Annotated in this window: 36 protein-coding genes and 30 pseudogenes (2 of these 66 cut by a window edge); 36 read left to right on the top strand and 30 right to left on the bottom strand. The window is 72.6% G+C overall.

Translation table 11 applies throughout. The annotated features are described in order from the left end of the window. The 4 pseudogenes from RBJ77_RS26830 to RBJ77_RS26815 all read right to left on the bottom strand — a co-directional run. Positions 1–236, bottom strand: a pseudogene (locus RBJ77_RS26830) (SCO2322 family protein) (it extends 437 nt beyond the left edge of the window). 709 nt (positions 237–945) lie between these two features. Continuing rightward, a pseudogene (locus RBJ77_RS26825) lies at positions 946–1,017 on the bottom strand (hypothetical protein); the annotation flags it as partial. 1,035 nt (positions 1,018–2,052) lie between these two features. Further along, positions 2,053–3,222: pseudogene (locus tag RBJ77_RS26820) on the bottom strand (SPFH domain-containing protein). 471 nt (positions 3,223–3,693) lie between these two features. Next, positions 3,694–4,735: pseudogene (locus RBJ77_RS26815) on the bottom strand (MBL fold metallo-hydrolase). A gap of 785 nt (positions 4,736–5,520) precedes the next feature. Between RBJ77_RS26815 and RBJ77_RS26810 the strand changes: the two are divergent. Beyond that, a pseudogene (locus tag RBJ77_RS26810) lies at positions 5,521–6,992 on the top strand (aldehyde dehydrogenase family protein); the annotation flags it as partial. 186 nt (positions 6,993–7,178) lie between these two features. Here RBJ77_RS26810 and RBJ77_RS26805 read toward each other — a convergent pair. Next, positions 7,179–7,991: pseudogene (locus RBJ77_RS26805) on the bottom strand (TetR family transcriptional regulator). A 729-nt stretch (positions 7,992–8,720) separates the two neighbouring features. Then, positions 8,721–9,032, bottom strand: a complete 312-nt coding sequence (locus tag RBJ77_RS26800; protein WP_372347368.1) for a hypothetical protein — start codon at positions 9,030–9,032, stop codon at positions 8,721–8,723. Between RBJ77_RS26800 and RBJ77_RS26795 the strand changes: the two are divergent. From RBJ77_RS26795 to RBJ77_RS26785, 3 pseudogenes are all read left to right on the top strand, one after another. Next, positions 8,925–9,209 (top strand): annotated as a pseudogene (locus tag RBJ77_RS26795) (glycosyltransferase family 1 protein); the annotation flags it as partial. The gene RBJ77_RS26800 and the pseudogene RBJ77_RS26795 overlap by 108 nt on opposite strands. Before the next feature lie 270 nt (positions 9,210–9,479). Continuing rightward, a pseudogene (locus tag RBJ77_RS26790) lies at positions 9,480–10,193 on the top strand (class I SAM-dependent methyltransferase); the annotation flags it as partial. A gap of 43 nt (positions 10,194–10,236) precedes the next feature. Then, a pseudogene (locus RBJ77_RS26785) lies at positions 10,237–11,303 on the top strand (prenyltransferase). A gap of 49 nt (positions 11,304–11,352) precedes the next feature. Here the strand turns inward: RBJ77_RS26785 and RBJ77_RS26780 are convergent. Continuing rightward, positions 11,353–11,651 (bottom strand): annotated as a pseudogene (locus RBJ77_RS26780) (hypothetical protein). A gap of 152 nt (positions 11,652–11,803) precedes the next feature. Here RBJ77_RS26780 and RBJ77_RS26775 point away from each other — a divergent pair. The 5 genes and pseudogenes from RBJ77_RS26775 to RBJ77_RS26755 all read left to right on the top strand — a co-directional run bounded on the left by RBJ77_RS26775 (position 11,804) and on the right by RBJ77_RS26755 (position 15,843). Beyond that, positions 11,804–12,353, top strand: a pseudogene (locus tag RBJ77_RS26775) (hypothetical protein). Between the two features lie 105 nt (positions 12,354–12,458). Next, positions 12,459–12,707 carry a hypothetical protein gene (locus RBJ77_RS26770; protein WP_372347367.1) on the top strand — a complete coding sequence of 83 codons (249 nt, stop codon included), beginning with the start codon at positions 12,459–12,461 and terminating at the stop codon, positions 12,705–12,707. Positions 12,708–13,250: 543 nt separating this feature from the next. Next, positions 13,251–13,439: a hypothetical protein gene (locus RBJ77_RS26765; protein WP_372347366.1), complete on the top strand. Its 189-nt coding sequence runs from the start codon at positions 13,251–13,253 to the stop codon at positions 13,437–13,439. 37 nt (positions 13,440–13,476) lie between these two features. Continuing rightward, entirely contained in the window at positions 13,477–15,360 is a 1,884-nt protein-coding gene (locus RBJ77_RS26760; protein ID WP_372347365.1) for a VWA domain-containing protein, read from the top strand. Positions 15,361–15,486: 126 nt separating this feature from the next. Then, entirely contained in the window at positions 15,487–15,843 is a 357-nt protein-coding gene (locus RBJ77_RS26755) for a hypothetical protein (RefSeq protein ID WP_372347364.1), read from the top strand. A 277-nt stretch (positions 15,844–16,120) separates the two neighbouring features. Here the strand turns inward: RBJ77_RS26755 and RBJ77_RS26750 are convergent. The 7 pseudogenes from RBJ77_RS26750 to RBJ77_RS26720 form a co-directional block, all read right to left on the bottom strand. Continuing rightward, a pseudogene (locus RBJ77_RS26750) lies at positions 16,121–17,125 on the bottom strand (LLM class F420-dependent oxidoreductase). A gap of 115 nt (positions 17,126–17,240) precedes the next feature. Next, a pseudogene (locus RBJ77_RS26745) lies at positions 17,241–18,103 on the bottom strand (DUF5336 domain-containing protein). Between the two features lie 125 nt (positions 18,104–18,228). After that, positions 18,229–18,920 (bottom strand): annotated as a pseudogene (locus RBJ77_RS26740) (N-acetylmuramoyl-L-alanine amidase); the annotation flags it as partial. A gap of 350 nt (positions 18,921–19,270) precedes the next feature. Then, positions 19,271–19,933 (bottom strand): annotated as a pseudogene (locus RBJ77_RS26735) (class I SAM-dependent methyltransferase). A 34-nt stretch (positions 19,934–19,967) separates the two neighbouring features. Then, a pseudogene (locus tag RBJ77_RS26730) lies at positions 19,968–21,262 on the bottom strand (M20/M25/M40 family metallo-hydrolase); the annotation flags it as partial. Positions 21,263–21,278: 16 nt separating this feature from the next. Next, positions 21,279–22,646: pseudogene (locus RBJ77_RS26725) on the bottom strand (cytosine permease); the annotation flags it as partial. Positions 22,647–22,701: 55 nt separating this feature from the next. Then, positions 22,702–23,642, bottom strand: a pseudogene (locus RBJ77_RS26720) (DUF1177 family protein); the annotation flags it as partial. 128 nt (positions 23,643–23,770) lie between these two features. Here RBJ77_RS26720 and RBJ77_RS26715 point away from each other — a divergent pair. The 3 genes and pseudogenes from RBJ77_RS26715 to RBJ77_RS26705 all read left to right on the top strand — a co-directional run bounded on the left by RBJ77_RS26715 (position 23,771) and on the right by RBJ77_RS26705 (position 25,351). Further along, positions 23,771–24,594 (top strand): annotated as a pseudogene (locus tag RBJ77_RS26715) (IclR family transcriptional regulator). 44 nt (positions 24,595–24,638) lie between these two features. Beyond that, entirely contained in the window at positions 24,639–24,773 is a 135-nt protein-coding gene (locus RBJ77_RS26710) for a Type 1 glutamine amidotransferase-like domain-containing protein (RefSeq protein ID WP_372347424.1), read from the top strand. Between the two features lie 200 nt (positions 24,774–24,973). Continuing rightward, positions 24,974–25,351: a Type 1 glutamine amidotransferase-like domain-containing protein gene (locus RBJ77_RS26705; protein WP_372347423.1), complete on the top strand. Its 378-nt coding sequence runs from the start codon at positions 24,974–24,976 to the stop codon at positions 25,349–25,351. An 878-nt stretch (positions 25,352–26,229) separates the two neighbouring features. On the opposite strand, the pseudogene RBJ77_RS26700 reads toward RBJ77_RS26705, so the two are convergent. The 5 genes and pseudogenes from RBJ77_RS26700 to RBJ77_RS26680 all read right to left on the bottom strand — a co-directional run bounded on the left by RBJ77_RS26700 (position 26,230) and on the right by RBJ77_RS26680 (position 29,349). Next, positions 26,230–26,729, bottom strand: a pseudogene (locus RBJ77_RS26700) (GNAT family N-acetyltransferase). 48 nt (positions 26,730–26,777) lie between these two features. After that, positions 26,778–27,631, bottom strand: a pseudogene (locus RBJ77_RS26695) (oxygenase MpaB family protein); the annotation flags it as partial. Between the two features lie 140 nt (positions 27,632–27,771). Next, a complete protein-coding gene (locus RBJ77_RS26690) occupies positions 27,772–27,996 on the bottom strand; it encodes a hypothetical protein (RefSeq protein ID WP_372347363.1) in 225 nt (74 codons plus the stop codon). Then, on the bottom strand, positions 27,986–28,417 hold the full coding sequence (locus tag RBJ77_RS26685; protein WP_372347362.1) for a hypothetical protein: 432 nt from the start codon (positions 28,415–28,417) through the stop codon (positions 27,986–27,988). Before RBJ77_RS26685 ends, RBJ77_RS26690 begins: the two co-directional genes overlap by 11 nt. Positions 28,418–28,755: 338 nt before the next feature. Continuing rightward, positions 28,756–29,349: an MFS transporter gene (locus tag RBJ77_RS26680; protein WP_372347361.1), complete on the bottom strand. Its 594-nt coding sequence runs from the start codon at positions 29,347–29,349 to the stop codon at positions 28,756–28,758. Positions 29,350–29,740: 391 nt separating this feature from the next. On the opposite strand from RBJ77_RS26680, the pseudogene RBJ77_RS26675 reads away from it, so the two are divergent. After that, positions 29,741–31,913, top strand: a pseudogene (locus RBJ77_RS26675) (acyl-CoA dehydrogenase). A gap of 20 nt (positions 31,914–31,933) precedes the next feature. On the opposite strand, the gene RBJ77_RS26670 reads toward RBJ77_RS26675, so the two are convergent. Then, positions 31,934–32,536 carry a hypothetical protein gene (locus RBJ77_RS26670; protein ID WP_372347360.1) on the bottom strand — a complete coding sequence of 201 codons (603 nt, stop codon included), beginning with the start codon at positions 32,534–32,536 and terminating at the stop codon, positions 31,934–31,936. 397 nt (positions 32,537–32,933) lie between these two features. On the opposite strand from RBJ77_RS26670, the pseudogene RBJ77_RS26665 reads away from it, so the two are divergent. The 13 genes and pseudogenes from RBJ77_RS26665 to RBJ77_RS26605 all read left to right on the top strand — a co-directional run. Then, a pseudogene (locus RBJ77_RS26665) lies at positions 32,934–33,890 on the top strand (LysR substrate-binding domain-containing protein). A 102-nt stretch (positions 33,891–33,992) separates the two neighbouring features. Next, a complete protein-coding gene (locus tag RBJ77_RS26660) occupies positions 33,993–34,715 on the top strand; it encodes an MFS transporter (RefSeq protein ID WP_372347359.1) in 723 nt (240 codons plus the stop codon). Continuing rightward, a complete protein-coding gene (locus RBJ77_RS26655; protein ID WP_372347358.1) occupies positions 34,658–35,353 on the top strand; it encodes a hypothetical protein in 696 nt (231 codons plus the stop codon). Before RBJ77_RS26660 ends, RBJ77_RS26655 begins: the two co-directional genes overlap by 58 nt. Next, positions 35,256–35,552 (top strand): annotated as a pseudogene (locus RBJ77_RS26650) (hypothetical protein); the annotation flags it as partial. The gene RBJ77_RS26655 and the pseudogene RBJ77_RS26650, both read left to right, overlap by 98 nt. Before the next feature lie 325 nt (positions 35,553–35,877). Then, positions 35,878–36,276, top strand: a complete 399-nt coding sequence (locus RBJ77_RS26645; RefSeq protein ID WP_372347357.1) for an acyl-CoA dehydrogenase family protein — start codon at positions 35,878–35,880, stop codon at positions 36,274–36,276. Beyond that, positions 36,258–36,392: pseudogene (locus tag RBJ77_RS26640) on the top strand (acyl-CoA dehydrogenase family protein); the annotation flags it as partial. The gene RBJ77_RS26645 and the pseudogene RBJ77_RS26640, both read left to right, overlap by 19 nt. A 128-nt stretch (positions 36,393–36,520) precedes the next feature. Further along, positions 36,521–36,829 (top strand): annotated as a pseudogene (locus tag RBJ77_RS26635) (acyl-CoA dehydrogenase family protein); the annotation flags it as partial. After that, positions 36,799–37,044: a hypothetical protein gene (locus RBJ77_RS26630; protein WP_372347356.1), complete on the top strand. Its 246-nt coding sequence runs from the start codon at positions 36,799–36,801 to the stop codon at positions 37,042–37,044. The pseudogene RBJ77_RS26635 and the gene RBJ77_RS26630, both read left to right, overlap by 31 nt. Positions 37,045–37,257: 213 nt before the next feature. Beyond that, positions 37,258–37,392, top strand: a complete 135-nt coding sequence (locus RBJ77_RS26625; RefSeq protein ID WP_372347422.1) for a hypothetical protein — start codon at positions 37,258–37,260, stop codon at positions 37,390–37,392. A gap of 209 nt (positions 37,393–37,601) precedes the next feature. Further along, on the top strand, positions 37,602–37,844 hold the full coding sequence (locus RBJ77_RS26620; protein WP_372347355.1) for a hypothetical protein: 243 nt from the start codon (positions 37,602–37,604) through the stop codon (positions 37,842–37,844). Continuing rightward, positions 37,841–38,260 (top strand): CoA transferase, encoded by a 420-nt coding sequence (locus RBJ77_RS26615; RefSeq protein ID WP_372347354.1) that lies wholly within the window; start codon positions 37,841–37,843, stop codon positions 38,258–38,260. Before RBJ77_RS26620 ends, RBJ77_RS26615 begins: the two co-directional genes overlap by 4 nt. Before the next feature lie 30 nt (positions 38,261–38,290). Beyond that, positions 38,291–39,475: pseudogene (locus RBJ77_RS26610) on the top strand (acyl-CoA dehydrogenase family protein); the annotation flags it as partial. Positions 39,476–39,578: 103 nt separating this feature from the next. After that, positions 39,579–40,770: pseudogene (locus RBJ77_RS26605) on the top strand (beta-ketoacyl synthase N-terminal-like domain-containing protein); the annotation flags it as partial. A gap of 262 nt (positions 40,771–41,032) precedes the next feature. Here RBJ77_RS26605 and RBJ77_RS26600 read toward each other — a convergent pair. Continuing rightward, entirely contained in the window at positions 41,033–41,344 is a 312-nt protein-coding gene (locus RBJ77_RS26600; protein ID WP_372347426.1) for a hypothetical protein, read from the bottom strand. 100 nt (positions 41,345–41,444) lie between these two features. On the opposite strand from RBJ77_RS26600, the pseudogene RBJ77_RS26595 reads away from it, so the two are divergent. From RBJ77_RS26595 to RBJ77_RS26585, 3 genes and pseudogenes are all read left to right on the top strand, one after another. Next, positions 41,445–41,702, top strand: a pseudogene (locus RBJ77_RS26595) (hypothetical protein); the annotation flags it as partial. A 61-nt stretch (positions 41,703–41,763) separates the two neighbouring features. Further along, entirely contained in the window at positions 41,764–42,258 is a 495-nt protein-coding gene (locus RBJ77_RS26590) for a hypothetical protein (RefSeq protein ID WP_372347425.1), read from the top strand. A gap of 71 nt (positions 42,259–42,329) precedes the next feature. Then, positions 42,330–42,587, top strand: a complete 258-nt coding sequence (locus tag RBJ77_RS26585) for a hypothetical protein (protein WP_372347353.1) — start codon at positions 42,330–42,332, stop codon at positions 42,585–42,587. 591 nt (positions 42,588–43,178) lie between these two features. Here the strand turns inward: RBJ77_RS26585 and RBJ77_RS26580 are convergent. The 5 genes from RBJ77_RS26580 to RBJ77_RS26560 form a co-directional block, all read right to left on the bottom strand. Continuing rightward, positions 43,179–43,502, bottom strand: a complete 324-nt coding sequence (locus RBJ77_RS26580; RefSeq protein WP_372347352.1) for a hypothetical protein — start codon at positions 43,500–43,502, stop codon at positions 43,179–43,181. 43 nt (positions 43,503–43,545) lie between these two features. Continuing rightward, entirely contained in the window at positions 43,546–43,701 is a 156-nt protein-coding gene (locus RBJ77_RS26575) for a hypothetical protein (RefSeq protein WP_372347351.1), read from the bottom strand. Positions 43,702–44,601: 900 nt separating this feature from the next. Beyond that, on the bottom strand, positions 44,602–45,063 hold the full coding sequence (locus RBJ77_RS26570) for a hypothetical protein (RefSeq protein WP_372347350.1): 462 nt from the start codon (positions 45,061–45,063) through the stop codon (positions 44,602–44,604). A gap of 17 nt (positions 45,064–45,080) precedes the next feature. Beyond that, complete coding sequence (locus tag RBJ77_RS26565; protein ID WP_372347349.1) at positions 45,081–45,797, bottom strand: ABC transporter permease; 717 nt, start codon at positions 45,795–45,797, stop codon at positions 45,081–45,083. Beyond that, complete coding sequence (locus tag RBJ77_RS26560; protein WP_372347348.1) at positions 45,797–46,708, bottom strand: ATP-binding cassette domain-containing protein; 912 nt, start codon at positions 46,706–46,708, stop codon at positions 45,797–45,799. Before RBJ77_RS26560 ends, RBJ77_RS26565 begins: the two co-directional genes overlap by 1 nt. A gap of 271 nt (positions 46,709–46,979) precedes the next feature. Here RBJ77_RS26560 and RBJ77_RS26555 point away from each other — a divergent pair, with 271 nt between their 5' ends. The 3 genes from RBJ77_RS26555 (at position 46,980) to RBJ77_RS26545 (ending at position 49,985) form a co-directional block, all read left to right on the top strand. Then, on the top strand, positions 46,980–47,834 hold the full coding sequence (locus RBJ77_RS26555) for a MaoC/PaaZ C-terminal domain-containing protein (protein ID WP_372347347.1): 855 nt from the start codon (positions 46,980–46,982) through the stop codon (positions 47,832–47,834). A gap of 39 nt (positions 47,835–47,873) precedes the next feature. Continuing rightward, positions 47,874–48,950, top strand: coding sequence for a Zn-dependent alcohol dehydrogenase (locus RBJ77_RS26550; protein ID WP_372347346.1), 1,077 nt, complete (start codon positions 47,874–47,876; stop codon positions 48,948–48,950). A 96-nt stretch (positions 48,951–49,046) separates the two neighbouring features. Beyond that, on the top strand, positions 49,047–49,985 hold the full coding sequence (locus RBJ77_RS26545; protein ID WP_372347345.1) for a 3-oxoacyl-ACP reductase: 939 nt from the start codon (positions 49,047–49,049) through the stop codon (positions 49,983–49,985). Between the two features lie 68 nt (positions 49,986–50,053). On the opposite strand, the gene RBJ77_RS26540 is transcribed toward RBJ77_RS26545, so the two are convergent. After that, positions 50,054–50,221 carry a hypothetical protein gene (locus RBJ77_RS26540; protein WP_372347344.1) on the bottom strand — a complete coding sequence of 56 codons (168 nt, stop codon included), beginning with the start codon at positions 50,219–50,221 and terminating at the stop codon, positions 50,054–50,056. A gap of 55 nt (positions 50,222–50,276) precedes the next feature. Beyond that, positions 50,277–51,425: a hypothetical protein gene (locus tag RBJ77_RS26535; RefSeq protein WP_372347343.1), complete on the bottom strand. Its 1,149-nt coding sequence runs from the start codon at positions 51,423–51,425 to the stop codon at positions 50,277–50,279. A 222-nt stretch (positions 51,426–51,647) separates the two neighbouring features. Between RBJ77_RS26535 and RBJ77_RS26530 the strand changes: the two genes are divergently transcribed. From RBJ77_RS26530 to RBJ77_RS26515, 4 genes and pseudogenes are all read left to right on the top strand, one after another. Further along, complete coding sequence (locus RBJ77_RS26530; RefSeq protein WP_372347342.1) at positions 51,648–52,700, top strand: ABC transporter substrate-binding protein; 1,053 nt, start codon at positions 51,648–51,650, stop codon at positions 52,698–52,700. Between the two features lie 43 nt (positions 52,701–52,743). After that, entirely contained in the window at positions 52,744–53,613 is an 870-nt protein-coding gene (locus tag RBJ77_RS26525; RefSeq protein ID WP_372347341.1) for a Nif3-like dinuclear metal center hexameric protein, read from the top strand. Continuing rightward, positions 53,610–54,353, top strand: coding sequence for a zinc ribbon domain-containing protein (locus tag RBJ77_RS26520; protein WP_372347421.1), 744 nt, complete (start codon positions 53,610–53,612; stop codon positions 54,351–54,353). Before RBJ77_RS26525 ends, RBJ77_RS26520 begins: the two co-directional genes overlap by 4 nt. A gap of 215 nt (positions 54,354–54,568) precedes the next feature. Next, positions 54,569–55,222, top strand: a pseudogene (locus RBJ77_RS26515) (histidine phosphatase family protein); the annotation flags it as partial. Here RBJ77_RS26515 and eda read toward each other — a convergent pair. Next, entirely contained in the window at positions 55,219–55,866 is a 648-nt protein-coding gene (gene eda, locus RBJ77_RS26510) for a bifunctional 4-hydroxy-2-oxoglutarate aldolase/2-dehydro-3-deoxy-phosphogluconate aldolase (RefSeq protein ID WP_372347340.1), read from the bottom strand. The pseudogene RBJ77_RS26515 and the gene eda sit on opposite strands and share 4 nt — an antisense overlap. Before the next feature lie 83 nt (positions 55,867–55,949). Next, a protein-coding gene (yaaA, locus tag RBJ77_RS26505) for a peroxide stress protein YaaA (protein WP_372347339.1) crosses the window boundary here: on the bottom strand, positions 55,950–56,358 show its 3' portion. It continues 374 nt past the right edge of the window; the window shows 409 of its 783 coding nt (coding positions 375–783); its start codon lies beyond the right edge, outside the window — the gene reads right to left on this strand; it ends in the stop codon at positions 55,950–55,952.

The raw sequence follows: 56,358 nt of genomic DNA, 5'->3' as shown, positions 1-56,358 counted from the left end.
TTCGAGTCGGCGCTCACCGCGAGCCGGAACCCCTGCACGGCGCCGTCGTCCGGCTTGGTCTGCGAGGGCCCGGTCGACGCGTACGTCCACTGCGCCGCCGTCCCGCTCCCAGAACGACCGAGTACCGGTACCCGGCGGCGCTGGGCCGGGGCGACGGCAGCCGCGCCGAGCAGCACGGCGAGCGCGCCGGCCAGTGCGAGCGCGCAGACCCCGGTACCGGCGGGTCGGGCCGTCACGACTGCTTCTTCTTGCGGCCGCTGAGCATGATGCCGACACCGACGGCCGCGATGAACTTTATGACGCCGACGATCCACCACGACGCGCCGCTGCCGTCGTCGTCCTTCTTCTTGTGTCCTCGTCCGCGTCGCCGGCCGAGGCGCGGCGCGAGCTGCGGGGCCCGTCCTGTTCAGGGCCTTCACGAGTCGGTGCCGCCGAAGTCACGCGGGTCGTTGCCGGTCGCGTGCGCGGCGAAGACCAGCTGGGCGTATGAGCGGCGGGACCGCTCTGCTCGGCCCACGCCTGCGCGTTCTTCTCCAGCCGAGGCGTACGGGTCCTTCGTGTGCTTGAGTGCCCTCGGCGGCCGCGACGGCGGTGACCGCGTCCGCGTGTGTTGCCGTAGTCGGGCTGGTCCTCGGCGCCGGCCAGCTGGGACTTCAGGTACGGTGGGTGGAGAGCTGGTTCTGCAGGTAGACGGCGCCGTTGTGCGCGAGGCCCTCGGCGCTCTTGCCGTCGTCTCGCACGTGTACGCGTCCGCCTCGCGCCTTGCCGGAGCGCAGAGACCGGCGGTGCCGAGCGCGCCGAGGACGCCGGCGGCCGTGGCGTCGGCGTTCGCGGTGAGCTCGCCTTCTTGTCGGGCTGGTAGGCGAGGGCGCCACCGCTCTTGCCCTCGGAGCAGGGAGCGCGAGGGCGGCGAGCGCGTCGACGCCGGACTTACCGGGCCCGACGTCACGTCGGCGGGCTCTCGCCGGCGGCGGCGAGCGCCCCCAGCACGACGGAGGTGGAGTTGGCGTCGCTGGCGCCGCCGGGGTTGTATCCCCAGCCGCCGTCCGCGTTCTGGTTGCTTCTTCAGCCAGGCGACGCCCTTGGCGACCTCGCCGTCCCGGCCGCCGACCGCGACGAGGGCCTGCACGGCGGCGGCCGTGCTGTTGCTGTCGACGACGGTCTTCTTGTCGCAGGCCTTGCCCGGCTCGGCACGGAACGCGGCGAAGCCGCCGTCCTCGCACTGCTGCCCGGCCAGCCAGTCCACGGCCTTCCCGGCGGGCTTCACACCCACCGTGTCCTGCGCCACGAAGGCCAGGGACTGCCGCCACACGCCGTCGTACGTCGGGTCGGACGTGCCGTACAGGCCGCTCGGCACGACGACCTAGGGGAGGGAGAGGCGCTGTCCGCGGCGGCGACCGGTGCGGCGGCGGCGCCGATCACGACGGTCGCGGCGACGAGCGCGGCGCTGCGGCGAGATGTTCATGGTGGGGCGGGTGCCTCTCCCTGCGGGGAGCCGGGCGGCACGGCACGCTCAGGCACCGGGCGGCTCCGGTTCCGTATGCCTCGACGGTCCTGAGCCGATCGCTGACGCGGGTGAGAGCAGTCCGGCTGTGACGGTTGCGGGTCAGCGCGGACTTCCACCGGCTTCCCCTCACGAGCGCATTATGACGACCAGCCCACTGTACCGGCCGCCCCACCCGCCTCCCCAGGGGAACGCCCCAGGGCTCCGCCCCGGCCCCCGCTCTCAATCGCCGGAGGGGCTTGAGGGTGGCCGGCGTCCGTGGCCGCCCCAGGGCGCGGGGAACTGCGCGACCAGCCACGACGGAGCTGCACTGGCCGACGTATCCTGACCGGCAACGGTGCCGAGGCCCAGGGCTCCGCCGGACCCGCTCCTCAATCGCCGGAGGGCTTGAGGGTGGCCGGCGTCCGTGGCCGCCCCAGGGGCGCGGGGAACTGCGCGACCAGCCACGACGAGCCGCACCCGCCGACGCATCCCCGACCTGCAGCGGCGCCGAGGCCGACGAGAGCCGCACTCGCCGACGCGTCAGAGACCCGCAACCGCGCCGAGGCCTACCGGATGTCGACGGGACCGTCGTCCTCGCCCGCTCGCCGCCCACCCACGTACCGCTCGACGGCGGAGCCGGCGTCCCCGTTCTCGCCGCCCAGGTTCTTGCGGACCGAGTCCAGGATCGTGAGGCCCTGGCCGACCAGACCGGCGGCGATCTCGCCGAGCCACGTCCGCCCCGTTCAGCACGTTCACGTTGGCCCCGGCCAGCCCCGCCGACGCCTCCTTCACGATCTGCGGCAGCTGGTCGATGAGGCATCCGGTCCAGCGCGACCCGGTCGTACGACGCCGCCGCCTCCGCCTGGATCTTCATCCGCTCGGCCTCGGCCAGCGCCAGCACCCGGATCCGCTCGGCGTCCGCCTGGGCCGGCTTCACGATCTCCGCCACCGGCTGCTTCTCCGCAACTCGGCCTGCCGCAAAGCGAGTTCCGTCTGGGCGGCGAGCACCTCCTGCTGGGCGTGCGCCTGGGCGAGCGAGCGCCGGCCTGCGCGGCCTGCGCCTTGGCCCGGTCGGTCTCGAAGAAGCGTTGTACTCGGCCTGCACCACCGCGGTCTGCCGCGCGCGTACTCGGCCTGCTGCGCGCCGCCGCCGCCTGCTCGGCCTCCGTCGCCGCCTGGGTGGCCCGCGCCTGGAGCGATCTGCGCCTGCCGCTGGATGGCGGCCTTGTGCGGCCGGGACATCGCCTCGATGTATCCGGTGTTGCCGTCGTCGATGGACTGGATCTGCAGCGAGTCGACGTGCAGCCCGATCTTCGCCATCTCGGCCTTCGACGTGTCGAGGACCTCCGTCGCCAGCTTCTGCCGCTCGGTGACGATCTCCTCGACCGTCATCGAGCCGATGATCGACCGCAGGTGTCCGGCGAAGATCCGCCCGGTGAGCACGGACATCTGCTCCTGGTCGGACAGGAACCGCTGCCCGGCGTTCACGATCGACTCGTGGTCGTTGCCGACCTTGAACGCGATGACGGCCCGTACCGTCAGGGCGATGCCCTGCCGGGTGACGCACTTCTCGACGACCTCCGACTCGCTCATCGCGAGCGACAGGAAGCGGTCTTGCGGAACACGGGCAGCACGAACTTCCGTGATCGGTGACGACGCGGAACGGCGCTCCCAAGTCCCCGCCTGCGCCCGAGATCAGCATCGCCTCGTCGGGTGCGAACGCGATATCCGAACATCCCTGGTGTCTCCTTAGCGGGCGCCGTCCTCGTCACCGGCGAGCAGGGATCGGCCCAGGCCGTGACTCACGACCTGCCGGCTCCCGCAGGGACTCGATCACGAGCACGGTGGAGCCCCGTTCCAGGGGTTCGTCGGAGTACGCGAGAAAGGTCTCGGTCCGCCCTGACCCGTACCAGCACCTCACCCGGACCACCGGCCCCACGCGTGCCGACGACCAGCTTCCCCGTACAGCCGACACAGCCTCGTCCGGCGCCATCGGCGGCCGCCCGCTGTCGTTCCGGCTCGTGAGAGCCCTGAGAGCCCAGACCATACGCCTGCGCCGACACCCGGACCATCTACGCTCGGCAAAGATCCGCCGCCGTGCCGAAGGGATCGCACGGGCCGCCACGGCCCGCGCCCCGACCGCCTGCCGTACGGCCCCGACGGACTCCCGGCCTTCGCGAACCGGCCGCCCGTCCCCGCCGTCCCGCTCAGGAGACCGCCGCGTACGTCACCGGATCGCTGCCGGTCACCGCCTCCGCCCGCCCCGACTTCACCAGCCTGCGCAGATGAGGCCTCCGCCTCGGAGACCGCGATGTTCCGGAGCCGTAGGGGATGTCGGCCCAGGGGCGGTTCCACTCCATCCGTTCCGCGAGCTGCCAGGGCGTGAGGGCGTCGCCAGCAGGCGAGCAGATCGGTGAGGCGGACTCGTGGTGGTCGAGCACGACTCCTGTACGCGGGCCGGGGCGTCGGTGAAGGTGTGCGCTGGTGGGCTGGGAGGACCTCGGCGCGAGACGCTGCCGGCGCGCTCCAGGGAGTCGAGGCGAGTCGCCGAGCGGATCGGTGACGGTGGCGTCGTCGGGGTCCTCGTACAGGAGCCGATGTGCGGCTGATGCCGGCGGACGTGGTCGCCGCTGAACAGCCGTCCGTTGCCCGGGAGTTGGGCGAGTGGTCCTCTTCGAGGTGGAGGCAGACGTGGCCGTGTGGCGGGCGTCGAGATCGCGCGCAGCTGCGGCCCGGCAGATCGAGCAGGTCGCCGGGGGTGATGTGCGGTCGGCAGCGCGCGCGAGGCCGACCAGACGGCGCGCAGGCGGCCCGCGTCTACGGGCGGCTGAGCAGCGGCAGGCGACGTGCAATCACGTCGTCGGGGCGCCGAAGCCGCCGTCGGCTTCACCGCCGCCATGTAGGCGTACCGGCGGGCGGGGCGTTCTCCGGGTGCGCCGCACCGCCGCGGCGATGCGGCCTCGTGCATCGCGATCCACGCGCGGACGCCTCCGCACCTTCGCCGACAGGCCGTGGTGGTCCGGTGTGATGGGTGATCAGGACGCGCCCGTGAGGTCGGTGGCTCGAGGTGCCGCGCGCGGTCAGGCGCCGCGGCGAGGGCGTCCCAGGACGTCGGGTCGTCCCAGCCGGTGTCGACGACGGCACGGGGCGCGTCGGTGTCGAGGAGGTAGACCAGGTGCTTACCCGAGGGGGTTGTCGGGGATCGAGCACGCGGATGCTCCGCACGCCGCCGCCGCGATCGGATTTCACCTGCGTCGCCTCTGTCGCCTTCTGCCATATCGGGCCGCCTCTCGATCGCCAAGGCACCTGGACGCCTGGACGCCTGACGTCGCGCGCCGAACTCGTCACTGTAATGGAACTTGTAGAACTGTTTCAATGGTCGCCCGGGCCGACCGTCTGTCCGGTCCAGGTAGATCTCCCGTCGGCGTCGCGAGGAGCGCCATGCGCCGGCGCGTCGAGACCGAGCGCGCGGGCGCCGCCGCCGACGCGTGGTGGTCCGGAGTGGATGTGCGCGGTGAGCTCCCTCGTCCCGTGCCCGGCCCGCCTACCGTGCCGCTGCCGAGCGCCGCCTCCCGCGCGACGCACGATGCGGCCCTGCCAGGCGACACGACCCAGGCGGCCTCGGCCGTGCGCCCCGCCGTGACCGTGGCGCTGCACGTACCCGGCCAGCGGGCCTGCGCGTCCCCTGCGTCCTCCGTGTGGCCACGCGCACCACGCTGAGCCGGTCGGTGCCGTCGGGCGGGCCTCGCCACCTGCCGGGCGTGCAACCGGACCCTGCAGCGCCGCGGCGGTCGGGGCTCGCCGCCGGTGAAGGCGTAGAGCGCGGGGTCGGCGAGAAGCACGGCCGCCAGCGCGTCGGCGTGCGCGACCTCCAGCGTGCAGCTGAGGGTCAGGCGCTCGGTGCGGATCGGCCCGGGAATCATCCCGCACCCTATGCCGCGCCCGTCGCCTTCCGCATCGACCGAGACTGGTATCAGTCTGCGACACCGTCAGAAACCGTACGCAGGACGCCTCACGGAAGCGGAAGTCCTACCATGCCCGAGCTCTTCGTGGAACACGGACATTAGCTGTTCATCGGCGGGAGATGGCGATCCCACTCGGCAAGGACGTCATCGAGGCCGTCTCGCACACCGGCGAGAAGTCTTCGGGCGGGTGCCGCACGCCGCGCCCGCCGGCAGTCGGCGGCCGTCGCCGTGGCCCGCCGCGCCTTCGACGACGGGCTCCCTGGCCGCGGACGACCCTCGAGCGAGCGGATCTGCCGTCGTCGCGGATCAAGGACGCCAGCCGCCGCCGCCGCGAGAGCGTCGCCAGGATACATGCTCTGCAGGAGAGCGGCTCCGCGTACTCCTGGTCCGTCCTCGCCCAGGCGCTCGGCGCGATGATGGTCTGGGACTCGGCGATCAGCGTCGCCCGCGACTTCACGTCAGCGGGAGACGCGCGACGGCGCCCTCGGCAAGCTGCTCGTGCGCCGCGAACCGGTCGGCGTCGTCGCGGCCGTGGTGCCCTGGAACGTCCCGCAGCCTGTCGCCGCCGCCACGCTCGCGCCCGCGCTGCTTGCCGGCTGCACCTGTCGTCGCAAGCCGTCGCCCGAGTCGCACGGCGCGTGCCTCTCCTCGGCGAGATCGCCCAGGAGGCCGGGCTGCCGGAGGGCGTGCTCTCCATCCTCCCCGCCGACCGCGAGGTCAGCGAGTACCTGGTCGGGCACCCGGGCATCGACAAGATCTCCTTCACCGGCTCCGTCGGCGCGGGCAAGCGCGTCATGGAGGTGGCGGCCCGCAACCTCACGCGCGTGACCCTGAGCTGGGCGGCAAGTCGGCGGCCGTCGTGCTGCCGGACGCGGACGCCGAGTCGACCGTCGCGGGCGACGTCCCGGCCGCCTGGATGAACAACGGCCAGGCCTGCGTCGCCCAGACCCGCATCCTGCTGCCCCGCTCCCGCTACGACGAGCTCGCCGAGGCGATGTCACGCGGCCGCCTCCGCCCTCGTCGTCGGTCGACGCTCAGACGGGCCCGCCACCCAGGTCGGCCCGCTCGTCGCCCGGCGCCAGCAGCAGCGCAACCTCGACTACATCCGCATCGGCCGGAGGAGAGGCGCCAAGACGTCGCTGCAGCTCGGCGGCGGCGTGCCGAAGGGGTCTGCAGCAGCGCGCTGCGTACGTCGAGAACCGGCGCTGTTCGGCGGCGTCACCAACAGCATGCGGATCGCCCGCGAGAGAGATCTTCGCGCCCGGTCGATCTGCCTGCTCCGTACGGGGACGAGACCGAGGCCCTGAAGGTATCGCCAACGACTCCGACCACGGGCTCAGCGGCAGCGTCTGGACCTCCGACGTCGCGCACGGCATCGGCGTCGCGCGGCAGAGCGCACCGGCACCTACAACGTGAACACCTTCAGCCTCGACATGCTCGGCCCCTTCGGCGGCTACAAGAGCAGCGGCGTGGCCGGGAGTTCGGGCGAGAAGCTCGGCGCGTACCTGGAGCACAAGATGATCCACCTGCCGGCCGGTTGGAGGCTGAGCATGGGGACGGTGGCGCGTGAGGTCGACCGGAGCGATGTGCACATCGGTCGAGAGCATGCGCGTGAACACGCGCCGGTGCGTTCCGCCTCGACTCGGCGGCAGTCCCACCCGGACAGAGCGGACGTCGCGCGCAGGCTGAGAAGTTCTCGCGGCGGCGGAGGGTGTCCCGTCGAGCGATCACGCTGGCGCTGGCGGCCGATTCGAGGTCGTCTTCCGCCGGAGATTGACGCACACGCTGCGACGGTGCGCGCGCTCTCGGGAGCTCCGCCCCGGGCCCCGCTCCTCAATCGCCGGAGGGCTCTCTTTGCCGATTCGGGGAGCTGTGAGGAGTCGATCAGAGCGGCAGACCGTTTCGATGTCGATCTTTAGCCTGTGCGATCGATGCCGGCCCGAGAGCGGTGATCGAGGGCCGAGTGCCCGGGTGTGCTCGATGACCCGGACGCATGGAGAGCCGCTCGGGCGTCGGCGTCCAGTTCCATCGCGTCCAGGATGATCGCCGTCGTCCGCCGGGAGAGCCTGGTCGACCTCGGGCTGACGCTGCGGTCCGCGAACGTCAGGGCGCGCACCGTCGCGATCCGCGAGGTGCGGCTCGCGCTGCAGGGCGCGGAAGGCGCGCGTCAGCTGAACTCGGCGACCTTTCGCCCGGCGAGGCGGCGGACGGCGGGCGCTTGCGGACCGTGGTGTGCATGTAGCTGGAGCTGGTCCTGCATGGTGGCGACCAGCAGGTGCACCTTGCTCGGGAAATAGCGGTACAGCGTGCCGAGGGCGACCTGGGACGACTCCGCGATCTCTCCCGCATCTGCACCGCGTCGAAGCCGCCGCGCGCCGCCAGCTGGGCGCTCGCGTGCAGGATCCGCGGCGCCTGGCCTCCTGCCGCTCCGTGAGCGCGTGTCGAGGGCGGAGGAGTTTCTCGCGTCCGGAGCAGTCATCTGTTCGCTTCCGTGTCCCGTCGTCCCAGCCGTGGCGTGAATCACCTGATCCACCTGTCACAGGCTGGCTACCTGCCGGTAGATTCGATCCTCATTGAACGATCAAGTCTGAAGCTTGTTCTAGATTAGCGTCCCCACGTGGTGTCCACGGGCAGCAGGGGTCATGTCCACGGGCAAGCAGGAGAGAAGGTGGCCTGGAGTGACCGCGGAGTCGTTGCGCATCGCTCTCCTCACGTACAGAGGGCAACCCGTTCTGCGGTGGCCAAAGGCGTGTACGTACGGCACCTCTCCCGTGAGCTGGCCCGTCTCGGGCACCGCGTGGAGTCACTCGGCGCCCAGCGCCGTACCCCGTGCTCGACGAGGGCGAGGAGCTGGCGGGCTCTCGCTCACCGAGCTGCCCAGCCTCGACCTGTACCGCAGCCACCCGACCCCTTCGCACGCCGAAGCGCGACGAGTACCGCGACTGGATCGACGCGCTGGAAGTCGGGACGATGTGGACCGGCGGATTCGGAGCCGCTGACGCCTTCTCGCTGCGCGCCCGCCGCCATCTGCGCGCCCGGCGCGGCCCGGTTCGACGTCGTGCACGACAACCAGACGCTCGGGTACGGGCTGTTGGGCGGCTCGCGACGCCCTGGGCGCGCCCCTCGTCACCACCATCCACCACCCCATCACGGTGGACCGGCAGCTGAGCTGGACGCCGCCGAGAGCTGGCAGCAGCGGATGTCCAAGCGCCGCTGGTACGCGTTCACGCGGATGCAGAAGCGCGTCGCGCGCCGGCTGCCGTCCGTGCTCACGCGTCTCCGGCACCTCGCGCGACGAGATCGCCGACCACCTCGGAGTGCGCCGGGACCGGATCAGCGTCGTCCACGTCGGCGCCGACACGCGATCTCTTCTCGCCGGATCCCGCCGTGGCGGAGGTGCCCGGCCGGATCGTGACGACCTCCAGCGCCGACGTCCTCAAGGGACTCGTCTTCCTCGTCGAGGCGCTCGCCGGGTGCGGGCCGAGCACCCGGACGCGCACCTCGTCGTCGTCGGCAAGCGCGCCGAGGACGGCCCGGTCAGCCGCGGCCATCGAGCGGTAGCGGCGCCTGGAAGGCGCCATCCGGTCTCGTCAGGGCATCACCGACCAGGAGCTCGTCGACCTGGTGCGGTCCGCGCAGGTCGCGTGCGTGCCCTCCCTCTACGAAGGCTTCTCGCTGCCCGCCGCGAGGCCATGGCCACCGGCACCCCGCTCGTCGCCACCACCGGCGGCGACGATCCCGAGGTCGCCGGGCCGGACGGGGAGACCTGCCTGGCCGTGCCGACCGGTGACGCGGGCGCCCTCGCCGCGGGCCTGAGAGCGGCTCCTCGCGGCGCGAGCTGCGGGCCGGACTCGGCGCCGCGGGCCGCGCCCGGGTCCTGGAGCGCTTCATCGTGGGCGCGCGCCGCCCGGGGAGCACCGCCGAGCTGTACCGCGCGGCCATGGACGTCGCGCCGCGGCGCTCCGCCGCCCCCACCTCACGTACGACCTCACCAGGAAAGCCGCTCAGGAAAGCAGGGCCACGCGCGGACCGTCGACTTCACCCGCTTCCGCTCGCCGCGGGCGACCGCGTACTCGATCTCGGGTGCGGGGCCGGACGGCACGCCTTCGAGTGCTACCGGCGCGGGGCGCAGGTCGTCGCGCTCGACCAGAACGCCGAGGAGATCGCCGGGTCGCCAGTGGTTCGCCGCCATGAAGGAGGCCGGCGAGGCCCCCGCAGGGCGCCACCGCGACGGCCATGGAGGGCGACGCGCTCCAACTCCCCTTCCCCGACGAGTCGTTCGACGTCGTCATCATCAGTGAGGTGATGGAGCACATCCCCGACGACAAGGGTGTGCTCGCCGAGATGGTGCGCGTCCTCAAGCCGGGCGGCCGCATCGCCGCTGTCACCGTCCCGCGCTACGGACCCGAGAAGGTCTGCTGGGCGCTCTCCGACGCGTACCACGAGGTCGAGGGCGGCCACATCCACGCATCTAGCAAGGCCGATGAGCTGCTCGGCCGGATGCGCGAGGCGGCCTCAAGCCGTACGGCACCCACCGCGCCCACGCGCTGCACTCGCCGTACTGGTGGCTCAAGTGCGCGTTCGGCGTCGACAACGACAAGGCGCTGCCGGTCAAGGCGTACCACAAGCTCCTGGTCTGGGACATCATGAAGAAGCCCGCCCTGACCCGGGTCGCCGAGCAGCTGCTCAACCCGGTCGTCGGCAAGAGCTTCGTCGCGTACGCCACGAAGCCGCACCTGCCGCACCTGCCGAACCAGCCGAAGAAGCGATGCCAGCGGGCGCTGCGTGAGCAGTCCGGAGCGGACCGAACTCCTCGTCCTCCCAGGCGTCCTGACGGCCGATCAGGCCGCACAGACGATTCGCGGGCTGCTCGCCGTGCAGCGCTCCGGCGGAGCCATACCCTGGTTCCGCGGCCACCACCTCGACCCGTGGGACCACACCGAGGCCGCGATGGCGCTCGACGTGGCCGGCGAGCACGAGGCCGCCGAGCGCGCCTACGACTGGCTCGGCCGGCACCAGAACGACGACGGGTCCTGGTACGCCGCCTACCAGGACGGCGACGCCGGCGACGTCACGGACCGCGGCCGCGAGTCCAACTTCGTCGCGTACGTCGCCGTGGGCGTCTGGCACCACTACTGTCGACGGGGGACGAGGCGTTCCTCGACCGGATGTGGCCGACGGTGCGGTCGGCCGTCGAGTGGGTGCTCGCTGCAGCAGCCCGGCGGCCAGATCGGCTGGAAGCGCGAGGCGGACGGGACGCGTCGACGACGCGCTGCGCTGACCGGCAGTTCGTCGATCCACCACGCGCTGGGCTGCGCACTCGCCATCGCCGACGCGGTCGAATCCCGCAGCGACTGGGAGTTGGCGCTCGGCGCGCGTGGGCACGCCATCCGGCGCCACCCCGAGCGGTTCCTCGACAAGAACCGCCACTACTGATGGACTGGTACTACGGTGCTCGGCGGCGCGCTGCGCGGCGCCGGGGCGAGGACCGGATCGAGGCCGACTGGGAGAAGTTCTCGTCGTGCGGGCTCAGGGGTGCGCTGTGTCGTGCACCCAACCCGTGGGTGACGAGGCGGCGAGAGCGCCGACTCGCCCTCGCCCTCTGGGCGATGGGCGAGTCCGGCCGTGCCCTCACGATCCTCCAGGACATCCAGCACCTGAGGGATCGCGGACCGGCCTCTACTGGACCGGCTACGTCTTCGAGGACCGGGCCGTGTGGCCCGAGGAACTCACGACGTGGACCGCGGATCGGTGCTGCTCGCCGTGGCGGCGCTGGGCGGGGACGACGCGACGTGCCGGAGTGTTCGGCGGAGCTGCTCCCGTCCGGCGTCGAACCGGATTGCTGCGTGTAGCTCCGCTCGGTTGCGGGAGAGAGCTTCTCGCCGAGTGGGGCCTGGCTCGTCAGTACCTGCGCATCCTGTTCGCCACGGCGTGCCCGACGAACAGGTAGAGCGACGGCCGCGAGCGCCGTAGCCGGCGACCACCCGCGCCCACGCCTCGTCGGACGTGAAGAGGTCGTGGGACCAGCCGGCCAGCCAGCTCGCCGCGTCGTGGACGAACTGCACGAGGTCGTTGCCCCGGTTCGCGTCCAGTAGGTACATCAGGATCCACAGTCCGAGGATCACGGCCAGGACGTCCGCGACGATCATGATGACGCGGGCTGCTTCGTTGGTGCCTCTGTAGTGCCGGTTCGGAGACATGTATTTCGGTTGTCCCGGATTTCGCCGGGAAACACGGACGGGCTCGCCCGGGTGGCGCAGCGCCCGACCTCAGGGTGACGCGTGCGGAAGTGCAGCCCCAGCCGCCCCGGAGGTACCCGTGGTGACCCAGTTTCGCCCAGCCCGTACGCCGCATGGTCGTGGCCGTCCTCCTGTGCGGCGCCCTGCTCAGCCGGAACCACGGCGTGCGGCGGAGACGACAGCGACGCGGCCGCCAGCCCGACGGCGACCAGCTCCGCCGAGCGGCAGAAGTTCGCGGAGACCCGGTTCGTCGGGCGAACGCCGGGCTCGCGGCCGGGGACCAGCTACCAGTGGATCAGTGAAGCCGTGGCGCGCGGGCAAGTTCAAGAACGGCGCCGACGGCCGTGAAAGTTCGCCCTGATCAAGGCCGGTGTCGCGGGCGCCTTCACGTACAGCCGGCTGAAGGCCGCCGTAGAAGAACGCCGAGGGCGACCCGACGCTCTCCAAGGCGGTCGCACCGCTCGCGGCCGGCATCGAGTCCCTGAAGGACCTGCCGAGCAAGCTGCGCAAGGGCGACGGCGTCGACTCGGTCTCCTCGTCGTTCGACGACATCATCAACAACGTCAAGGACGCGCCGGGAAGAGCGCCGGTGCCACAGTGACGGACAAGGTGCCGTCGGCACTCCCAACTCGCCGGCTCCTGAGGGGAGTTGACGGGAGTTGACCTCCCGTCTCGTGACGGGTGGTTCGCCTGGAGTTCGCCGCTCCGCCGCACGCCGTTCGCTGTGGTCCCTGATGATCCTGCCCCCGGGAGAGGCAGGAGAGTCCGGTGGCCGACCACGGCACAGCACCGCCCATCACCGTCACGGAGCCCCGGCTCGCCACGCGGCGCGCGCGGGGGCGGCGACGTCACCCGTGGCACATCCTGGTAGCCACGCCGCTGGCCGTCGCCGGCCTCGTCGCGCTCACCGTCACGGGCAACGCGCTGCGGCCCTTCGACCGCATCGACGTCATCGAGGCCAAGATGGCCTCAAGTCGGACTACTTCAAGGACCCCGAGGTCCAGCGCCTGCTGCTGAAGCACGGCATCGCGTCGACATCCACCGGCTCGCTCGCGCGGCATCGCCGAGCAGTCCTTCGAGGGCATGGACGTGGTGTTCCCGTCGGGGCAGCCGGCGGCGAGAGCTGGTCATGGCCCGCGAGGCTCGCTCGATGCGCACGGCCCGGCCGTTCGTGACCCCGCTCGTGCTCGGACGTTCGGGACTACGCCCAGACCCTCGTGCGCGCCGGGGTCGCGACCCCGCAGAAGGCGCCGGGCGGTGGCCCACCCTCTACTACGACCTGCGCATGGACGCGTTCCTCGAACGGATCGAGGCCCGCAGGACCTGGAACGACATCGGCTACGACGAGGTGGCCCGCGGCCGCAGCAGCAGCGGCCGCGTCCTGGTGCGCACCTCCAGCGTCTGCGAGTCCAACTCGGCGGGCACCTACCTCAGCCTCGTCGCCTTCGTCCGCAACGGGAACCAGGCCCCCGGCACCCAGCCCCGCACCCGCCCCGAGGCGGCCGGTGACCCGGTCCTCGCCGTCGCCGACGACATCAAGCCCTCATCAACCTCCAGGGCATGGCCGCGGACGAGCAGGCCGACAGCTACTTCTCGGACGAGGGCGAGAACATCGCGCCGGTCTCCCTCATCTACGAGCACCAGTACCTGGCCCACCAGGTCTCCCACCAGCGCCGGCACCACGAGCAGGACACCAGCCGGGTGCTGCTCTACCACCCACGCCGCAGGCCCTCACCGAGCCCGAGCTGATCGCGATCGACGACAGGGGAACGAGCTCACCGACCTCATGGAGAGCGACCCCGAACTGCGCCGACGGGCCATCGAGCTGGGCTTCCGGGTCCGCTTCTCCGGCGAGACGGGCACCAGCGGGCAGCTCAACGACTACCTGCGCTCGCGCGGCATCACAGGTCCCCACGCCGAATCCCGACCGGACCAAGGTCGACGCCCCCGCACCTGGACGACCTGGAGCGCATCATCAACCGGGTCGGCAACTGCCCGCCCGTACCGAAGGAAGCGCAGCAGGAGACGCAGAAGTGAGCGGGACGCGGCCGCCGCGAGGGGCAGGAACGGCCCGCTCGCCGTCTGCATGCTCCTCCTGGCGTGCGCGGTACTGGCGGCGGGCGGCTGCTCCGGCGGCCCGGACAAGGTGACCCTGAGGGTCCTGGCCGGGCCCGAACTCGCCGATGTGCGGCCCCTGTTGAAGGATCTCGCGCACGACACCGGTGTCACCCTCGACATCGACTACACCGCCACCCCCGACCTCACCGACCGTGCCTCCTACGATCTGGCGTGGCCCGCCTCCGACCGCTCCTTCCTGCTCGCCCGCCAGGCGGCCCGGCAGGGCGGGGCCCGCCCCGAGTCCACCACGATCATGCGCTCGCCGGTCGTCGTCGGAGTCGACGCCGACGCGGCCCGCAGGCTGCGGGCCCGCACCGGCGGCGGCCGCCGACCTGGGCCGACCTCGCCGACGCCGCCGCCGACGGCGCGCTCCGCTTCGGGATGCCGGACCCCCGGCGCAGCGACACCGGCCGCGCCGCCCTCGTCGGCGTCGCCACCGCGGCGGCCGGCACCGGCGAGCGCCCTGCGCGTCCAGGACGTGTCCTGCGACCGGCTGCGCGGGTTCAAGTCGGGCCAGGTGATGACGGGACCCACGACCGCCGACCTGATCGACGCCTACGTCCGTCGGCCCGACCGCGCCGACGCGCTCATCGCCCACGAGAACGAACTGCTCGCCCTCAACGCCGCGGGCCGCCTCGCACACCCGCTGACCATCGTCCGGCCCGAGGACGGCACGGTCCTGTCCGACTTCCCGCTGCTGCTGCTCGACCCGGCCCGGCACGACGCCTACCGCAAGGTCGTCGACTGGCTGCTCGGCGCCGACGTGCAGCAGCGGCTGATGCGGACCACGTGGCGCCGCCCGGCCGGCCAGGACCTGCCGCGGGTGCGCGAGCTGAGGGCGCCGATCGGCAACGCCCTGTCCTACCCCGACCGGCGTTCCGTCGTCGACCGGCTGCTCGCGGACTACGGCGACCCGGCCCGCGGCGCCACCTCCGACCACATCGTCTTCCTGCTGGACTTCTCCACGTCCATGCGGGGCACGCGGATCGCCGCGCTGCGCTCCGCGTTCGCCGGACTCAGCGGCGCCGACCGGACGGCCTCGGGCAAGTTCGCCCGCTTCTACCGGGGCGAGCGGATCACGGTGGTGCGGTTCGGCGGCACGGTGCTCGACGAGCGCACGGTCACGGTCCGCGGGCGGCGGGACCTGGACGCGCTCGACTCCCTCGTGGCGCGCGGCGACTTCGCGAACGCCACGGCCGTCTGGTCGGCCCTGGACCACGGCCGCGCCGTCGCGGCCCGCTCCCTCGCCGAGGACCCCGGCCGTCCCGTCGCGATCGTCCTGATGACGGACGGCGCCAGCAACGCGGGCATCAGCTATGCCGAGTTCACGGCCCGCGCCGCCGGGCAGCCCCGGACCCCGACGTACCCGGTCCCGATCGGCGAGGCCGACACGGCTGCACTGCGCCGCGCGGCCCTGGGACACCGGCGGCCGCACCGTCGCCGCCGCCCCGTCCTCCTCCCTCTCCGACGCCTTCAAGGAGATCCGTGGGTGTCTTTGACCGTACGTGGTGGAGCCTGTGGCTCTGGCCCGAGATGGCCCTGTGGTGCGTGACCGCCGCGCTCTGCCTGGTCGTCGTCCGGTACGCGGCGGCCCGCGCGCTCGGCGCGCGCCGCGGCCAGGGCCCCGAACCGGGGCACCATCCCCGGCCTGTGCTTCTACCTCCACGAGCAGCGCATCATGAACCTCTACAAGTCCAGCGGCTTCCTGGCGGCCATGGAACAGGAGGTCGCCGAGTCGACGAAGACCAGTCGTCGGCATCGGCGCCAAGGCCAGAGTCCCCGGTCGTGGAGGGCCCAGTTGGATGGCTCAACGACGCGGGAGACGCTCACCACGTATCTGAAGGAGATCACGCCCATCACGGTCATCCGGCTGCTGATGGACACCCTCCGCAAGGAGGACAACGTCGTCGACGTGGACCTGACCACCGGCCGGCTGACCCCACCCGGCGCCTCGCGCACGTGCTCACCGAGGACGCCGAGGACGCCGAGGAGGGGCAGGCGGGCGCCGGGTCGCCGGTTCCCCTGTCCAGGGTGACCACCGAGTTCGTCTCGAGTCACGGGCCGCTTCACCGCCACCGAGACGCCCGACCACGACGTCATCCTGTACGCCCCGTACGGCGGCCGGGACTCCGGCGCCAAGGTCAAGAGTCACCTGTTTCAAGGAGGGCATCGCCGAGGAGCTGAAGAACGAGGACTACTACACGGGCGAGTTCCGGGCGCGCTGCCTCGGCAAGGTACGCGCCTGGAACCCGGCGGCGGGCGAGCTCACGCTGGACGCGGTGGCCATATTCCGCTGAGACGGGCGGCCCGGCTCACGCGTTGAGCCCGGCCAGCACCTTGAGGGTGTGGGGGTCGGGCGACAGGACCAGCAGGTCCGTCACCGGCCCCTGCGCCACAGGTCGAGGCGCTCGGCGATCCGCTGCCGCGGGCCGACGAGCGAGATCTCGTCGGCGAACGCGTCCGGCACGGCGAGCACCGCCTCCTCGCGCGCCCCTCGGCGAACAGCGCTCCTGGATGTGCCGCGCCTCGGCCTCGTACCCCATCCGTGCCATCAGGTCGGCGTGGAAGTTGCGGGTCGCGTGTCCCATGCCGCCGATGTAGAAGCCGAGCATCGCCTTGACGGGCAGCAGCCCCTCGGCGACGTCGTCGCAGACCTTGGCACGGGCCATCGGCGCGATCATGAAATCGTCGCGAAGATCGGTGAGGGACGCCTCGTAGACGTCGGTCCGGGTCGGCGACCAGTACAGCGGCAGCCAGCCGTCGGCGATCCGCGTGGTCTGCGCGATGTTCTTCGGGCCCTCGGCGCCGAGCAGCAGCGGCAGATCGGCGCGCAGCGGTGGGTGATCGGCTTCAGCGCCTTGCCGAGCCCGGTCCGTCCTCGCCCCGGTACGGATGGGAGTGGAACCGGCCCTCGACCTCCACCGGCCCCTCGCGCCGCAGCACCTGCCGCACGACGTCGACGTACTCGCGGGTGGCCGTCAGCGGCGACTTCGGGAACGGCCGCCCGTACCAGCCCTCGACGACCTGCGGCCCGGGCACAGGCCGAGCCCGAGCATCATCCGCCCGCCCGACAGATGGTCGAGGGTGAGCGCGTGCATGGCGGTCGTGGTGGGGAGCAGGGCGGCCATCTGCGCGATGGCGGTGCCCAGCCGGATCCGGGACGTGTGCGCGGCGAACCAGGTGAGCGGGGTGAACGCGTCGCTGCCCCACGATTCCGCGGTCAGACCGAGTCGTAGCCCAACTCCTCCGCGTCGCGCACCAGTTGGAGGTGGTCCGGGTTCGCCGCGCAGTAGCCGAGTGCGACTTCCTAGCCGCATGCGCGCCCTCCAGGTCAACTGACGGTGCGTCAGGTCTGTTTCTCCGAGGGACTGCACGCGAAAGCGCCCCTCGCCCGGAAGACGGGCGAGGGGCCTCTGCGGCTCGGCGGGCGCGTCAGCCGCGCTGGATGCCGGTGGTGTCCTGAGGACGCCGCGACGGCCGCCCTGCGTCTGGCGACCAGGCCGGGACCGCGCTGCTCGACGGCCAAGTACCAGGTGCCGGGCGCCAGTTCGGCGATCGGCGACGGCGAGCCGTCCTCCGCGTACAGCGGGCGCGGCACCGGCACGGCGAACCAGAACGGCGAGAAGTCCGCCGCACCCGGCTGCCCGCCCTGCGACGGCTGCCGCGGCGCCGGAGCGGCGCCCTGCTGCGGCTGACCGCCGTAGGGCTGGCCCGGGCCGGGCTGGCCGGGCTGGGCACCGTACGGCTGGCCGGGGCCGGGCTGCTGGGCGCCCGGGTACCCGTAACCACCCTGCGGCTGCCCGCCGTACGGCTGCGGCTGCTGCGGACGCGGCGCACCGACGAGGGCCCGCCTTGAGGGCGGGGACCAGGGGGGTGGCGACGGCCGCGGCGGCCATGACCAGCGTGGCGATGAGGGCGAGGATGAGGCCGATGCCGGCGTCGACACCGGAGTCGCTCGAACCGCCGAGGTTGTTGACGCCGCTGAACGGGTCGAAGATGTTGGCGAGCGCGCCCCACGCGGCGAACACCGTGGCGGCGACGCCGAACTGGCCGAGGTCGAGACCGGCGACCTTGCGCGGCTGCGGCAGACCGCGGGCCACCACGATGAGGACGGCTCCGATGATCCCCGAGAGGACGACGCTCATCAGGATCGGGCCGCTTTCCCACGCGTTCGGGAAGTCGACGCTGTCCGGAGCGTCGTCGGCGGAGTAGATATCGAGGAACGAGGCGATGAACAGCAACACCGCTGCTCCGATCACCACGCCGTCGCCTCGAGTGAGGGAGCGGATATTCACTTCAGGTCCTTCTCAGTCGTCTCGTCTTCGGAGGAGGCGGCGCCAAGCACGGGGTGGCCCTCATCGTACGGAGGACACTATCGTCCGCCGACTGGAGGTGTCTGCCGAGATCCATAGCGTGACGGTCACCCGCGCAGGAAACTCACGATTCCCTCAGACAGGCCCTGAGCCGCCTTCTGCCGCCAGGAGCCGGAGGTCAGCCGGCCCGCGTCCTGGGAGTCCCGCATGTTGCCACATTCGACGAAGACCTTGGGAACCTTCGACAGATTGAGTCCGCCCAGAGTCACTACGGGTGTCCAGGCCGGTGCCGCCGCCGATGTAGTTCTGACGGGGGCTGCCCGTGACCTGGAGGAACTTGCCCGCGACCCGCTCGCCGAGAGTCGCGCGAGGAGGCGACGATCGGACGGGTGTCCGCGGCGCCCGCGTGCACGGATGCGGGAAGGATCACATGGAAGCCGCGGTTGCCCGCGGCGGAACCGTCCGCGTGGACCGAGACCACGGCATCGGCCTCGGCGCTGTTGCCGATCCGCCCGCTCGTCGACGCAGGGGCCCCAGGCCCGGTCACCGTTCTGCGTCAACTGCACGGTGGCGCCCTGCTGTTCGAGGATGACCTTCATGCGGCGTGCCACGTCCAGAGTGAACTGGGCTTCCGTGTAACCGGCGTTGGTGGACGTCCCGGTGGTGTCGCACTCGTGGAGCCGTTGCCCACGTTCACGCTGCGATTGATATCGGCCGGGTGCCGAAAGTTACCCGGATTGTGACCCGGGTCGATGACGACGACCTTGCCCGCGAGCGGTCCCTGAGCCGCCCCCGCGGGCTTCGACGACTTCTTCGGCGCGGACTTCGACGGCGAGACGCGGACGACTTCGGCGCGCGCGGCGACGCGCTCGGCTCCTTCGCGTCCGACGGCGACGGCCGACGCCGCCGACGACGTCGACGACTGACCGGGGGCCGAGCAGCACCTTCGGCGGTTCGCTCTCGGCCGGACCGCTCACGACCTGCCAGATCAGCCACGCGGCGAGCGCTCGTCGGGACGAGCGCGGCGAGGCGATCAGCATCGGCCGCCAGTTCAGACGGACGTGCGGAGTTCGCGAGGTTGTTGTAGTAGTCATCAAAGCCATCGGGATCCGGACCGTCGTACGACACCAGGCGAGCCTAACCGCGCCCTCAGATCCCCGCGCCCGTTCGGCGCAGGACGCGCAACGAGTCGCACACCGAGACCTCGGTGAACGCCCCGGACGCGAGTGCCCGCTGGTACACGCGGTACGGGGCCTGTCCCGTCCACTCGTCGTACGCTTGACGGGGAACACGTCGTGGATGAGGAGCAGCCCGCCGTCGGCGACGTGCGGGGCCCAGCCCTCGTAGTCGGCGGTGGCGTGCTCGTCGGTGTGGCCGCCGTCGATGAAGACGAGGCCGAGCCTGCCGCCCCACACCTTGGCGACCTGCGGGGACCTTCCGACCAGTGCCACCGCGTGGTCCTCCAGGCCCGCCGCGTGCAGCGTGCAGCCGGAAGGTGGGCAGTGTGTCCATGCGCCCGACGGCCGGGTCGACGGTCTCCGGGTCGTGGAAGTCCCAGCCCGGCTGCTCGCTCCTCGCTGCCCCGGTGGTGGTCCACGGTCAGGGCCGTGACCCCGGCGGCCCGGGCGGCGTCGGCGAGCAGGATCGTCGAGCGGCCGCGGTACGTGCCGACCTCCAGGAGTGGCAGCCCGAGCGCCGCGGCCTCGACCGCGGCGGCGTACAGCGCGAGGCCCTCGCCGAGGGGCATGAACCCTTGGCGTTCTCGAAGGCGGCGAGGACGTCGGCGGCGGGACGGGCGCTGGTCGTGGTCATGCCCACATGCTGCCGTACGCCGCCGGCCGGCCGCTCAGCAGCCCTGCCACAGCCGGGCGTCATCACCCGCGCGAAGCGCAGCCCTCCAGCGGGACCCGCTCGTCGACGCCGTGGAAGAGGCGCCCGTAGTCGAGGTCGGCCGGCAGCTTCAGGCCCTTGAAGCCGAAGCAGCGGATGCCCAGCTTAGGTGAAGGCCTTGGCGTCGGTGCCGCCCGGGTTGCAGTACGGGACCGGTGGCCGTCCGGGTCCTCGGCGCGCACCGCGTCGCACATGGCGTCGACGAGCGGGCCGTCGAACGTCGTCTCCATGGCGATGTCGTGGTTGACCCACGCGCGGGAGACATGGACGGGAGGAGCAACGCGTCGATGGTGTCGACGAGTTCCTGCTCGTGGCCGGGCAGGAAGCGGCCGTCGACGCGGGCCGTCGCCTTCCCGGGATCACGTTCGTCTGGTAGCCGGCCGTGAACATGGTCGGGTTCGCGGAGTTGCGGAGCACCACCTGCATGAAGTCGGCGACGTGACCCAGCTAGCCAGTTCGGCGTCAGGTCCTCCGCCTCGAAGTCGAGCTTCACGCCCTTGAGGTCGGCGGCCTCCTGGAGCAGGGCGCGCACCGGCTCGATGAGACGGACGGGGAACGTGTGGCGGCCGATGCGGGTGAGGACTCGGCGAGGTCCGTGACGGCGTTCTCGTCGTTCGGCGACGATCCGTGCCCGGCCCGGCCGTTCGCGGTCAGCTCCATCAGGCCATGCCGCGCTGCGCGTTCTCGATCGGGTAGAGGCGCCGGGTGTCGTCGAGCGCGTACGAGAAGCCGCCGCCCTCGCCGATCGCCTCGGTGACGCCCTCGAACAGGTCGGGCCGGTGCTCGACGAGCCAGGCGCGCCGAACTTGCCCCTGCTTCCTCGTCCGCGAGGAACGCGAGCGCAGGTCGCGGACGGCTTCGTGCCCGTCCGCGCGAAGTGCCGGGCGGTCGCCAGCATCACGGCGACCGTGTCCTTCATGTCGATGGCGCCGCGGCCCACAGGAGTAGCCGTCGCGGATATCGCCGGAGAACGGCGGCACCTGCCACTCGGCCGCGTCGGCCGGGACGACGTCAGGTGACCGTGGACGAGCGGGCGCACCAGCGCGAGCGGTCGGCGCCCTCGATACGGGCGATGACGCGCTGGCCCGAGCCGGGCGCGCTCTCGACGAACTCGGACGCGATGCCGGCCTCGGCCAGCCGGCCCTCGACCCAGCGGCGCAGGCCGCTCGTCGCTCGTCGGGTTCGACGTGTCGAAGCGGATCAGCTCGGCGCGCAGAGCTCGACGACCTCGCGCTGGGCGTCCTCGGAAGCAAGGGTGGTCGTGCACCGCTCCTACGGGGGTCTGCTCGGCGGCGGCGGGGAGCGCGTCCTCGTCGTCCGCCAGGGTGGTGGTGCCGTACACGTCCTGACCCAGCCGAGCAGGCCGAGCACGGTAGCCAAGAGGACGGACGCGGTGGCGAGGGAGTTCAGGGCCGGGATGCCTGCCGTCGTAGAACTTGCCGACGCAGAAGGCCGCGGCCCAGATGACGACGGGGACATCGGCACCCGGAGTGGAGGCGTATGGTGGGCGGCGTGCCCGCCTCCGGGTCGTCGATCGAGCGGCTTGCGCATCCGGCGCGCACCGCGGTACTCGGCGGCGACGACGATGCCGCCGGTGGGCGGGATATGGCCACGCCGAGGACCGTCAGGAAGTCGGTGAAGTGGGTCATGATGCCGACCGCCGACAGGACGGTGCCCGCGATGCCGAGGGCGATGGTGACGGCGCCGCGCGCAGGCGCTTCTTGAAGACTGGCCTGGAAGAAGTTGACGACGCCGAGCGAGGAGCCGTACAGGTTCCAGTCGTTGATCTTCGCGGTCGACATCAGGACGAGCAGAGGACGCCGAAGACGCCGGACGTGGAGAGCACGATCTGCGAGACCTCGGTGCTCTTGACTTCATGTGGCCGAGGAGCACGCCGGTCGGCCGACGATCGCCGCTCGGAGAGGATCGCCGAGGACGCGCGTCTCTGCGGGAAGACGTGGCTGCCCTTCTTGTTGTCGCGGGTCATCTCCGGGGCGACGATCGCGCCCGTCATGCAGCCGCCCGCGATGGCGGTCGCGGCGACCGAGAGCGGGATATGGCCTGGCCGGGCGGCGGGAGCAGATCGAGGTCGCCGAGCGAGTGCTCACGCCGAGCGCGTCGATCACGGACCAGAGCGACCATCGCGAAGAGAGGGGCGTCACGATCTTCGCTGAGATCGCCATGTAGCGCGAGCCGAAGATGACCAGGACCGTGATGGCCAGGCCCGCGACGACGCACGCAGCCCGGTACGACAGGGCCGCCGACTGAGCGACGAGACGCTGTTGCCGAAGATCGTGTTCTGTACGCCGAACCAGCCCACCAGGCTGACCGCGATGACGAAGCTGACGAGCGCCGAGCCGTTGCGCCCGAAGCCGACCCAGCGGGTCAGCAGCGGCGTCGCGAGCCCCTCGCGCATGCCCGCCATGCCGATCAGGAAGATCACGACTTCGAGGATGACCGCGCCCAGTGTGAGAGGCGAGGAAGGCGTCGCCGAAGGTCATGCCGACGCCGATGGTGGCGCCCAGCGTGAAAGCTGCGAGATGGACCCCGACTGGGCGAGCCACTGGAGCAGCATCGTCCAGAAGCCGAGCCGCTTGTCCCGGACTCTGGACGGCGCGTGGTCGTCGCTGCCCACGTTCTTCTGCTGTGCGAGTGGCCATGGCGTCGCGGCATCCGTGGTGCGCCGCCGAGGACTGCCGAGGTGGGCGCGAAGCGATGCCGTGGCGGCTCACGCGGGAGCGTCGAACTCCGCGGCGTCGTGGAAGTCAAGGGAGGCGCCCGCCGCCAGGGAGGCCTGCGCGGTCATCTGACGGCAGGACCGGATGCCGCGGCCGCGATGTCGTCGCGTGGCTGGCTGCTGCCGGTCTGGCAGCCGACCGCGGCGGCCGAGAGTGACCGCGAGGCGGCGACCGGGGCGGCGGTCGCCGTGGCCGGCTGCAGGATCGAAGTGATGTGGTGTGCACCGTTACCGTACGGGGTGATGTCCTGCGTGGTGCACGGGGTACGTGACCAACGGCTCACCGGTGACGACGGCGAGCAGCTCGCCGAGCTGCTCGCTCACCGCAGCACCACCCTCCTTCACGGTGGGGGACAGGGCGAGGCCCTTGTGGTTGATGATGCGGTTGCCCTTGGTGAGGTGTCGATGGAGAGCACGGCCTCCATGTCCTCGGTCACCTCGTGCCGGTTCATCGTGGCGATGTCGACCGGCGAGTCCATGAACGGGACCGGGTCGTGCGGCGCGGTCGGCGCGTCCGGGCAGACGTGCGTGGCGACGACCACGTCCCCGTCGAGCACGTCGCCGCGGCGGCGCATGTCGAGGAGCTTGGCGGCGGTCGCGAGCGCGGCGGCGGCGCCGTCCGCGTCGGAGACCAGGCCGGTCATCTCGGGCCGGGCGCCGACCCCGCCGAGGCGGCCGACGACACCGAGCGTGCGGGCGCTGCCGCCGCGGCTGCGGCCCTGGCGGATGCGGACGCAGCACGAAGTCGGTGGACCCGCGCTCGCCGTCGACGGTGGTGACCTCGGCGCCCGAGCCCTCAGGGCCCGCGACCGAGTCGAGATAGGCGACGGCGCGCTTGCCGTCGGCATCGGGGTCGTCCAGCAGCTCGACGACGTCGAGGACGTACTTCAACATGCGGGTCCCTCTCACTGCGCTGCGCCCGGTCGCGGTTTCCACCGGTGCTGACAGCAGATTCGGGATCGGATAGCGTTGTCGGCAACTGTTTCCCGTTATTGCAATTCAGGTCTGGATGGTGAGATGGCGTGCCGGAGATCCCGCTCGACCGGAAGACCCCGGCCGGCGCGCTGCAGACCGTCGACCGGGCCCTGCTCGCGCTGCTGGCCTTCGAGCGGACGCGCCCCGACTGGGGCGTGACGGAGGTCGCCGCCGAGTTCGGCTGGGACACGTCGGTCGCGCAGCGCTGCTGTCGACGCTGGCCGGACGCGGCTTCCTGGTCTCCGACCCGGCGACGCGGCGGTACCGGATCGGCCCGGCGGTGCTGCGCTCGGCCGGCTCTGGGAGCGCTCGGGCCCGCTGGAACTGCTCGCCGGACCGGTCCTGGAGGAGCTGCGCGCCGCGACCGGCGGCACGGTCCTAGTCCTGCCTCCCCGACAACTTCCACATGCGGTGCGTGGCCGCCGTCGAGGGCGAGGAAGGACCGCTGCGCTACTACCCGCTGGTCGGCGAGCTGTACCCGGCGCACGCGGGCGCCACCAGCAAGTCGTACTACGCGTTCCTCCCCGACGAGCAGCGCCACCGCCTCTTCCGGGGCCGCCCCATGGCCCGCTTCACGGAGCGCACGCACGCAGACCGAGACCGGATGAGCTGGAGCGGGAGTTCCTCGCCATCCGGGCGCAGGGGTACGCGTGGACGGTCGGCGAGTACGACGCCGGGATCGGCACCGTCGCCGTCCCCGTCTTCGCTCGGCCGCGAGCCGTACGGGAGCCTCAGCCTCGGCGCCGCCAGAGGCGCGCTTCCCGACGGGCCCGACAGTCGCCTCGACGCGCTGCGCCGGGCCGCCCGGCTCCTGGAGCGCCGCCTCACCCATCCGCCGCAGCGCACCCGCCGCGCCCGCGCCACCGACTGACCCACCCGCACCGCCCGTTGATAGGAGCGACCCCGTCGTGAGATCTGCTGCTGCTCTCCAACTCCACCCAGTACGGCCGGGGTTACCTGGAGCACGCCCTCGACACCGTCACCGGCTTCCTGCCGCCGCAGGCCCGCCTCGCGTTCGTGCCGTACGCGCTCGCCGACCACGACGCCTGACACGGCGAAGTGCGCGCGCGCGCTGGAGGGCGCCGGGATCGAGGTGCACGGCGTCCACGAGGGCGGCGACCCGCTGGCCCGACTGGCCTCCGCGGACGCCGTGTTCATCGGGGCGGCAACTCCTTCCGGCTGCTGAGCGCGCTGTACCGCACGGGTCTGCGGACGCCCTGATCAAGGCGGTGGGGGCCGGTCTGCCGTACATGGGCGCCAGCGCGGGCACCAACATGGCCGCGCCGACGCTGCGCACGACCAACGACATGCCGATCGTGCAGCCCCGTCCTTCGCGACGCTGGGCCTGGTCCCCTCCAGATCAACCCGCACTACCTCGACCCGGATCCGTCCTCCACGCACAAGGGCGAGACCCGCGAGGAGCGGCTCACCGAGTTCCTGGAGGAGAACGACGTGCCGGTGCTCGGCTCCGGGAGGGCTCGTGGCTGCGGGTCGACGGGGAGCGCGCCACGGTGGAGGGCGGGCGCCCGGCCCGGCTGTTCCGCCGCGGCGCCGGGCCGCGCGAACTCCGGTCGGCGCCGACGTGTCCGAGCTCCTCGGCTCAGAGCCGGGTTCGACGCCGGCGCTGACGGCCTGCGGTACCAGTGCACCGCCGCGCCCAGCGCGACGGGCACCGCGACGACGGCACGATCCACCACGGGATGCCCAGCACACGGCGGGCAGTCCCACCCCGAAGGTGACGGCGAGGATCGTGAAGAACAGCCGCGCGCCGTACCGGTCCCAGGTGAAGGGGCCGGATCGCGCGGCCTGGCCGAGCGCGCACCGCACCGAGCACGAAGGTCTGCACGGCGAGCAGCGCGGCGCCCGTGCCCAGCGCGGCGTTCATCTGGAGCTCGTCGCGCGCGCGCCTCGGAGGTGTTCTGCCGGACGCCGTCGCTTGTCGAGCGCCATGATCTCGCCGCGCCGGCGGTCGCGGTGACCCGGTCGTCCTTCCGCAGCCGCTCCAGGAGCGGGCCGGGGTCGCCGAAGTCGACCTCGCCCCGCCACGCGTCGCCGTCCTTCAGCGTCGCCTCGTGCCGGCTGAGTCTTGCCCGAGCTCTCGTCGACCACGTCCACGACGGTGAGGTGCCAGATGCTCGAGCAGTCCAGCCGCGGCGCGTGCGCCTGGCACGACAGGGGCCGCGCCGTAGGCCTGGTAGCGCTCCCGGTCGTGGGGCAGCCACACCGCGAACGCGAGGGCGCCGAGCACCGCCGCCGCGAGGGACGCCAGGATCAGCGCGACGCCGGTGCTCCGCACCCGCCCGCCGACCGCCGGTCCGCGCCGCTCCTCCTCGGCCGCGTGCTCTGCGCCGTGGCCCTCGTCCGTGTCGTCATCGTCCGCTCGGCCTCATTGTCCGCGCGGGGCAACGGCAGGACACGAGGCCCCGCGGCGGTCTGCGCGGGACACCGGCTGCCGTGGCCCGGCAAGGACGTGCAGGGACGGGCCAAGGGCGTGCCAGGGACGCGCTTACGGGAGCTGCGGCAGCGCCAGCCAGTCCTGCCAGCCGATGTCGCGGCCGATGAGCCCAGGGGCTGCCGGAACGGCCAGTCGGCGGCGATCCAGCGCGGGACCAGCGCGTCGACCGCGCGCGCTCACTGCTCTCGCTGCCCACGAGGTCGTCCACCACCCACCAGGAGATCTCGCCGTCGGCGCACGGCGCGCTCGGGCGGGTCGATGTACACGCAGCCGAGGAGGGCGGTCTCGTCCTCGTCCAGAGCGCGTAGTTGAACGACTGGTGCGCGGCGATCTCGCTATCTCGTGCCGCAGCAGGTCGACCCGGTCCGCCTCGTAGCTCATCGTCTCGGCGGCCAGCCCAGGCGGGGCCGAAGATCTCCACAGGCGCTCGCGGGAGCCCATCACGGCGGATGGTCGATCGGGCGTCCGCCTCCCGGATCGGGCGGAGGTGCAGTGCCGTGCCGGGCACGGGACGTGGACGGGTGGACGAAGTCGTCGGGCAGCCAGCTCATGACGGGCGAGGCTACTGTCCGGCCTGGCTTGTCCTTCGAGTTTCCGCGCGGGCAGCCCGCGCCGTTCGGGAACGTGCCGAGGTCGGCCACCTTAGTAGCCGTTCGGATAGCCCCGCACGTTGCGGCTCTCGCGGGCGTGGTGCGGCGTGCGGCGGGCGGCAGCAGCCGGACGAACCGGCCGCGCAGCCGCATCCCGCCGCGGACCGCTCCTGGACGGCGCCGGGCGGGTCCTGGTAGCCGAACGCGGCGCGCAGCGGCGGTCCATCAGGCACAGGGACGCCGTGCGCATCGCCGCGCGGAACGGGCCGGGAGTAGAAGGACGCCATCAGGTCGAGGGTCGCCTCCGACACCGCGAACGCGCCCTTGTCGTAGGCGAAGTGGCGGCGCTCGTAGTCGTCCATGAGCGTCTCGAACCCGGCGTAGGTCTCCGATGCCGGAGATGTTCATGCGTCGTCCCAGCGCCCGGTAGTAGTTGGTGCTCGCCCGCACCTCGTGCGGGGACAGCTTCCGCCAGCCGTAGTCGTCGATCCAGCGCTTGGGGACGACGACGAACGTGGCCAGGACGTAGCGGAGGTCGTCGTCGGGGATGTCGTAGGCGCGGTGCATCTGGTTCATCCGGCGGATCGCGGTGCGCCCTGCTCGGACTCCATGCCGTGCTCGCCGATGGCGTCGAGGATGAGCACCGTGTCGTCGTAGCGTTTCTGCGGCCGCCCGGTGAACTCGCCCGTCCCGGCGAGGAGCCGGCCGATGCTCGGCACGGCGTACGTGCGGTACAGGGCGAACCCGAGGGCCTGCATGAAGTCCCAGGGGAACTCGTGGGCCGTGCTGATCCCGTAGATCTCGTGGTAGTCCCGATCGGGGTCGAGCCGGTGGATCCGCCGTAACCAGTCGTATCGCCGCACTGCGATCGTCCCCCTCTGCTCGGCCGTCGGCTCGGCACGGTATCGGGAGCCGCCGGACAAGGAAAGACGCGTCGCACACCTGTGCGCGACGCGTCTCCTCGTCGGGACCGACCGAGCTGCCCGCAGCTCCGCCGGCCGCCCTACCGGACCGATTCGGCGAGCGCCTCCAGGGCCAGGTCCACGTCGACCGCCCGGTCCTCGCCGTGGTGCGTGGCGGCCGAGGCGCGCGGCGCGTGGCCGGAGGCCGTGGCCGCGAGGACGTACGAGCCGCCCGTCGGGACCGTGAGCGCGTAGGGCCGCCGTCGGCGTCCGTGAGGGCCGCGCCCGCCTGGCGGCCGCGACGGTCGATCAGGGTCACCTGGCACGGGCCACGGGAGCGCCCGCCGGGTCGAGGACCCGGCCGCGGAAGGCGGCGAGCAGCTCCTCGGCGCGGGCCAGGTTGGCGCTCCTCTCGCTGCTGGCCCGCAGCTGTCCGGCGGGGCCGTGCTGCGCTTCGGCAGGAAGACGGCGAGCAGGACGCCCACCGCGACTCGCGGCGGTGGCGATCAGGAACGAGATGTGGAAGCCGTGCATCGTGGGGACGGCCACGCCGTGCGCCTGGTGCGCGGTGTTGGCCAGGACCATGCCGATGACCGCCGACGACACCGAGGTGCCGATCGACCGCATCAGGGTGTTGAGGCCGTTGGCCGCGCCCGTCTCGGACGGGTCGACCGCGCGCGTGATGATCAGCGCGGGGAGCGAGGAGTAGGCGAGGCCGATGCCCGCGCCCACGACCACCGAGATCACGATCGTCTCGCCAGGCGGCGCTCATCAGGCCGAGGCCCGCGCCGTAGCCGATCGCGATGATCAGCATGCCGAGGATCAGCGTGACCTGCGGGCCGAAACTCCGCGGACAGGCGGGCGTAGACCGGCGCCGTGAGCTATCATCGTCAGGCCCAGCGGCGCCACGCACAGACCCGCGACGACCATCGACTGGCCGAGGCCGTGGCCGGTGGCGGACGGCAGCTGAGCAGCTGGGGGAGGACCAGGAGATCGCGTAGAAGGCGACGCCCACCATGATCGACGCGAGGTTGGTGAGAGCACCTCGCGGCGGGCCGTGGTGCGCAGGTCGACCAGCGGCGCCATCAGGCGCAGCTCCATCGCGCCCCAGCCGAGGAGCACGACGAGCGCCGCGGCGTGACACAGGCCGAGCGTGGTGCCCGACCCCAGCCCCAGTCGCTGCCCTTGGTGATCGGCAGCAGGAAGAGGACCAGGCCGAGGGGAGGCCGAGGGCGCCGGCCACGTCGAACGTGCCCTGCGCGCGCAGCGGCTCTCCGGGACGAAGACCAGGGTGAGGACGATCGACCGGACGCCGAGTCCGCCGCGCCGAAGAACAGCGCGTGCCAGTCGGCGTGCTGGGCGACGAGCGCGGCCAGCGGCAGCGCGAGACCGCCGCCGACGCCGATGGAGGAGGACATCAGGGCCATCGCCGAGCCGAGCTTCTCGCGCGGCAGCATGTCGCGCATCAGGCCGATGCCGAGCGGGATCGCGCCCATGGCGAGCCCTGCAGCGCACGGCCGACGATCATCACGAGCAGGTTGTCCGATGAATCCGCAGACCAGCGAGCCGACGACCATGATCGCGAGGCTGGTGAGCAGCATCCGGCGCTTGCCGGCGAGGTCGCCGAGGCGGCCCATGATCGGGGTGGAGACGGCGCCGGCGAGGAGGGTGGCGGTCATCACCCAGAGTGGCGTTCGAGGGGGCGGTGCCGAGCAGCTCGGGCAGGTCCTTGATGACCGGGACGAGCAGGGTCTGCATCACCGCCACGACGATGCCGGCGAAGGCGAGGATGGGGACGACGCGCGCCGGTTCGGCGGTCTGTGGTCGTCGGCTGGGGCATCAGGGAGGCCTCCGGAAGGCAGGTTCGGGGGTCTGTGCACGGCGGCGTGCGGGCAGGTTTCGTGTAGGTCGAACCTGTTTCCTCGGGCGACTATTCCGACGATCGTCGTACGAGCGGCAACCTTGACCTTTTCATTACGCGGGCCGGACCCTGAACGCCCTCGGATGGTTTCTGACTTGGCGTCAGATTCGGTCTTCCGCTCTACTGGAACGTGTTCTACCGTGCGCCGCATGGGCATCGCCATCACGCAGGAACAGCGGGAACTCGCGGACGCCGTGCGCGGCTGGATCGCGCGCGCCGTACCGCCCGACGAGGTGCGCAAACTGCTCGACGCCCCGGCCGCCCCCGGCCACCGCCCGTCCCACTGGGACGGACTCGCCGCCCAGGGACTGCTCGGCGTGCACCTGCCCGAGTCGTACGGGGCGGCGGCGGGACCCTCCTCGATCTCGCGGTGGTCGCCGAGGAGGCGGGCCGGGCGGCGCTGCCCGGCCCGTTCCTGGGCAGCGCCCTCGCGGCCGAGGTGCTGCGCCGGGCGGGTGCCGGGAGCTCGCCCGCGGCCTCGCCACGGGCGACCGGATCGGGGCCGTCGCGTTCGGGCCCGGCGGGCTCACGGCCGTGGCCGGGCCCGACGGACTCGTGCTCGACGGGACCGCGCCGCCCGTCCTCACCGGAGCCGACGCCGACCTGCTCGTCCTGGCCGCCGAGAGCGCCGAGGGGCCCGTCTGGATCGCCGTCGACGCCGACACCCCGGGCCTCACCGTGCGCGCCCACGAGAGCGCCGACCCGACCAGACCTCACCGCGGGGATCGCCGCGGCCGGCGCGGCCGTCCCCGCCGACCGGTGCTCGCCGTGGACGGCTCCCTCGTCCGCGACCTGGCGGCGGTGCTGCTCGCCGCCGACGCCTGCGGCACCGCCGGGTGGGCGCTGCGCACCGCGGCCGACCACGCCAAGGTGCGCGAACAGTTCGGGCGGCCCATCGGCCAGTTCCAGGGCGTCAAGCACCTCTGCGCCGACATGCTCGTCCGCGTCGAGCAGGCGGGCGCGCTGGTGTGGGACGCGGCCCGCGCCCTCGGCGAGACGAGGCCGCCGACGACGTCCGCGGACTGGTCGCCGCGCTCGCCGCCGGCGCCGCGCTCGACGCCGCGTACGGCTGCGCCAAGGACTGCATCCAGATCCTCGGCGGCACCGGCTTCACCTGGGAGCACGACGCCCACCTCCATCTGCGCCGGGCCGTCGTCGCCCGCCAGCTGCTCGGCGCGGGCGACGCGCACCGGCTGCGCGCCGTCCGGCTCGCCGAGTCCGGCGCCCGCCGGGAACTGCGGCTCGACCTGCCCGCCGAGGCCGACGCGTACCGGGAGCGGACCCGCGCCGTCGTCGGGGTGGCCCGCGGCCTCGACCCGGCGCCGCCCGCCGCGCCCTCGCCCCCACCGGATACGCGGCGCCGCACCTGCCCCCGCCGTACGGGATCGGTGCGGGGCCCGTCCAACAGCTCGCGGTCCAGAGCGAGTTGACGGCGGCCGGGGTGAAGGTCAGCGACCTCGGCATCGCCACCTGGGTCGTCCCCTCGCTCCTCACCTACGGCACCGAGGCCCAGCGCGACCGCTACCTCCCGCCGACGCTCCGCGGCGAGCTGCTGTGGTGCCAGCTCTTCTCCGAACCGGGTGCGGGATCCGACCTGGCCTCGCTGCGCACGAAGGCGGAGCGGCTGCCGGACGGGCGCTGGCGGATCAACGGCCAGAAGGTGTGGACGAGCGCCGCGCAGTGGGCGGACCACGGCATCCTGCTCGCCCGCACGAACCCGGACGCCCCCAAGCACACAGGGCCTCACCTACTTCGTCGTCGACATGAAGCACACGACGGGGATCGACGTCAGGCCGCTGCGCGAGATCACCGGGGACTCCCTCTTCAACGAGGTCTACTTCGACGACGTGCTGCTGCCCGCGGACGCGGTGATCGGCGACGTCGACGACGGCTGGCGGTCGCCCGGCACACGCTCGGCAACGAACGCGTCCACATGGCCGACCAGTTGACGTTCGACACGGGCCTGGAGGCGCTCCTCGCCCGCTCCGGCGACCTGGACGGCGCCCACCGGGCCAGGATCGGCGCCCTGGCGACCGAGGCGCACGCTCTGGCCTGCATCGGGCTGCGCACGACTCATGCGCCAGGTCGCGGGGGAGGAGCCGGGGCCGGGGCGTCCGTGCGGAAGCTGGTGCAGACCCCGCACCAGCAGAAGGTCGCGGAGCTGGCCCTCGAACTCCTCGGCCCGGCGGGCGCGTTGCGGAGGCCCGGCGAGCGGGCGCTGCACGGGTTCCTGCTGTCGCGCTGTCTGACCATCGCCGGGGGACCACCCAGGTCCAGCTCAACGTCGTGGCCGAGCGGATCCTGGGGCTGCCCAGGGACTGACGTCCGGTGCCTTCCGGCGGTCAGTGGCCGCCGGAGGGCAGGTCGCAGCCGACGTGGTCGGGGTAGCCGCCGAAGGCGCGTCGGCCCGCAGGCCCGCCGGGTACAGGGCGCCCTCCACGCACAGTGGCGTCCGGTCGACGGTGACGAGGAAGTACACCCCGGCGCTGTCCCGCTGCGCCCGCACGCCACCGTCGGGAAGCCGAACGCGACCAGCGCCCGCTGGCGGCGCTCTTCGCGGTGAAGTCGCCGCGCTCGCGCAGCGGCCGGAGCGCGTGCTCCACCCGCCGCACCGCGGCCAGTCCGTCGCACCGGCGCTGCCCGTGCAGCGCGAACGGCACGCGGAAGCCGTGGTTCTCGGCGTAGTGGTCGCCCGGCTGCGCGGTGGCCCCGTCGGGGACGGGGAGCCGGTCGGCGAGGGCGACGGGTCCTCGCCGGGACAGCGGAAGTCCTTCGGGACGCGCGCGCGACGAGACCGCGGTCGGGGCCGGGTGGGCGCGCCGGTAGGCGTCGCCCGCGCCCTCCGGCCGGTGCACACCGTGCGCCACCGCCATCACCAGCAGGACGAGTGCCACCGCCCCCACCACGGGCAGCAGCACCCGCCGGGCACCCCGGACTCCGGTCATCGTCGCGTCCCCCGTCGGCCTCGGTCTCCACGCCGGGCGGCGTGAGCGCGAGCATGCCACAGGGCGGCGCGGCGGGAGCGGGATCAGGCCGACGTGGCGACGCCCCGGCTCCCGCTCGGCTCCGGCCGCGCCGGCCCCAGCGCGACGCCTTCCGGCCCCCGGCCGTCTTCGCCGGAGTCCGCCCGGACAGCGGGACGGGCCCCGCGAAGGCACGGCCGCCACGGGATCCGGCGCGTCCTGAGGACCGAACCCCTGGAGCCTGGCCCGCCACGGACCGTCCGCCCTCTCCATCCGGACGACCAGCACGCCGGGGCCGCGCCCCTCCTGCCACGCGCCGGCCGGCCGCCGGGCCGCGGTGAGCGGCAGCACCGTCACCTGCCCCCGTATCGTCGCCCCCGTGGAGCTCAAACACCTCACCGGATTCGTGGCCGTGGCCGAGGAACTGCACTTCGGGCGGGCCGCCGAGCGCCTGCACATCGCGCAGTCGCCGCTCAGCCAGCAGATCAGGCTCCTCGAACGGGACCTCGGGGTCAGGCTCTTCGACCGCACGACCCGCACCGTCCGCCTCACCCCGGCCGGGCAGGCGCTCGTGGAGCCCGCGCGGCGGCTGCTCGCCGACGCCTCCGCCGTCCGCCGCACCGTGCGCGCCGCGCACCTCGGCGAGGTCGGCCGGGTCACGGTCGGCTTCGCGGGCGCCAGCAGCTACTCCGCGCTGCCGCTGCTCACCCGCGCCGTCACCTCCCAGCACCCCGGGATCGAGCTGGTGCTGATGGGACAGACCTACACCGGTGAGGCGCTGCGCCGGGTCACCGACGGCACCCTCGACGTCGGCTTCGTGGCGCTGCCGGTGCGGCGCGGCATCACCGCCCGCGTCGTCCGCATGGAGCGCCTCGTGCTCGCCCTGCCCTGACAGTCATCCGCTCGCGGCCCGCGACGAGGTGCCCGTGCGGGAGCTGGCGGGCGAACCCATCGTGACGTTCCCGCTCTCCCGGGAGTCGGCGGTGCGCGAGGCGATGGTGCAGGCCTGCCACGACGCCGGGTTCGCGCCCCGGATCGCGCAGGAGGCCCCGGACTCGTACAACATGCTGCCCTGGTGGGCGCCGGTGTCGGGGTCGCCGTGGTCGTCGAGTCCGCCCGCAGCATCCATCTCGAGCACGTGGTGTTCCGGCCCCTCGTCGGGGACGAGGTGCCCGTCCTGCCGATCGCCCTCGGCTGGCGCACCGGCAACAAGTCGGCTGCCCTGGAGGCCGTGCTGCGCGTGGCGGAAGAAGTGCTGCCGACGCCGCCCGACTGCGCAGGATCATGCTGGATGACGTCTCAATCCAGGGCGTTATTGGTCTTGGACACCACCTAATGGCGCGGTGCAGAGTGATCCACGTCTCGCGACGGAGCGAGGGCGGGCCGCACCTGTCGTTCTCCTCGCAGCGGGACCTGCCGCTACGAGCGGACGCTCGTCATGCCGCAAGCCGCCCCCGTCCCCGGGGACGCAGCGAGCCGGGCCCGTGACGCCCGCCGCGCCGGCGTCACCGCCTTCGTCGGCACCACCATCGAGTGGTTCGACTTCTACATCTACGGATCGGCGTCCGCGCTGGTCCTCGGCAAGATCTTCTTCACCGGCGCCTCACCGGCCGTCGGCACCCTCGCCGCCTTCGCCACCTTCTGGGTCGGCTTCCTCGCCCGGCCGCTCGGCGGCCTGATCTTCGGACACTTCGGCGACCGGTACGGCCGCAAGAAGGCCCTCGTCACCACGCTCACGATGATGGGCGCCGCCACCTTCTGCGTGGGACTGCTCCCCGGCTACGACCAGATCGGCGCCGCCGCCCCGGTCCTGCTGATCCTGCTGCGCATGATCCAGGGCGTCGCCATGGGCGGCGAGTGGGGCGGCGCCGTGCTCATCGCCACCGAGTACGCCCCGCCCAAGCGCAAGCTGCTCTACGGCGCCTTCGCCCAGCAGGGCTCCCCGGTCGGCAACCTGCTGGCCACGATCGCCTTCCTCGGCATCGCCCAACTCCCGGACGCCGCCTTCGAGTCGTGGGGCTGGCGCGTCCCGTTCCTGTTCTCGGCCGTCCTGGTCGCCGTCGGCCTCTTCATCCGCCTCGCAGGCTCGCCGAGACGCCCGAGATGCAGGCCGCCCTCGCCCGTGACAAGCCGGTCAAGCTGCCCATCAAGACCGTGCTGACCCGTTTTCCGCTGCTCGTCGTCCTCGGCGTTTTCGCGGGCACCGCGGGCGTCGCCATCACCTATGTGAAGACGACGTTCGCCCTGTCCTGGGCCACCTCCGACCTCGGCTTCGACCGGTCGGCGTTCCTCACGGTCATCGCCCTCGCGCTCGTCGTCCAGGTGGTCGTGCAGCCCTTCGGCGCGGTGCTGGCGAGCAAGTGGCCGGTGCGCAAGGCCGTGTTGTGGATGCTGCTGCCCGAATTCGTCGTGCTGCCGCTGATGTTCGTCCTCGTCGGCACCGGCAACTTCTGGCTCGCCGTCCTCGGCATGGGCCTCGCGACCTTCCCGCACGCCATGTACCACGCCGCACTCGCCGGGATCCTCGCCCGCGTGTTCCCCGTCGAGGTCCGCTACACCGGCATGTCGCTGTCGTACCAGCTGTGCACGACCCTCTCGCCGGCACCGCGCCGATCGTCTCCCAGTACCTCGCTCACCGCCTTCGGCTCGATCTGGCCGGTCGTGGCGCTTGGCCTGGCCTACACCGCGATCACCCTGGCGGGTGTGCTGCCGCTGCTGGCCCGCACGGAAGAGAGCGCGCCCGCCCACATCGAGCCCCTGCGGCGATCGAGCAGCGGGGTCGGGGGCAGCGCCCCGTGACGGCACCCCTCCCACCTCACACCTGGAAGTCCCCTTGAACTACGCCGACCGCGACCCCGCCCTGCGCCCCCTCCTCGACCGCGTCCTGTCCGCGGCGGACCGCACCCGCGTCGAACCCCTCCTCGCCGAGCTCGGCGAGCTCGCCGCGGGAGACCTCGACCGGCAGGCCGCCCTCGCCGACGCCAACCCGCCGCGCCTCGTCCAGTACGCCGCCGACGGCACCCGTGTCGACGAGATCGCCTTCCACCCCGCCCACGACCGGGCGGCGGCCATCGCCTACGAGCGCTTCGACTCGCCGCGATGTCGCACGGGCCCGGCGTCCTCGGCTGGCCCACGAAGGTCCCGCACACCGTCAAGTACGCCCTCTCCTACCTGTACGTGCAGGCCGAGTTCGGCATGGCTCCGTCCGCTCTCCATGACGGACTCCGCCGCCCGCATCCTGCGCCTGTTCGACCCTCGAGCGGTACGCCGACGAGATAGCGGCCCTGTCCTCCACCGACCCCGAACTCCGCGCCACCGGCGCGATGTTCATGACGGAGAAGCAGGGCGGCACCGACGTCGGACTCACGGAGACCGTCGCCACCGACCGGGGCACGCACTGGACGCTCACCGGCCAGAAGTGGTTCGCCTCGAACCCGTCCGCCGACGTGATCACTCACCCTCGCCCGCGTCCCGGGCCAGGGCGACGGCACCCGCGGCCTCGGCATGTTCCTGGTGCCGCGACTGCGCCCCGACGGCAGCCGCAACGCGATCCGCATCGACCGCCTCAGGACAAGCTCGGCTCGAAGTCCATCGCGAGCGGCGAGGTGACCCTCGACGAGGCGTACGCGACCCCCGTCGGCCGACTCACCGACGGATTCCGGCAGATGGCCGAGATGCTCAACGTCTCCGGCTCTCCAACGCCATGCGCGCCACCGCCCTGATGCGCCGCGCCGTCCGCGAGTCGGTCGACCACACCCGCGTCCGCCACGTCTTCGGCAAGCCCCTCTTCGACCAGCCGCTGATGCGGGCCACGCTGCTCCCGATGATCCTCGACACGGAAGCAGCCCTGCACCTGGTGATCGAGGCGGCCGCCCGCCTCACGGAGGCCGACGGCGGCGATGCCGACGCCCGCGCGCTGGTCCGCGTCCTCACCCCGCTCGCCAAGCACACCCGTGCAAGCGGGCCCGCACCGTCACCGGCGAGGCCATGGAGATCCGCGGCGGCAACGGCTACATCGAGGACTGGGTCAACCCGCGCCTGGTGCGCGACGCCCACCTCGGCTCCATCTGGGAGGGCTCAGTCGAACGTCATCGCCCTCGACGTGCTGCGCTGCGCGCGCCGCCAGCAGGCCCACACCACCCTCGCCGACACGCCTACGGCGACCGCCCGGCCACCCGTGACCGCTGGGAACTGCTCCGCAAGAAGGGCGACGCCTCCTCCAACTCCCGCCCGACGAGCAGGAGATGCGGATCGGCCGGTACGCCGACGAGCTGACGCGCCGTCGTGGAGACGCTCCTGCACGACCAGGCCGACCACGAGACGCGCACCACCGGCGACGGCCGCGCCGCCTCGTCGCGCGCACCTACAGCGCCGTCACCGATTTCGACCCGGCCGCGCTGCGCCGCCCCGCCCTGGAACACTTCGCCGCGCTGGCGGACGGTGGCCGGGTCCCGCTCGCCGACCTTACTCGGGAGACCGACCGTGCCTGACCAGAGCCGGCGCGGACGGGCATGAAGGTCGCGTCGACCTCTCCAAGGTCCTCGCGGCGGGCCCGTACGTCACCATGTCGCTGGCCGACCTCGGCGCCGACGTCATCAAGGTCGACGCACCCCGACGGCGGCTGGCCTGGACCCGCTCCTGCCCGCCCTTCAGCGGCCCTCGACGCCACGTGCTACCTGGCCGCCAACCGCAACAAGCGCTCGGTGACCCTCGACCTCAAGTCCGCGGGCGGCCAGGAGGCCGTGCACCGCATGCTCGCCGACGCAGCGGACGTCAGTGGTGGAGAACTTCCGCCCCGGCACCTCGCTGGCCCGGCTCTTCGACTACAAGTGAGCTGAGCGCGCGCTACCCGCGCCTGGTCATCCTGCACATCTCGGCGTTCGGCGACACCGGACGCGCTGCGCGACGAGCCCGGCTACGACATGGTGGCTGCCCGAGGCGAGCGCGCGGGGCCTGATGTCCCTCACCGGCGAGCTCCGACGGACCGCTCCGTCAAGGCCGGCTACGCGATGGGCGACCTCGCGCCGCCCTCTTCGGCCTCATCGGCGTGAACGCGGCCCTCTCGTCGAACGCGAGCGCACGGGCCGCGGCGTACGTCACGACGTCCCTGTACGAGTCGCAGCTCGCCCTGCACATCAACTGGGCCACCGGTTGCTTCGCCACCGGCGAGCGGCCCGCCCGCCTGGGCTCCGGCCACCCCAGCCTCGTCCCGGCGCCAGGCGTACCCGGCCGCCGGCGGCCACTTCGTGATCGCTGGTCGTGCGACGACGCCCTGTTCGCCGCCTGGTGACCGCCTCGGTCATCGCGAGTGGGCGGACGCCGACCCGGTTCGCGGCCAACCGCGACCGCGTGGCGCACCGCACGGCGCTCAACGCCAAGCTGGAGTCCGTCCTCGTCGACGAGCCGGTCGCCCACTGGACCGCCCTGCTCAGAAAGCCTCCTCGGCGTGCCCGTCGCCGCCATCCGCACCCATCGGCGAGGTCTACGCCTCGCCCGCAGACCGCGGCCCTCGGCATGGTGCAGACGGTCGACCACGCCGGCGTGGGCCCGCTCCAGCAGGTCGCGTCCCCGTCACGTTCCGCGGCGAGCGCCCGCCGGTCCGCAGCGCCCCGCCCACGATATTGGGCCGGGACAGCCGCGCGATACTCGCCGAACTCGGGTACGAGGAGAAGCGAGATCGACCGTCTTCTGAACCCGTCCGACTGAGCCAGCACCACCACCCTCACCGCAAGGAGCCTGGTCCCATGCCGTTCCCCGCCCTGCGACCCCGTCGACCCGCTGAACTCTCGAAGCACTCCTCACCGACGAGGAGCGCGCCGTGCGCGATTTCACGGTGCGCCAGGCACCTCGGCGGCAAGGTCGAGCCGCACATCGCCGACTAATGGTCTCGAGGCGGGCGAGCTGCCGTGACCTGCCCGACTCGCGCAGGGAGTTCGGCAAGATGGGCCTGCTCGGCATGCACCTGGAGGGTACGGCTGCGCCGGCCTGTCGGCCCGATGCGTGCGGCATCGCAGCCGTGAGACTGGAGGCCACTGGACTCCGGCCTGCGGTCCTTCGTCTCGGTCCAGGGGTCCTCCTGGCCATGTTCGCGATCCACCGCGCTCGGCTCCGAGAGGGCAGAAGCAGGAGTGGCTGCCGCGGATGGCCGCGGGCGAGTGCCATCGGCACCAGCTTCGGCCCGGCGAGCCCGACCACGGCTCCGACCCGGCCTCCATGACGGCGCGGGCGCGCCGGGACGGCGACGACTGGATCCTCGACGGCACGCAGAGATGTGGTCACGAACGGCTCGGTGGCGGCCGTCGCCGTCGTCTGGGCGCACAGACCGAGTGACGGGGTGCGCGGCTTCGTCGTGCCCTACCGACGCGGCTACTCCGCTCACCGCCGAGTCAAGCACAAGATGCCGCTGCGCTTGCGTCGGTGACGAGCGAGCTGGTGCTGGACGGCGTCCGCCTCCCGGCCTCGGCCCAGCTCCCCGGGGCGCGCGTGCGTGCCGGAGCGCCGCTGACCCGCCTGAACGAGGCCCGGTACGGCATCGTCTGCGTCACCGGCGCGGCCCGCTCGGCCTGGACGGCGGCGCGGGACTGGCACGCCCTGCAGCGCGAGCAGTGTCTGGGCAACGGCCGATCGCGGGCTTCAGCTCACCCAGCAGAAGCTGGTCTGACACGCCAACCTCGAACTCCACAGGCGACGCTCACCGCGCTGCACCTGTCGGCCCTGAAGGACTCGGACGCCGGGGTCCACCCGGCCCAGATCAGCTTCGGCAATGCTGGACAACGTCCGCGAGGCCATCGAGATCCGCCGCACTCGCCCGCACGATCCTCGGCGCGAACGGCATCTCGCTGTCGAGTGCCGGTGATCCGGCACGCCAACAACCCGGAGTCCGTCCTCACCTACGAGGGCACCTCCGAGATGCACACGCTCAAGCGCTCGGCCAGGCGCCGACGGGCGCGCGGCGCTGCGTTACTCGCCCTCGCCCTGCCACTATCTGACGGTCCGTCAGGTAGTGGCAGGAGGCTGCGCAGCCATGAAGTCGTACATAGTCGGCGTCGGCGCATGACCAAGTTCGAGAAGCCCGAGAGCCGGGACTGGCAGTACTGGGACATGGTGAAGGAGGCCGGCGGCGCCGCGCTCACCGACGCCGGGATCGCCTACGGCGACGTACAGCAGGTCCCCGTCGGCTACTGCTTCCAGGCCTCCACGGCAGGCCAACGCGCCGTCTACGAACTGGGGTTGACGGGCGTCCCCGTCTACAACGTCAACAACAACTGCGCGACCGGCTCCACCGCCCTGATGATGGCCCGCCAGTTCGTCGAGGGCGGCGTCAGCGACTGCGTGCTCGCCGTCGGCTTCGAGAAGATGCAGCGCGGCGCGCGCTCGGCGGCAGGGGCCGACGCCGGAGCCGACTTCAAGACGTCCCCGGTCGCCCGCCACTACGGCATCATGGCCGCCCGGCACGGCTTCGAGATGAGTCCGCCCACCGCCCAGATCTTCGGCGACGCGGCCCGCGGCACATGGAGAAGTACGGCACGACCGCGGCCCAGCTCGCGGCGGTCGGCGCCAAGAACCACCGGCACTCGGTCAACAACCCGTACGCGCGGTTCCAGGACCCGTACACGGTCGACGAGATCTCGCCGCGAAGGCCATCCACACCCCGCTCACCAAGCTCCAGTGCTCGCCGACCCCCGACGGCGCGGCGGCGGCCGTCGTCGTCTCCGAACGCTTCGTCGAGGAACGGGGCCTGGGGAGAAGGCCGTCGAGATCGTCGCCCAGGCGATGACCACGGACACCGAGGAGTCCTTCGCGTCCGGCTCGTGCGTCGACGTCGTCGGACAGCCCATGTCGCGGGCGGCGGCCCGCCAGGTCTACGAGGCGTCGGGCACCGGCATCGACGGCGTGGACGTCGTCGAACTGCACGGCTGCTTCTCCGTCAACGAACTCCTCGCCTACGAGGCGCTCGGCATGTGCGGCGAGGGCGAGTCGGGCAAGCTCGTCGAGTCCGGCGCGACGACGTACGGCGGCCGCGGGTGGTGAACCCGTCCGGCGGCCCGATCGGTCGCAGAGCCATCCGCTGGGCGCCACGGGCGCTCGCCCAGGTCGCCGAGCTGACCTGGCAGCTGCGCGGCGAGGCGGGCGCCCGGCAGGTCGCCGGGGCGCGCACCGGACTCGCGCGCAACATCGGGCTCGGCGGGGCGGCCGTGGTGACGATGGTGCGGCGGCCTGACGGCGGCCGACGCTCAGCGGGCCCGCCAGTCGTCGGCGAGGACCGCCATGGTCGCCTCGTCCTGCCAGACGCCGTCCCGCAGCTGACTGCTGCGGTGCACGCGCCAGGACAGAAGCCGACCTTCTCGTACACGTGCCGGGCCGGTGGTTGTCCGCGAACGCCATCAGCTGGATGCGGTGCGGTCCGGCGGTCGAGGCCGTACCCGGCGATCGGGCGGTCGCCTCGGTGCCCAGACCGCGGCCGGCCGCGCGGGCCCATCAGGGTGCGGAAGGTGGCGCGCCGCGGTGGGCCGGGTCCCACTCGTTCAGGACTGACCTGCGCCGACCAGCTCGCGTCGCGCGGTCCGTGACGGCCAGGTCGAGCCGGTCGTCCTGCGCGCCGCGCGAGCCGTACCACTCGCGCAGCCGCTCCAGGGTGAGAGCGGTGTCACCGCCGGTGTTGAAAGTGCGGCACCTCGGGATCGCGATGATCCCGGCCCGCTGGTCTCGGCGTCGGCCTCGGTGGACGGCCGCAGCGCGACCCGCTCGACCGGTCAGCACGGGCTTGTGGGAGAAGGCGGTGGAGGTCACCCGGGTGACTGTCGGACCGGACCGCCCGGCGGCAACGCAATATCGGGTCCTAGGTCCCGGGCCGTAGACCGGGGCCCCGGGACCGCTGCGCCGAAATCTGATGTACGCGGGCGCGCTCGCCCTGCGACCACGACATCCATGCTCCAGACCCCGACCGCCGCAGATGCCGCGATGTGCACGTGACCGAGGCCCGCACCGCCCACCTGGCTGGTGGTCGCCGTGGCCACGATGCCGGACGAAGTTCCTCGTCGTTAGCATCGGCGTCTCCGTCGTGAACGTCGCGCTGCTGCCTCGCATGCGCGCCGACCTCGGGCTCAGCGCCTCGGGCCTGCAGTGGGTCGTGAACGCCTACTCGATCGCCTTCGCCGGTTTCATGCTGCTCGGCGGGCGCGCGGGCGACCTGTTCGGGCGCAAGCGAGATGTTCCTGGTCGGCCTCGGTCTGTTCACCCTCGCCTCGCTCGCCGGCGGGCTCGCCCAGGACGACTGGCGGCTGCTCGCCGCGCGGGCCGTGCAGGGCCTGGGCGCCGCGGTCCTCGCCCCCTCCACCCTGACCATCCTCACCTCCGCCGTCCCCGAGGGCGCGGCCCGGCCCGGCCATCGCCACCTGGACCGCGGTCGGCGCGGCGGCGGCGCGGCCGGCGGCCTGGTCGGCGGCGTCCTCACGGAGGGCCTGAACTGGCGCTGCGGGTGCTCCTCGTCAGCGTGCCGCTCGGCGCCGTCGTCCTCGCGCGGCGCCGCCCGCTGGATCAAGAGTCCCGCGCGGGCGGCGAGCGCGCCGGCTCGACCTGCCGGGCGCGCTGCTCGTCACCGCGGGCACGGCGACCTCGCCTACGCCATGCGTGCAGACGGAATGGGCCGAGGGCTGGAGGCGCCGCGGCGACCCTGGTGCCGCTCGGCGCGGCCCTCGCGCTGATCGCGGCGTTCCTCGTCGTCGAGGCCCGTGCGCGCTGCCGCTGAGCCGCTCGCCCTGTTCAAGGTCGCTCGGTGGCGGCCGCGAACGCCGCGATGTTCGTGTGCGGCATGGGCTCGTTCGCCATGTGGTTCTTCATGACGCTGTACGCGCAGAACGTCCTCGGCTACACGCCGATCGAGGCGAGGCCTGGCCTCGTGCCCAGCTCGCTCGCGGTCGTCGCGGCGGGCTCCAAGCTCGCGCCGCGCCTGATGCTCGCGCTGCGGGGCACGGAACGTGGCGGTGGCCGGTGTCCTCGTGACCGCGGCCGGGTTCGCCTGGCGGTCGACTGACTGGCACGCGCCGACGGCAGTTACGTCGTGACTCGCTCATGCTGCCGGGCATCGTGATGATGGCGGGCGCGAGGCTTCGCGACTGACCCCGCTGGCGTACGCTGGCGCCCGCGTCGGGCGCGCGCGCGGTGACGCGGGCCTGGTGTCGGGCCTCGTCAAGCACGTCACGGACGCTGGCGCGCGCTGGGCCTCGCTGATCGCTCGACCGTCGCGGCAGAAGGGCGCTCGCGGTGCGGCGGATCACTGCCGCGCTCACCCACGGTACGCGGCGGCCTGCAGGCGAGTGCGCCGGGATCCTGCTCGTCGCGGTCGCGGTGCTGCTCCTCTGGATGCCGCGCTCTCAGCCTCGGCGGCTGACGAAGCTAGTCGTGGCCGGGCGCGCAGTTCCCCGCGCACAGCACGCCACCCGTGCAGCGGGTGACCGATGATGGTCGCCGGATCTGCTCGTCGCGCTCTCAAGCCCCTCGCGATTGAGGAGCGGGGTCGGGGCAGCTGCCCGTGACCGGTCGCTCGGGTGGCCGTTTCGTCGTGGCTGGGCGCGCAGTTCCCCGCGCCCCCAAAAGAGCACGCCACCCGATGCAGCGGTGACCGTTACAGCCAGCCCTGTTGACGTGCGGAGCGCATCGCCTCCATGCGGTTGCGGGTCCCGGTCTTGCCGATCGCCGACGACGAGATAGTTGCGCACGGTCGACTCGGAGGGTGCAGCTGACGTGGCGATGTCAGGAGACGGTCGCCCGTCGCGAGGCCGCAGCGCGTCCGCCTGCGCGGACGATCAGCGGACTGGGCCGCCGACAGCGCGGCGGCGGCCAGCGCCGGGTCGACGACGGTCTCGCCGCTGCAGCACCTTGCGGATGGACTCGGCGAGTCCTCGACCGGGCCGTCCTTGACCAGGAACCCCGCCGCCCCCGCCTCCATCGCCCGGCGCAGGCTAGCCGGGCCGTGCGAAGCGTCGTGAGGATCAGGACCCGGCAGTCGGGACCTCGTCGCGCAGGTCGGCGGCGGCGTCCAGACCGCTGCGGCGGCAGCTCGATGTCGAGGAGTGCCTACGTCGGGTGGCATTCGAGGCGCTGTCGACGGTGACGTCGCCCGCCGCGACCTGCGCGACGACTTCCATGCTCTCCTCAGACCGAGGAGAGGGCGAGGCAGCCGCGCGTCATTCCCTGGTCCTCCGCGAGCAGTACGCGCATACGCTCTTGGCCGGGCGGTGGTCTGAGGCATCTCTGTCACAGGATGAGATTACGCGGCAGCGCCACGTCGGGCAGACGACTCCCGCTCGCCACCGGCAGTTCGGCGGTCACCGTGAACCCGCCCGCAGGCCGGGGCCCGCGCTTCCGGGAGCCGCCCGCCGTCGCGAGCCGCTCGGTGAGCCTGGAGACCGGTGCCGCCGATGCCGGGGGCCGCGGCGCGGCCGGCCGAGCCGTTGTCGGAGACCCGCAGCCGGGCGCTCCGGCGTGCTGTCGACGGTGATCGTGCAGGTGGTGGCACCGCTGGCCTGCCGGACGGTGTTGGTCACGGCCTCGCGCACCGCAGCCAGGAGTGCCTCGTCTGCGCGGACAGCGGCCGGCCCGACTGTGGCGTACCACGGGGAGATCCCGGCGGCGGTCGGCGCCGACGCGCCCGGTCCAGCGCGTGGCGAGGCTGCCCTCGCGGTAGCCGGTGGCGGCCTCGCGGATCTCGGTGAGCGCCTGCCGGCCGACGCTGCCTCGATGTCGGAGACCTGCTCCAGGGCAGCGTCCATGCTGCGCGGCGCGAGCCGCCGGGCCGCCTCCGCGACTTCACCACGATCACCGACAGGGTGTGGCCGAGCAGGTCGTGCGGTCGCGCGAGAAGCGCAGCTTTCGCTCCTGCTCCACGGCCCGGCGGGCCAGCTGCCTCGCGGGCGTCCCGCAGTTCCCGTACGGTCTCGGACAGCGACAGGATCGCCGCCGTCACCATCGTGGACAGGAACGTGCCGTACGAGACGCTCACCGCGTCCCAGCCCTCGCGCAGTCGGCCACCGTGCCCGCGAGCACGGTCAGCGAGCCCGATCTTGCCGAGGTACGGGCCCCGGAGATCGCGCGCGGCGAGCCCGACGCGGCGGGAAGCAGCGCCAGCCGAGCCCCGCCGTACGTGCCCGCGCGAGACCGCAGGCGAGGAGCGTCATCACGCCGACCGCGACCCGGGTCGACGTCGCGTGCCGGGTCACCTTGTGGAACGCCCGGAACACCACGTACACGTAGAGGGAGTTGAAGAGGAACAGGCCCAGGCCGCCGACCCACGGGTGGGGGGTCTTGCCCTGGACGAGGTTCGAGGCGGCGCCCAGGCCCATCAGCAGCCAGGGCAGCAGCGCGAAGCCGGTGGGCGGCGGGCCCAGTTCCTCGGCCGGCCTGCCGTGCTTGCGGCGGTGCGCCTTCATCCGCGCGTTGTCGGCCTTCCACTCGTCCCGCGCCTGCTGCCAGGCCCGCCATCCGCTGACGGCGCTCTTCCTCCATGACATGTCCGATCCCCCGTCGCTCAGATGGTGCGTGCGGCCTTGCGGTACGAGACCACGGCGTACGAACCGAAGACCAGCAGCCAGCCGGTGAGGACGCCGAGCGCCACGAGCGACGGTGCGTGCCCGTCGGCGACCGAGCGGCCGATCTGCGCGAACCGGTTGGTCGGCGTGAAGGCCGACACGTGCTGCAGCCACTCCGGGAACAGCTGGACCGGGAACCAGAGGCCGCCGAGCACCGCGAGCCCCAGATAGCTGAGCATGTTGACCCCGCCCATGGCCTGCGACGTCATGCGGTAGCCGTTGCCCAGGCCCAGCATCGTGAAGGGCAGCGAGCCCAGCCACAGCAGCACCGCGATCACCGGCCACTTCCAGGCGTCCATCCGCACGCCGTTGACCAGCCCGCCCGCGAGCATCACGGCCGCGATGGCGGGCAGCACCGTCACCGCACCGGTCAGCGCCCGCGCGGTCACGCCCTGGCGCGGCGTCATCGGGGTGATCCGCAGCTGCCGCAGCCAGCCGATCGCCCGGTCCTCGGCGACGCCGCCCGCCGTGTTCATGGCCGCGCCGAGCGCCCCGTACGCGGCCATGCCGACCATCGACGCGGTCTTCCACGTGCCGTCGTCCGTACCGAGGTTGGTGAACAGGAGGTACATCAGGACCGGCATCGCGACGGTGCCGATGACGAACCGCATGTCGCGCAGGGTGCGCTTCACTTCGAGCCGCAGGTAGTCCCACATCACACACGCTCCAGGTCGCGGGGGTCCGCGGTCAGCGCCATGAAGGCGTCGTCGAGGGAGGCCGGGGAGACCTCCAGGTTCCGTACGGCGTCCATGGCGGCCAGCGCCATCACCGTGGCGTCCGAGTCCTCGGTGCGCAGCCGGGCCCGGTCCCCGCGCACCTCCACCGTCGTCACGCCCGGCAGCAGCGCGAGGCCCTCCGTGCCGCGCCCCGCGAGGTCGAAGCAGACGAGGCTGCCGCCGCCCGCGCGGCGCAGTTCCTCGCCGCTGCCGTCCGCGACCACCCGGCCGTGGTCGATCATCACGATCCGGTCCGCGTTGGCGTCGGCCTCCTCCAGGTAGTGCGTGGAGAACAGCACCGTGTGACCGCGCTGGGCGTAGGCCCGCATCGACACCCAGAACGCGTGCCGTGCCTCGACGTCGAGCGCCGCGGTCGGCTCGTCGAGCACGATCAGCGCCGGGTTCCCGGCCAGCGCCAAGGCGAACCGGACGCGCTGCGTCTGCCCGCCGGACAGCTTGTCGACGCGCCGCCCGGCCAGTTCCTCGATCCCGGCGAGCCGCAGCGCCTCGGGCACCGCCATCGGCTCCGGGTACCGTCCGGCCACGAAGCCGACCAGCTCCGCGACGGTGACCCGGGGGACGGCCCGCCCCTCCTGGAGCATGGCGCCGACCCGGCCGGCCAGCACCGCGGTCTGCGGCGCCGTGCCGAACAGCTCGACGTGGCCCTCGTCCGGCTCGTCCAGGCCGAGGAGCAGGGCGATGGCGGTCGACTTGCCCGCGCCGTTGCGGCCGAGCAGCGCCACCGTCTCGCCCGCGCCGATCTCCAGGTCGAGCCCGTCGACCGCCCGTACCTCACCGAATGTCTTGACGGCCCCCGTGAACGAGACGGCCGGTGCCTTCGTCGTCTTCATGGGGAGAACGCTACGGAGCGGGGCCGGGTGCGCGGCAGATCCGGTTGTCCGCGGCTCGCCGGTACAAATGTCACAACGAGCTTTCTGACGTGGCGTCAGAAAGCTGCTCCGGGGCTCTTCCCAAGCCATGCGCTCTTGGCTATACATGGGGCGCCGGGTGAATTGGAACAGGTTCTACCCGGCCCGCGACGACCTCGGTGCGACCGACGGTGCGGACGGCCGCACCGAGGTCTTGACCAGCTCGACCCGCCAGCCCTAGGAGCGCCCGTCCATGCCCATCGACGCCGCGAAGGCCGTAGCCGCCGATCCCAGGACCGCCGAGATCGCCTGGGGCCACAAGGACATCCAGCTCTACCACCTGGGTCTCGGCGCGGGCGTCCCCGCCACCGACCCCGACGAGCTGCGCTACACCCTGGAGTCGAAGCTGCACGTCCTGCCGAGCTTCGCCACGGTCGCGGGCGCCGGCATGGCCATGATGGGCGGGCTCGCCGCCCCCGGCATCGACGTGAACCTGGCCCACGTGCTGCACGGCGGCCAGACCGTGGAACTGCACCGGCCCATCCCCGTCGAGGGCAGCGCGCGGACGACCGCACGGGTCGCGGCCGTCTACGACAAGACCAAGGCCGCCGTCGTCGTGCTGCGCACCGAAGTCGCGGACGCCGACGGGCCGTTGTGGGCCAGCGACGCGTCGATCTTCATCCGCGGCGAGGGCGGCTTCGGCGGCGAGCGCGGCCCCTCGGACCGCCTCCAGGTCCCGGACCGCGCGCCCGACCGCACCGTCGACCGCCCCATCCGCGAGGACCAGGCGCTCCTCTACCGCCTCTCCGGCGACTGGAACCCGCTGCACGCGGACCCGGAGTTCGCCAAACTGGGCGGCTTCGACAAGCCGATCCTGCACGGCCTGTGCTCGTACGGCATGACCCTCAAGGCCGTCGTCGACACCGCCCTGGACGGCGACGTCTCCCGCATCACCCGCTACTCCACGCGCTTCGCCGGCGTCGTCTACCCGGGCGAGACGCTGCGCGTCCGCATGTGGCAGGAGCCCGGCCGGGTCCAGGTCACCGTGGTGGCGGTGGAGCGCGACGAGGCGCCGGTCCTTGCCGACACGGTCGTCGAGCACAGCTGATTCCACCTGTAGGTACGTCACGCGAAGGAGCCGCACCCCATGCGAGCAGCCGTACTGCACGAGATAGGCCAGGACAAACTCGAGGTACTGGACGACGTCGAGGCGGTCGGCTTCGGCCCGGGCAAGGTGAAGATCCGGGTCCGCGCGACGGGCCTGTGCCACTCCGACGTCTCCGCGATGAACGGGGTGCTGCCGCAGCCCGCACCCTTCATCCCCGGCCACGAGGGCGCCGGCGAGATCATCGAAGTCGGCGACGGCGTCGGCAATCTGACGGTCGGTCAACGGGTCCTGGTCTGCTGGCTCCCGGCGTGCGGCGCCTGCCCCGCCTGCAAGCGCGGCCAGACGCAGCTCTGTCTGGCCGGATTCATGAACGCCGGCACGCCCAACTTCAAGCGCCCCGGCGGTGACGTCTTCGGCTTCGCCGGAACCGGCACGTTCACCGAGGAGGTCGTGGTCGACGCGGGCTGCGCCGTCCCGATCCCCGACGACGTGCCCTTCGACATCGCCGCGCTCATCGGCTGCGGCGTGACCACCGGACTCGGCGCGGCCATCAACACGGCCGACGTGAAGGCCGGTTCGTCGGTCGCCGTCATCGGCTGCGGCGGCGTCGGCATCTCGGCGATCCAGGGCGCACGGCTCAAGGGCGCGGCGCAGATCGTGGCGGTCGACCCTGTCGCGTCCCGGCGCGAGGCAGCCCTCACGTTCGGTGCCACGGAGGCCGTCTCACCGGACGAACTGGCCGACGCCAAGCAGCGCGTCACCGCGGGGGAGGGCTTCGACTACGTCTTCGAGGTCGTCGGCAAGTCGGTGACCGCGCGGACCGCCTACGAGACGACGCGGCGCGGCGGCACGCTCGTCGTCGTCGGCGCGGGCGCCATGGACGACAACCTCCAGCTCAACATGTTCGAGCTGTTCTTCGACGAGAAGCGGATCCTGCCGTCGATGTACGGCGGCGGCGACGTCCTCCAGTCCTACGAGCGCGCCATCGCCCTGTGGCGGGCGGGCCGCATCGACCTGGAGTCCCTGATCACGCACCGGGTGCCGCTGGCGGAGATCAACGAGGCCCTCGACCAGATGCGGACGGGCTCCGCCCTGCGGACCTGCATCGAGCTGTAGCGGCAACGGCGCTGCGGCCACGGGGCTCCGCCCCGGACCCCGCTCCTCAATCGCCGGAGGGGCTTGATCCGCCCACCCGAAAGGAACCCGAACCGTATGTCAACGCCGCTCACCGGCCTCACGGCCATCGTCACCGGCGCCGGCCGAGGGCTCGGCCGTGCCGAAGCGCTGGAACTCGCCCGCCTCGGCGCCCACGTCGTCGTCAACGACTTCGGCCAGCCCGGCCGGGACGGCTCGGGCGAGGCCGACGCCACCCCCGCGGAACGCGTCGCCCAGGAGATCCGCGACCAGGGCGGCACGGCGACCGCCCACACCGGCGACGTCGCCGACCACCAACAGGCCGGGGAACTGGTCCAGTTGGCCGTCGACACGTACGGGCGGCTCGACATCCTGGTCAACAACGCGGGCATCCTCCGCGACCGGATGATCTTCTCCATGACGGAGGACGAGTGGGACACGGTCATCCGCGTCCACCTCAAGGGGCACTACAACACGACCCACTTCGCCGCCCGGCACTGGCGCGAACGCTCGAAGGCGACCGGTGCCCCGGTCTACGGCCGCATCGTCAACACCTCCTCCGAGGCGTTCCTCGCGGGCTCGGCGGGACAGCCCAACTACGCGGCGGCGAAGGGCGGCATCGTCGGACTGACCACGTCGACCGCCCTCGCGCTCGCCAAGTACGGCGTCACCGCCAACGTGATCTGCCCGCGGGCCCGCACCCGGATGACGGAGGACGTCTTCGCGGGGTTCGCCGAGCCCGACGAGGGGCTCGACCCGCTCGCCCCCGAACACGTCGCCCCGCTCGTCGGCTACCTCGCCGCACCGGCCGCGGCGAACGTCAACGGACAGCTCCTCGTCGTGCACGGCGGCATGGTCGCCGTCGTCGAACGCCCCAAGGTGCAGGCGAAGTTCGACACCGCCAAGGACGCGTTCAGCTACGACGAACTCGACGCGCTGCTCACCCCGCACTACAAGGACCGGCCCCCCGGCGAGACGTTCGCGGCGGCGGAGGTGCTCGGCCTCAAGCACGGCTGACCGCGACGCGGAGACGACAGGAGGGGCCCGGCGGAAACCGGGCCCCTCCTGCCGTCTCGTGGACCTTCCTACGCCTCCTCGGCGCGAGCCCCCCGGTGCCGACCACGCGGCTCCGGCTGCTCGTTCTGCGCCGACGACGCGGCGACCGCGCCTCGATGGCGACCGGGAGCGGAGGCCGTGGCCTCCTTGCGCTCCACGGTGTCCGTGCTGCCGTTCGTACCGTTGCTTTCCGTCATCGGAAAACTCACCCCGTAAACCCGTACAAGATCCTTCACTTACAGCCGGGCGAGTCTAACCGCCCGCTTTCCGGCCACCGAGCGGCGCCTGCCCCAGCGGAACGGGACGCGGCGCCGCGGGCGCCTCGGGAACGGACTGCGCGGGCTCGCGCGGCGCCGGCGGCTCAGGAGCGGATACCCGCGCGAGCCCGCACGACACGTCCTCCGTGACGTACGGAAGGGACAGCACCCCGTCCTTCGACCAGAAGCCGCAGCCCGCCAACCACCCGACCGGCGCGGCCAGTTGATGCATCGTTCCTTCGGTCGGCCGCCACACCCCGAGCCACGGCACGCCGCCCTCGGGGCCGTCGATCCGGAACGCCACCGCGCAGCTCTCCGGCAGCAGCGTCTGCCCCGGCTGCACGGCGAACGGCGTCAGGACGCAGTCCACGAGCCGCAGCCCCTGCGGGAAGCGGATCGGCAGCGTACTGCCCAACACGCCCCAGCCGAGCCGCGGTTCACCCGGCTTCGCGGCGTCCGAGCGGACCAGGATGAGACCGCTGTCGAGGTCGGCGAGCAGCAGCCGGTCGTCGCTCTCCTCGGTGATCTGGAGCAGCGGGGAGACCTCGCCGCCCCGCTCCAGATCGACGGCGACCGTCTTGACCGGGCCGCCGCCCGGCGCCGCCCGGTCCACCGCGAGGAGCCGCCCCGCGCGGTCCAGCCACACCCCGCCCGAACACCGCCCCGGCACCTCGGCCACGTGCTCCGGCCCGAACGAGCCGCCCGCCACCAGCCAGACGTCGGTGGACTCCGCGCCGGCGGCGAGCGCATGGGCGCGGCGGCCGTCGGGCGCGGGCGGCAGCAGGGTCAGCTCCGCCGCCCCGCCGCACTCCACGGCGCCTAGCGGCACCTCGCCGGTGCCGGGTCCGGTCGGGTAGAGCAGCGAGAACAGGTGGCGGCCGTCCGCCCGGCGCCTGATGAGCACCCGGCCGTCGGCCAGCGGCAGCACGTCGGTGCCGGGCTCCTCCGGCTGGTTGCCCGGCAGCGGCACCGCGTACGGCTCGGGCCCGTCCAGGGTCCACCGCTCCGGGAACCAGGAGGCGGGGCTCGCCCCGTCGTGCGCGAGCCGGGCCGCGTACGACGCGTCTGTGGTGATCACGCACCGGCTCGCGGGCGCGGTGTCCGCCGCGCTCGCGGTCTCGGTTTCGATGGCCAGGGCCGTCATGGGGATCTTTCACCTCCGGTTGTCCACGGCCGAAGCTAGTTTTCGCACGTACCTCCGTGGCACCTGCGGCCCACCGCTTCACACCAAAGGGTGGCGGTGTCCGGAATCGGCTGAGAGGGATGTGCTTGGTGTGCTCACGGATCCCGGAACGGGTGGTGTTAGGTTTACCTAACCAATCCTTGTGCGCTTGCTGTGCACCAGAGCACGACCCGGAGCCCGTCGATGTCGATACGTAACCGCACCCGGATCACGGCGACCGCCGTCACGGTGGCCGCCGCCCTCGCCCTGACCGCCTGCGGCTCCGGCTCGGACGACGAGGGATCGGCCAAGAGCGACAACGGTGCGGGCTCCAAGGCCGTCGCCCAGGGCGGCGACGACTTCTCGAAGGCCGCCGAGCAGACGGCGAAGATGGGCACGACGGCCGAGGCCGGCCAGTTCCCGCGCACCGTCACGCACGCCCTGGGCAAGACCGAGCTGAAGCAGAAGCCGAAGCGCGTCGTCGTCCTCGACGTCGGCGAGCTCGACAACGTCGTCTCGCTCGGCGTCAAGCCGGTCGGCTACGCCCCCACCGAGGGCGACGACGGCATCCCGTCCTACCTGAAGAAGGACGCGGGCAGCCCGAAGAACGTGGGCACGATCAACGCCCTCAACATGGAGGCCATCGCGAACCTCCACCCCGACCTGATCCTCGGCAGCGAACTGCGCGCCGCGAAGCTCTACCCGCAGCTGTCGAAGATCGCGCCGACCGTCTTCTCCATCCGCCCCGGCTTCACGTGGAAGGAGAACTACCTCCTGAACGCGTCCGCCCTCGACGAGAAGGCGAAGGCCGAGGAGAACCTCGCCGCGTACGAGAAGAACGTGAAGCAGCTCGGCGCCGACGTGAAGAAGGCGAACGACGGCAAGGCCCCCACGGTGACGATGCTCCGCTACATGCCGGACCGCATCCGCCTCTACGCCAAGGCGTCCTTCATCGGCACGATCCTCGACGACGCCGGCATCCCGCGGCCCGAGAACCAGCAGATCGACGACCTGGCGACGGAGATCAGCCCGGAGAAGATCGACAGCGCGGACGCCGACTGGATCTTCACCGGCGTCTACGGCGACGCGAAGAAGACCCAGCGCGCGAGTGCCGAGGACAACCCGCTCTGGAAGAAGCTCGGCGCCGTCAAGAACGGACAGGCCAAGGACGTCCCGGACGAGACCTGGTACCTGGGCCTCGGCGTCACCGCCGCGGACGAGGTCCTCAAGGACCTCCGCGCGAACCTGGTCAAGTAACCACGCTTAGGGCCGGGGCACGCGGCGCAGGTAACCTGTCTGCGTGCCCCGTCTGTCTGAAGTAACCGCCGCGCTCGCCGACCTCTGGCCCGCCCCGCTCGCCGAGGCGTGGGACGCGGTCGGCACGGTCGCGGGCGACCCGGACGCCGAGGTGAGCCGCGTGCTGTTCGCGGTCGACCCCGTCCAGGAGATCGCCGACGAGGCGGTGAAGCTCGGCGCGGACCTGCTCGTCACCCACCACCCGCTCTATCTGCGCGGTACGACGACGGTGGCGGCCGACACCTTCAAGGGCAAGGTCGTCCACACCCTCATCAAGAACGACATCGCGCTGCACGTCGCGCACACGAACGCCGACAAGGCCGACCCGGGCGTCAGCGACGCCCTCGCCGGAGCCCTCGGCGTCCGCGTCGTCGGCCCCCTCGTGCCGGACCCGACGGACCCCTCGGGCCGCCGCGGCCTCGGCCGCGTCTGCGAACTGGAGCACCCGCTCACGCTGCGCGAACTGGCCGACCGCGCCGCCGACCGCCTCCCCGCGACCGCCCAGGGCATCCGCGTCGCGGGCGACCTCGACGCGACGATCCGGACGATCGCCGTCTCCGGCGGCTCGGGCGACAGCCTGTTCGCCGACGTACGGGCGGCGGGCGTCGACGCCTTCCTCACCGCGGACCTGCGCCACCACCCGGTGAGCGAGGCCCGCGAGACGGCCTCCCGACAGCCCCTCGCGCTGCTCGACGCGGCGCACTGGGCCACCGAGTGGCCCTGGTGCGAGCTGGCCGCAGCCCAGCTCGACGAGATCTCCGACCGTCACGGATGGGACCTGCGGGTCCACGTCTCGAAGACGGTCACGGACCCCTGGACCGCCCACGCGGCGTCCAACCCCGCACCCACGTCTACTTTTGGAGCCCCCAACTGAACGCCGCGCCCGCCGACCAGATCCGCCTCCTGGACGTCCAGGACCTGGACGTCCGCCTCCAGCAGCTCGCGCACAAGAAGAAGTCGCTGCCCGAGCACGCCGAGATCGAGTCGCTGACCAAGGACCTCACGCAGCTGCGCGACCTGCATGTCGCCGCGACGACCGAGGAGAGCGACTGCGCCCGCGAGCAGACCAAGGCCGAGCAGGACGTCGACCAGGTCCGCCAGCGCGCCGCCCGCGACCAGCAGCGCCTCGACTCCGGCGCCGTGACGTCGCCCAAGGACCTGGAGAACCTCCAGAAGGAGATCGCCTCGCTGGCCAGGCGCCAGGGCGACCTGGAGGACGTCGTCCTCGAGGTCATGGAGCGCCGTGAGTCCGCGCAGGAGCGCGCGGGCGAGCTGGGCGAGCGCCTCGCCTCCGTCCAGTCGAAGATCGACGACGCGACGTCCCGCCGCGACCAGGCCGCCGGCGAGCTGGACTCCGAGGCCTCCTCGGTGACCAAGGAGCGCGAGGTCGTCGCCGCCTCGATCCCCGCGGACCTGCTCAAGCTCTACGACAAGCTGCGCGAGAAGGAGGGCGGCGTCGGCGCCGCCAAGCTCTTCCAGCGCCGCTGCGAGGGCTGCCGCCTGGAGCTGAACATCACCGAGCTGAACGAGGTCCGCGCGGCCGCGCCCGACGCGGTGGTCCGCTGCGAGAACTGCCGCCGCATCCTGGTCCGCACCTCGGAGTCGGGCCTCTAGGCCCCGTAGCGATGGGGGAATCCACCGCCGTCCCTGGCGCCGCCGGGGACGGCGCCGCCAGGGGCGCGGGGAACTGCGCGACCAGCCACGACGGCGCCGCGGCCGCCAGGGGAGCAGAGACCGGCAGTGGCGCTGCCAGGGGCGCGGGGAACTGCGCGACCAGCCACGACGGCTCCGCAGCCGCCAAGAGAGCAGCAACCGGCGACGGCGCGAAGGCGCCTGACCTCGGTCGGCCGGCCACCTTCGTCCTCCTCCGCCACGGCGAAACCCCCCTCACCCCCCAGAAGCGCTTCTCGGGCAGCGGCGGCACCGACCCGTCCCTCTCCGAAGCGGGCCACCACCAAGCCGCCCGCGCAGCAGACGCACTCGCGGCCCGCGGCACGATCGAGGCCGTCGTCACGTCCCCGCTCAAGCGCTGCAAGCAGACCGCGGAAGCCGTCGCCACCCGCCTCGGCCTCGCCGTCACCGTGGACGAGGGCCTGCGCGAAACGCACTTCGGGGCATGGGAGGGCCTGACCTTCAAGGAGGTCAGGGAGCGCCACCCGGACGACATGAACGCCTGGCTGGCCTCACCGGACGCCGCCCCGACCGCCGGAGGCGAGAGCTTCGCGGCCGTCGCCGAGCGGGTCGCCGCGACCCGCGACCGGCTGACCGCCGAGTACCGCGGCCGCACCGTCCTCCTGGTCAGCCACGTCACCCCGGTCAAGACGCTCGTACGCCTGGCGCTCGGCGCCCCGCCCGAGGCCCTGTTCCGGATGGAACTCTCCGCGGCGTCCCTCTCGGAGATCGCGTACTACGCCGACGGCAACGCCAGCGTCCGCCTCCTCAACGAGACGTCCCACCTGCGCCAGGGCCTGGCAGGCGCCTAGACGAGCCCGCTCGCCTCGCGGGCCAGGGACTCCACCCGCGCCCAGTCCTTCGCGGCCACCGCGTCGGCCGGGAGCATCCAGCTGCCGCCCACGCAGCCGACGTTCTTCAGCGCCAGGTACGACGGGGCGTTGGCGGGCGAGATCCCGCCGGTCGGGCAGAACCGGGCCTGCGGCAGCGGACCGGCCAGCGACTTCAGGTAGGCGGCGCCGCCGGCGGCCTCGGCCGGGAAGAACTTCATCTCGCTCACCCCGCGCTCCAGCAGCGCCACGACCTCCGACGTCGTCGAGACGCCGGGCAGGAACGGCACGCCCGACCCCTTCATGGCGACGAGCAGCGCGTCCGTCCAGCCGGGGCTGACCAGGAACCGGGCGCCCGCGGCGACCGAGTCGGCGACGTTCGCGGGCGATATGACGGTGCCCGCGCCGACGACCGCGTCCGGCACCTCGGCCGCGATCGCCCGGATCGCGTCGAGCGCGGCGGGCGTGCGCAGGGTGACCTCGATCGCGGGCAGTCCGCCGGCGACGAGGGCGCGCGCGAGCGGCACCGCGTCGGCGGCGTCGTCCACGACGACGACGGGCACGACGGGGGCGAGGTCGAGCACGGAAGCGGCAGACGCGGCAGGCGCAGCAGGCACAGTAGGCATAGACGGCATGGAGACATCCTGCCTCGCGCGAAGCAGCATGCGCAAAGCTCATTGCGCATGCTGCAACGCATGTCTGCGGGGTCTCAGTGGATCTCGTCCACCAGCACGTCCAGGCTCCACGGCCGCCCGGCCTTCGCCGGCGCCTCGACCTCCACCGCGTACCCGAGGTCGCGCAGGGCGTCGACGAGCTCGGCCGGGTCCGACGGCGCGGTGCCCGCCGTCAGCAGCGAGCGCACGATCCGGCCCTTCGTCGCCTTGTTGAAGTGGCTGACGACCTTGCGGGTCGGCGCGTGCAGCACCCGTACCGTCGCCGTCCGCCCGGCGACCTCGCCCTTGGGCTTCCAGGCGCTCGCGTACGCCGCCGAGCGCAGGTCGAGGACGAGCCCGTCCCCGGCGGCCGCCGGCAGCACCTCGGCCATCGGCGCCCGCCAGTGCGTGCCTAGCGCCCCGAGCCCCGGCAGCTTCACGCCCATCGAGCAGCGGTAGGAGGGG

The sequence above is a fragment of the Streptomyces sp. KL116D genome, from assembly GCF_030766975.1.
GTDB classification, from domain to species: domain Bacteria; phylum Actinomycetota; class Actinomycetes; order Streptomycetales; family Streptomycetaceae; genus Streptomyces; species Streptomyces longispororuber_A.
This window is presented reverse-complemented; position numbering and strand designations above follow the sequence as displayed.

Excerpts from the sequence above, each read along its gene's own strand:
- RBJ77_RS26560 (WP_372347348.1), bottom strand. The coding sequence starts at position 46,708 with ATGAAGACGACGAAGGCACCGGCCGTCTCGTTCACGGGGGCCGTCAAG.
- RBJ77_RS26540 (WP_372347344.1), bottom strand. The coding sequence starts at position 50,221 with ATGACGGAAAGCAACGGTACGAACGGCAGCACGGACACCGTGGAGCGC.
- RBJ77_RS26555 (WP_372347347.1), top strand. The coding sequence starts at position 46,980 with ATGCCCATCGACGCCGCGAAGGCCGTAGCCGCCGATCCCAGGACCGCC.
- RBJ77_RS26530 (WP_372347342.1), top strand. The coding sequence starts at position 51,648 with ATGTCGATACGTAACCGCACCCGGATCACGGCGACCGCCGTCACGGTG.
- RBJ77_RS26590 (WP_372347425.1), top strand. The coding sequence starts at position 41,764 with ATGTTCCTGGTCGGCCTCGGTCTGTTCACCCTCGCCTCGCTCGCCGGC.
- RBJ77_RS26755 (WP_372347364.1), top strand. The coding sequence starts at position 15,487 with ATGAACCTCTACAAGTCCAGCGGCTTCCTGGCGGCCATGGAACAGGAG.
- RBJ77_RS26680 (WP_372347361.1), bottom strand. The coding sequence starts at position 29,349 with ATGACCGCCACCCTCCTCGCCGGCGCCGTCTCCACCCCGATCATGGGC.
- eda (WP_372347340.1), bottom strand. The coding sequence starts at position 55,866 with ATGCCTACTGTGCCTGCTGCGCCTGCCGCGTCTGCCGCTTCCGTGCTC.
- RBJ77_RS26565 (WP_372347349.1), bottom strand. The coding sequence starts at position 45,797 with ATGTGGGACTACCTGCGGCTCGAAGTGAAGCGCACCCTGCGCGACATG.
- RBJ77_RS26660 (WP_372347359.1), top strand. The coding sequence starts at position 33,993 with ATGCCGCAAGCCGCCCCCGTCCCCGGGGACGCAGCGAGCCGGGCCCGT.
- RBJ77_RS26570 (WP_372347350.1), bottom strand. The coding sequence starts at position 45,063 with ATGTCATGGAGGAAGAGCGCCGTCAGCGGATGGCGGGCCTGGCAGCAG.
- RBJ77_RS26580 (WP_372347352.1), bottom strand. The coding sequence starts at position 43,502 with ATGGAGGCGGGGGCGGCGGGGTTCCTGGTCAAGGACGGCCCGGTCGAG.
- RBJ77_RS26545 (WP_372347345.1), top strand. The coding sequence starts at position 49,047 with ATGTCAACGCCGCTCACCGGCCTCACGGCCATCGTCACCGGCGCCGGC.
- RBJ77_RS26575 (WP_372347351.1), bottom strand. The coding sequence starts at position 43,701 with ATGGAAGTCGTCGCGCAGGTCGCGGCGGGCGACGTCACCGTCGACAGC.
- RBJ77_RS26550 (WP_372347346.1), top strand. The coding sequence starts at position 47,874 with ATGCGAGCAGCCGTACTGCACGAGATAGGCCAGGACAAACTCGAGGTA.
- RBJ77_RS26655 (WP_372347358.1), top strand. The coding sequence starts at position 34,658 with ATGCAGGCCGCCCTCGCCCGTGACAAGCCGGTCAAGCTGCCCATCAAG.
- RBJ77_RS26705 (WP_372347423.1), top strand. The coding sequence starts at position 24,974 with ATGGGCGCCAGCGCGGGCACCAACATGGCCGCGCCGACGCTGCGCACG.
- RBJ77_RS26670 (WP_372347360.1), bottom strand. The coding sequence starts at position 32,536 with ATGACCGGAGTCCGGGGTGCCCGGCGGGTGCTGCTGCCCGTGGTGGGG.
- RBJ77_RS26630 (WP_372347356.1), top strand. The coding sequence starts at position 36,799 with ATGCGGATCGGCCGGTACGCCGACGAGCTGACGCGCCGTCGTGGAGAC.
- RBJ77_RS26760 (WP_372347365.1), top strand. The coding sequence starts at position 13,477 with ATGGAGAGCGACCCCGAACTGCGCCGACGGGCCATCGAGCTGGGCTTC.
- RBJ77_RS26645 (WP_372347357.1), top strand. The coding sequence starts at position 35,878 with ATGTTCATGACGGAGAAGCAGGGCGGCACCGACGTCGGACTCACGGAG.
- RBJ77_RS26535 (WP_372347343.1), bottom strand. The coding sequence starts at position 51,425 with ATGACGGCCCTGGCCATCGAAACCGAGACCGCGAGCGCGGCGGACACC.
- RBJ77_RS26765 (WP_372347366.1), top strand. The coding sequence starts at position 13,251 with ATGGCCGCGGACGAGCAGGCCGACAGCTACTTCTCGGACGAGGGCGAG.
- RBJ77_RS26800 (WP_372347368.1), bottom strand. The coding sequence starts at position 9,032 with ATGGCGCCTTCCAGGCGCCGCTACCGCTCGATGGCCGCGGCTGACCGG.